This is a genomic window from Cupriavidus sp. 2TAF22 (assembly GCF_052115045.1).
GTDB lineage: Bacteria > Pseudomonadota > Gammaproteobacteria > Burkholderiales > Burkholderiaceae > Cupriavidus.
This window is the reverse complement of the sequence record NZ_JBFRFX010000001.1, coordinates 171,618-226,588: the sequence shown is the minus strand read 5'-3', so window position 1 is coordinate 226,588 and position 54,971 is coordinate 171,618. Positions and strand designations below refer to the sequence as shown.

Annotated in this window: 55 protein-coding genes (2 of these 55 cut by a window edge); 22 read left to right on the top strand and 33 right to left on the bottom strand. The window is 67.8% G+C overall.

Annotated elements, in window-relative coordinates; all coding sequences use genetic code 11:
• The 3 genes from AB4Z48_RS00980 to AB4Z48_RS00970 all read right to left on the bottom strand — a co-directional run.
• Nucleotides 1–856 carry the 5' portion of a tripartite tricarboxylate transporter substrate binding protein gene (locus AB4Z48_RS00980; RefSeq protein WP_441611955.1) on the bottom strand. 131 nt of this gene lie to the left of the window's left edge, so 856 of the gene's 987 nt are visible here — the first part of the coding sequence; its start codon is at nt 854–856; its stop codon lies beyond the left edge, outside the window.
• A 100-nt stretch (nt 857–956) separates the two neighbouring features.
• Complete coding sequence (catC, locus tag AB4Z48_RS00975; RefSeq protein ID WP_441611954.1) at nt 957–1,235, bottom strand: muconolactone Delta-isomerase; 279 nt, start codon at nt 1,233–1,235, stop codon at nt 957–959.
• 48 nt (nt 1,236–1,283) lie between these two features.
• On the bottom strand, nt 1,284–2,402 hold the full coding sequence (locus AB4Z48_RS00970) for a muconate/chloromuconate family cycloisomerase (protein WP_441611953.1): 1,119 nt from the start codon (nt 2,400–2,402) through the stop codon (nt 1,284–1,286).
• Between the two features lie 150 nt (nt 2,403–2,552).
• Here AB4Z48_RS00970 and AB4Z48_RS00965 point away from each other — a divergent pair, with 150 nt between their 5' ends.
• Together AB4Z48_RS00965 and AB4Z48_RS00960 are read left to right on the top strand one after the other, a co-directional pair.
• Nucleotides 2,553–3,449 carry a LysR family transcriptional regulator gene (locus AB4Z48_RS00965; protein ID WP_441611952.1) on the top strand — a complete coding sequence of 299 codons (897 nt, stop codon included), beginning with the start codon at nt 2,553–2,555 and terminating at the stop codon, nt 3,447–3,449.
• A gap of 108 nt (nt 3,450–3,557) precedes the next feature.
• On the top strand, nt 3,558–4,109 hold the full coding sequence (locus AB4Z48_RS00960; protein WP_441611951.1) for a hypothetical protein: 552 nt from the start codon (nt 3,558–3,560) through the stop codon (nt 4,107–4,109).
• A 108-nt stretch (nt 4,110–4,217) separates the two neighbouring features.
• Here AB4Z48_RS00960 and AB4Z48_RS00955 read toward each other — a convergent pair whose 3' ends face one another.
• Genes AB4Z48_RS00955 through AB4Z48_RS00945 form a run of 3 tightly spaced genes read right to left on the bottom strand, consistent with a single transcriptional unit; the run spans nt 4,218 to nt 9,985 of the window.
• On the bottom strand, nt 4,218–7,340 hold the full coding sequence (locus AB4Z48_RS00955) for an efflux RND transporter permease subunit (protein WP_441611950.1): 3,123 nt from the start codon (nt 7,338–7,340) through the stop codon (nt 4,218–4,220).
• Between the two features lie 13 nt (nt 7,341–7,353).
• The gene (locus tag AB4Z48_RS00950) at nt 7,354–8,571 is read right to left on the bottom strand and encodes an efflux RND transporter periplasmic adaptor subunit (protein ID WP_441611948.1); all 1,218 of its coding nucleotides are present in this window, start codon (nt 8,569–8,571) and stop codon (nt 7,354–7,356) included.
• 49 nt (nt 8,572–8,620) lie between these two features.
• Entirely contained in the window at nt 8,621–9,985 is a 1,365-nt protein-coding gene (locus AB4Z48_RS00945; RefSeq protein ID WP_441611947.1) for a TolC family protein, read from the bottom strand.
• A gap of 559 nt (nt 9,986–10,544) precedes the next feature.
• Between AB4Z48_RS00945 and AB4Z48_RS00940 the strand changes: the two genes are divergently transcribed.
• The gene (locus AB4Z48_RS00940) at nt 10,545–11,309 is read left to right on the top strand and encodes a sulfite exporter TauE/SafE family protein (protein ID WP_441611946.1); all 765 of its coding nucleotides are present in this window, start codon (nt 10,545–10,547) and stop codon (nt 11,307–11,309) included.
• A gap of 40 nt (nt 11,310–11,349) precedes the next feature.
• Here the strand turns inward: AB4Z48_RS00940 and AB4Z48_RS00935 are convergent, their stop codons facing one another.
• Nucleotides 11,350–11,835: a GFA family protein gene (locus tag AB4Z48_RS00935; RefSeq protein ID WP_441611945.1), complete on the bottom strand. Its 486-nt coding sequence runs from the start codon at nt 11,833–11,835 to the stop codon at nt 11,350–11,352.
• A 179-nt stretch (nt 11,836–12,014) separates the two neighbouring features.
• On the opposite strand from AB4Z48_RS00935, the gene AB4Z48_RS00930 reads away from it, so the two are divergent.
• Both AB4Z48_RS00930 and AB4Z48_RS00925 read left to right on the top strand, forming a co-directional pair.
• The gene (locus AB4Z48_RS00930) at nt 12,015–12,170 is read left to right on the top strand and encodes a hypothetical protein (protein WP_441611944.1); all 156 of its coding nucleotides are present in this window, start codon (nt 12,015–12,017) and stop codon (nt 12,168–12,170) included.
• A gap of 413 nt (nt 12,171–12,583) precedes the next feature.
• Nucleotides 12,584–13,234 (top strand): HAD domain-containing protein, encoded by a 651-nt coding sequence (locus tag AB4Z48_RS00925; protein WP_441611943.1) that lies wholly within the window; start codon nt 12,584–12,586, stop codon nt 13,232–13,234.
• A gap of 40 nt (nt 13,235–13,274) precedes the next feature.
• Here the strand turns inward: AB4Z48_RS00925 and AB4Z48_RS00920 are convergent, their stop codons facing one another.
• A complete protein-coding gene (locus tag AB4Z48_RS00920; RefSeq protein WP_441611942.1) occupies nt 13,275–14,138 on the bottom strand; it encodes a DMT family transporter in 864 nt (287 codons plus the stop codon).
• A gap of 469 nt (nt 14,139–14,607) precedes the next feature.
• Here AB4Z48_RS00920 and AB4Z48_RS00915 point away from each other — a divergent pair, with 469 nt between their 5' ends.
• The 3 genes from AB4Z48_RS00915 (at nt 14,608) to AB4Z48_RS00905 (ending at nt 16,225) form a co-directional block, all read left to right on the top strand.
• A complete protein-coding gene (locus AB4Z48_RS00915; protein ID WP_441611941.1) occupies nt 14,608–14,811 on the top strand; it encodes a SlyX family protein in 204 nt (67 codons plus the stop codon).
• A gap of 133 nt (nt 14,812–14,944) precedes the next feature.
• Nucleotides 14,945–15,523, top strand: a complete 579-nt coding sequence (locus AB4Z48_RS00910) for a DUF1439 domain-containing protein (protein ID WP_441612264.1) — start codon at nt 14,945–14,947, stop codon at nt 15,521–15,523.
• A 192-nt stretch (nt 15,524–15,715) separates the two neighbouring features.
• Nucleotides 15,716–16,225 carry a fumarate hydratase gene (locus tag AB4Z48_RS00905; RefSeq protein WP_441611940.1) on the top strand — a complete coding sequence of 170 codons (510 nt, stop codon included), beginning with the start codon at nt 15,716–15,718 and terminating at the stop codon, nt 16,223–16,225.
• 331 nt (nt 16,226–16,556) lie between these two features.
• Here AB4Z48_RS00905 and AB4Z48_RS00900 read toward each other — a convergent pair whose 3' ends face one another.
• Both AB4Z48_RS00900 and AB4Z48_RS00895 read right to left on the bottom strand, forming a co-directional pair.
• A complete protein-coding gene (locus AB4Z48_RS00900; protein ID WP_441611939.1) occupies nt 16,557–17,174 on the bottom strand; it encodes a DUF938 domain-containing protein in 618 nt (205 codons plus the stop codon).
• A 182-nt stretch (nt 17,175–17,356) separates the two neighbouring features.
• On the bottom strand, nt 17,357–19,360 hold the full coding sequence (locus AB4Z48_RS00895; protein WP_441611938.1) for a PhoX family protein: 2,004 nt from the start codon (nt 19,358–19,360) through the stop codon (nt 17,357–17,359).
• 300 nt (nt 19,361–19,660) lie between these two features.
• On the opposite strand from AB4Z48_RS00895, the gene AB4Z48_RS00890 reads away from it, so the two are divergent.
• Nucleotides 19,661–20,272 (top strand): IMPACT family protein, encoded by a 612-nt coding sequence (locus AB4Z48_RS00890; protein WP_441611937.1) that lies wholly within the window; start codon nt 19,661–19,663, stop codon nt 20,270–20,272.
• Nucleotides 20,269–20,619, top strand: a complete 351-nt coding sequence (locus AB4Z48_RS00885) for a 2Fe-2S iron-sulfur cluster-binding protein (RefSeq protein WP_441611936.1) — start codon at nt 20,269–20,271, stop codon at nt 20,617–20,619. The genes AB4Z48_RS00890 and AB4Z48_RS00885 overlap by 4 nt, the downstream gene beginning before the upstream one ends.
• On the opposite strand, the gene AB4Z48_RS00880 is transcribed toward AB4Z48_RS00885, so the two are convergent.
• A complete protein-coding gene (locus tag AB4Z48_RS00880) occupies nt 20,552–21,667 on the bottom strand; it encodes an extracellular catalytic domain type 1 short-chain-length polyhydroxyalkanoate depolymerase (RefSeq protein WP_441611935.1) in 1,116 nt (371 codons plus the stop codon). The genes AB4Z48_RS00885 and AB4Z48_RS00880 overlap by 68 nt on opposite strands.
• A gap of 314 nt (nt 21,668–21,981) precedes the next feature.
• Between AB4Z48_RS00880 and AB4Z48_RS00875 the strand changes: the two genes are divergently transcribed.
• From AB4Z48_RS00875 to AB4Z48_RS00860, 4 genes are all read left to right on the top strand, one after another.
• Nucleotides 21,982–22,806 (top strand): prolipoprotein diacylglyceryl transferase family protein, encoded by an 825-nt coding sequence (locus tag AB4Z48_RS00875; RefSeq protein WP_441611934.1) that lies wholly within the window; start codon nt 21,982–21,984, stop codon nt 22,804–22,806.
• On the top strand, nt 22,803–23,000 hold the full coding sequence (locus tag AB4Z48_RS00870) for a hypothetical protein (protein WP_441611933.1): 198 nt from the start codon (nt 22,803–22,805) through the stop codon (nt 22,998–23,000). Before AB4Z48_RS00875 ends, AB4Z48_RS00870 begins: the two co-directional genes overlap by 4 nt.
• A gap of 343 nt (nt 23,001–23,343) precedes the next feature.
• A complete protein-coding gene (locus AB4Z48_RS00865; protein WP_441611932.1) occupies nt 23,344–23,970 on the top strand; it encodes a LysE family translocator in 627 nt (208 codons plus the stop codon).
• Between the two features lie 108 nt (nt 23,971–24,078).
• Complete coding sequence (locus tag AB4Z48_RS00860) at nt 24,079–24,993, top strand: serine/threonine dehydratase family protein (RefSeq protein ID WP_441611931.1); 915 nt, start codon at nt 24,079–24,081, stop codon at nt 24,991–24,993.
• A 27-nt stretch (nt 24,994–25,020) separates the two neighbouring features.
• Here the strand turns inward: AB4Z48_RS00860 and AB4Z48_RS00855 are convergent, their stop codons facing one another.
• From AB4Z48_RS00855 to AB4Z48_RS00840, 4 genes are all read right to left on the bottom strand, one after another.
• Nucleotides 25,021–25,377 carry an antibiotic biosynthesis monooxygenase family protein gene (locus AB4Z48_RS00855; protein WP_441611930.1) on the bottom strand — a complete coding sequence of 119 codons (357 nt, stop codon included), beginning with the start codon at nt 25,375–25,377 and terminating at the stop codon, nt 25,021–25,023.
• 45 nt (nt 25,378–25,422) lie between these two features.
• Nucleotides 25,423–26,541 carry a cytochrome P450 gene (locus AB4Z48_RS00850; protein ID WP_441611929.1) on the bottom strand — a complete coding sequence of 373 codons (1,119 nt, stop codon included), beginning with the start codon at nt 26,539–26,541 and terminating at the stop codon, nt 25,423–25,425.
• A gap of 274 nt (nt 26,542–26,815) precedes the next feature.
• Nucleotides 26,816–28,279 (bottom strand): PQQ-dependent sugar dehydrogenase, encoded by a 1,464-nt coding sequence (locus AB4Z48_RS00845; RefSeq protein WP_441611928.1) that lies wholly within the window; start codon nt 28,277–28,279, stop codon nt 26,816–26,818.
• A gap of 348 nt (nt 28,280–28,627) precedes the next feature.
• The gene (locus AB4Z48_RS00840; RefSeq protein ID WP_441611927.1) at nt 28,628–29,473 is read right to left on the bottom strand and encodes an aldo/keto reductase; all 846 of its coding nucleotides are present in this window, start codon (nt 29,471–29,473) and stop codon (nt 28,628–28,630) included.
• A gap of 83 nt (nt 29,474–29,556) precedes the next feature.
• On the opposite strand from AB4Z48_RS00840, the gene AB4Z48_RS00835 reads away from it, so the two are divergent.
• Nucleotides 29,557–30,021 (top strand): YaiI/YqxD family protein, encoded by a 465-nt coding sequence (locus tag AB4Z48_RS00835; protein WP_441612263.1) that lies wholly within the window; start codon nt 29,557–29,559, stop codon nt 30,019–30,021.
• A gap of 61 nt (nt 30,022–30,082) precedes the next feature.
• On the opposite strand, the gene AB4Z48_RS00830 is transcribed toward AB4Z48_RS00835, so the two are convergent.
• A complete protein-coding gene (locus AB4Z48_RS00830; protein ID WP_441611926.1) occupies nt 30,083–31,030 on the bottom strand; it encodes a LysR family transcriptional regulator in 948 nt (315 codons plus the stop codon).
• Between the two features lie 81 nt (nt 31,031–31,111).
• On the opposite strand from AB4Z48_RS00830, the gene AB4Z48_RS00825 reads away from it, so the two are divergent.
• From AB4Z48_RS00825 to AB4Z48_RS00800, 6 genes are all read left to right on the top strand, one after another.
• A complete protein-coding gene (locus AB4Z48_RS00825; protein ID WP_441611925.1) occupies nt 31,112–31,543 on the top strand; it encodes a nuclear transport factor 2 family protein in 432 nt (143 codons plus the stop codon).
• A 4-nt stretch (nt 31,544–31,547) separates the two neighbouring features.
• A complete protein-coding gene (locus AB4Z48_RS00820; RefSeq protein WP_441611924.1) occupies nt 31,548–32,693 on the top strand; it encodes an iron-containing alcohol dehydrogenase family protein in 1,146 nt (381 codons plus the stop codon).
• 64 nt (nt 32,694–32,757) lie between these two features.
• Nucleotides 32,758–33,636: a TauD/TfdA dioxygenase family protein gene (locus AB4Z48_RS00815; RefSeq protein ID WP_441611923.1), complete on the top strand. Its 879-nt coding sequence runs from the start codon at nt 32,758–32,760 to the stop codon at nt 33,634–33,636.
• Nucleotides 33,633–34,559, top strand: a complete 927-nt coding sequence (locus AB4Z48_RS00810; protein WP_441611922.1) for a fumarylacetoacetate hydrolase family protein — start codon at nt 33,633–33,635, stop codon at nt 34,557–34,559. The genes AB4Z48_RS00815 and AB4Z48_RS00810 overlap by 4 nt, the downstream gene beginning before the upstream one ends.
• Nucleotides 34,560–34,641: 82 nt before the next feature.
• Nucleotides 34,642–35,649 (top strand): tripartite tricarboxylate transporter substrate binding protein, encoded by a 1,008-nt coding sequence (locus AB4Z48_RS00805; RefSeq protein ID WP_441611921.1) that lies wholly within the window; start codon nt 34,642–34,644, stop codon nt 35,647–35,649.
• Nucleotides 35,650–35,657: 8 nt separating this feature from the next.
• A complete protein-coding gene (locus AB4Z48_RS00800) occupies nt 35,658–36,863 on the top strand; it encodes an alpha-hydroxy acid oxidase (RefSeq protein WP_441611920.1) in 1,206 nt (401 codons plus the stop codon).
• Nucleotides 36,864–36,958: 95 nt separating this feature from the next.
• Here the strand turns inward: AB4Z48_RS00800 and AB4Z48_RS00795 are convergent, their stop codons facing one another.
• From AB4Z48_RS00795 to AB4Z48_RS00730, 14 genes are all read right to left on the bottom strand, one after another.
• On the bottom strand, nt 36,959–37,261 hold the full coding sequence (locus tag AB4Z48_RS00795) for a putative quinol monooxygenase (RefSeq protein ID WP_441611919.1): 303 nt from the start codon (nt 37,259–37,261) through the stop codon (nt 36,959–36,961).
• Nucleotides 37,262–37,291: 30 nt separating this feature from the next.
• Complete coding sequence (locus AB4Z48_RS00790; protein ID WP_441611918.1) at nt 37,292–38,272, bottom strand: NAD(P)H-dependent flavin oxidoreductase; 981 nt, start codon at nt 38,270–38,272, stop codon at nt 37,292–37,294.
• Nucleotides 38,273–38,314: 42 nt separating this feature from the next.
• Nucleotides 38,315–40,126: an acyl-CoA dehydrogenase C-terminal domain-containing protein gene (locus AB4Z48_RS00785; protein ID WP_441611917.1), complete on the bottom strand. Its 1,812-nt coding sequence runs from the start codon at nt 40,124–40,126 to the stop codon at nt 38,315–38,317.
• Nucleotides 40,127–40,191: 65 nt separating this feature from the next.
• The gene (locus AB4Z48_RS00780; RefSeq protein ID WP_441611916.1) at nt 40,192–41,202 is read right to left on the bottom strand and encodes a Bug family tripartite tricarboxylate transporter substrate binding protein; all 1,011 of its coding nucleotides are present in this window, start codon (nt 41,200–41,202) and stop codon (nt 40,192–40,194) included.
• A gap of 2 nt (nt 41,203–41,204) precedes the next feature.
• The gene (locus AB4Z48_RS00775; protein ID WP_441611915.1) at nt 41,205–43,100 is read right to left on the bottom strand and encodes an acyl-CoA synthetase; all 1,896 of its coding nucleotides are present in this window, start codon (nt 43,098–43,100) and stop codon (nt 41,205–41,207) included.
• 20 nt (nt 43,101–43,120) lie between these two features.
• Nucleotides 43,121–44,119, bottom strand: a complete 999-nt coding sequence (locus tag AB4Z48_RS00770; protein ID WP_441611914.1) for a tripartite tricarboxylate transporter substrate binding protein — start codon at nt 44,117–44,119, stop codon at nt 43,121–43,123.
• A 124-nt stretch (nt 44,120–44,243) separates the two neighbouring features.
• The gene (locus AB4Z48_RS00765) at nt 44,244–44,702 is read right to left on the bottom strand and encodes a MaoC family dehydratase (protein WP_441611913.1); all 459 of its coding nucleotides are present in this window, start codon (nt 44,700–44,702) and stop codon (nt 44,244–44,246) included.
• A gap of 41 nt (nt 44,703–44,743) precedes the next feature.
• A complete protein-coding gene (locus tag AB4Z48_RS00760; protein WP_441611912.1) occupies nt 44,744–45,532 on the bottom strand; it encodes a crotonase/enoyl-CoA hydratase family protein in 789 nt (262 codons plus the stop codon).
• 46 nt (nt 45,533–45,578) lie between these two features.
• The gene (locus AB4Z48_RS00755; protein WP_441611911.1) at nt 45,579–46,361 is read right to left on the bottom strand and encodes an SDR family oxidoreductase; all 783 of its coding nucleotides are present in this window, start codon (nt 46,359–46,361) and stop codon (nt 45,579–45,581) included.
• 30 nt (nt 46,362–46,391) lie between these two features.
• Nucleotides 46,392–47,567: an acetyl-CoA C-acyltransferase gene (locus tag AB4Z48_RS00750; RefSeq protein WP_441611910.1), complete on the bottom strand. Its 1,176-nt coding sequence runs from the start codon at nt 47,565–47,567 to the stop codon at nt 46,392–46,394.
• Nucleotides 47,568–47,593: 26 nt separating this feature from the next.
• Nucleotides 47,594–49,672, bottom strand: coding sequence for a 3-hydroxyacyl-CoA dehydrogenase NAD-binding domain-containing protein (locus AB4Z48_RS00745; RefSeq protein ID WP_441611909.1), 2,079 nt, complete (start codon nt 49,670–49,672; stop codon nt 47,594–47,596).
• A gap of 73 nt (nt 49,673–49,745) precedes the next feature.
• Complete coding sequence (locus AB4Z48_RS00740) at nt 49,746–50,507, bottom strand: enoyl-CoA hydratase-related protein (RefSeq protein WP_441611908.1); 762 nt, start codon at nt 50,505–50,507, stop codon at nt 49,746–49,748.
• A gap of 146 nt (nt 50,508–50,653) precedes the next feature.
• Nucleotides 50,654–51,286 (bottom strand): response regulator, encoded by a 633-nt coding sequence (locus AB4Z48_RS00735; RefSeq protein WP_441611907.1) that lies wholly within the window; start codon nt 51,284–51,286, stop codon nt 50,654–50,656.
• Nucleotides 51,210–52,496 carry a PAS domain-containing sensor histidine kinase gene (locus tag AB4Z48_RS00730; protein WP_441611906.1) on the bottom strand — a complete coding sequence of 429 codons (1,287 nt, stop codon included), beginning with the start codon at nt 52,494–52,496 and terminating at the stop codon, nt 51,210–51,212. The genes AB4Z48_RS00735 and AB4Z48_RS00730 overlap by 77 nt, the downstream gene beginning before the upstream one ends.
• A 92-nt stretch (nt 52,497–52,588) precedes the next feature.
• On the opposite strand from AB4Z48_RS00730, the gene AB4Z48_RS00725 reads away from it, so the two are divergent.
• Nucleotides 52,589–53,155: a TetR/AcrR family transcriptional regulator gene (locus AB4Z48_RS00725; protein WP_441611905.1), complete on the top strand. Its 567-nt coding sequence runs from the start codon at nt 52,589–52,591 to the stop codon at nt 53,153–53,155.
• A 33-nt stretch (nt 53,156–53,188) separates the two neighbouring features.
• Here the strand turns inward: AB4Z48_RS00725 and AB4Z48_RS00720 are convergent, their stop codons facing one another.
• The 3 genes from AB4Z48_RS00720 to AB4Z48_RS00710 all read right to left on the bottom strand — a co-directional run.
• The gene (locus tag AB4Z48_RS00720) at nt 53,189–53,830 is read right to left on the bottom strand and encodes a TetR/AcrR family transcriptional regulator (protein WP_441611904.1); all 642 of its coding nucleotides are present in this window, start codon (nt 53,828–53,830) and stop codon (nt 53,189–53,191) included.
• On the bottom strand, nt 53,823–54,308 hold the full coding sequence (locus AB4Z48_RS00715; RefSeq protein WP_441611903.1) for a hypothetical protein: 486 nt from the start codon (nt 54,306–54,308) through the stop codon (nt 53,823–53,825). The genes AB4Z48_RS00720 and AB4Z48_RS00715 overlap by 8 nt, the downstream gene beginning before the upstream one ends.
• A 461-nt stretch (nt 54,309–54,769) precedes the next feature.
• Nucleotides 54,770–54,971 carry the final stretch of a DUF1214 domain-containing protein gene (locus AB4Z48_RS00710; RefSeq protein ID WP_441611902.1) on the bottom strand. The gene runs 1,163 nt beyond the window's last position, so only the last 202 of its 1,365 coding nucleotides appear in the window; the start codon falls outside the window, past its right edge — the gene reads right to left on this strand; it ends in the stop codon at nt 54,770–54,772.

The window sequence follows — 54,971 nt, the reverse complement described above, 5'->3', positions numbered from 1 at the left end:
CCGAAGGCTTGGCCAGCGCGGCCACCATGGCCTGGTTCAGGCGCGTGACCACGGCGGGCGGCGTCCTGGCCGGCACGAAGGCGGCGAACCACGGCGACAGGTCATATCCCTTGACGCCGGCTTCGGCCATGGTGGGCACGTTCGGCAGCGCGCTGGAGCGCTTGCTGGTGGTGACCGCGATCGCCGTGAGCTTGCCGGCATCGATATGCGGCTTGGCCGAGGTGATGCTGTCGAACATGTAGTCGACCTGGCCGCCGAGCAGGTCGGTCATGGCGGGGCCGCTGCCCTTGTACGGCACGTGCAGCATCTTGACCTCGGCCAGCGAGGTGAAGAGCTCGCCGGCCAGGTGGATCGAGGTGCCGTTGCCGGCCGACGCGTAGGTGTACTTGTCCGGGTTGGCGCGCGCCGCGGCGATCAGGTCGGGCACCGTGGCCGGCAACTTCTTGACCTTGCTCGTGACCAGCACATTGGGCACCACCGCCAGCAGCGAGACCGGGGCGAAGTCCTTCACCGGGTCATAGTTCAGGCGGCCGTACAGAGCCGGATTCACCGCCATGCCGTTGGCCACGATGATCAGCGTGTAGCCATCCGCGGGCGAGCGCGCCACCATCTCGGCGCCGATATTGCCGCCCGCGCCGGGGCGGTTTTCCACCACGATGGCCTGGCCGAGCGAGGCCGACATTTCCTCGCCCAGCGTGCGGGCGATATTGTCCATGGCGCCGCCGGCGGGGAATGGCACGACCCAGCGGATCGGCTTCTCGGGCCAGGTGCCGGCGTGGGCCGCGGGCGTCGCGGCCAGGGTGGCCAGTGCGCAGGCGGCGCCCATGGCAAAGGCGCGCAGGAATGGCAGGCGCATCAAAGTCTCCTCTTGGATTTATGGAATCGGGATCGGGGGCCAGAATGGAAAGCGGCGCGCAGGCAATGCAGGCATCCAGGCGTTGCGCGGCGCCGCCGTGCTACTTGATCGACGAGGGATGCTTGGCCAGCGGCGTGACGTGGATCTCCATGTACGAGAACAGCGGCAGGCCGGACAGCATGGCGTGCAGTTCGTCGTTGGTCTCGGCATCGAAGACGCTGTAGTTGGCGTACTCGCCCACCACGCGCCAGATATGCGGCCACTTGCCCTGGCGCTGCAGGTCCTGCGAATACGCCTTCTCGCGCGCCTTGATCTCGTCTGCCTGCGCCGCCGGCATGTCGGCCGGCAGCTTTACGTCCATTCTCACCAGGAACAGCATGTTCTCGTCCTTGTTGCGTTCTTTGCGTTAATCGATCGCCGCGGCCAATCAGGCGCGGCGGTAGTGCGTCAGCTTGTCTTCATCCAGCGTCAGGCCCAGCCCCGGGCCCTCCGGCAGGTGCAGCGCGAAGTCGCGGTATTCGGGGCGTGCCGTCACCACGTCGTCCTTGAGCAGCAGCGGGCCGAACAACTCGGTGCCCCAGGCCAGGCGCGGCAAGGTGCAGAAGCCATGCGCGGCGGCGATGGTGCCCACGCTGCCTTCGAGCATGGTGCCGCCGTACAGCGCGATGCCGGCGGCATCGCCCACCGCCGCGGTGCGCAGCATCTCGAAGATGCCGCCCGACTTGGAGATCTTCAGCGCGAACACGTCGGCGGCGGCCAGGCGCGCCAGCTCCATGGCATCCTCGGGTCCGCACACCGCTTCGTCGGCCATCACCGGCACCACGAAACGGGCCGCCAGGCGGGCCAGCGCGCCGCGCTGCTCGCGCGGCACCGGCTGCTCCACCAGATCGATGCCGGCGGCTTCCAGCATGGCGATGCCGGTGGCGGCGTCGGCCTCGTTCCAGGCCTGGTTGACGTCCACCGTGACGCGGGCGCGGTCGCCCAGCGCGCGCTTGATGGCCGAGACGTGCGCCACGTCGTCACGCACGGAACGGCGGCCGATCTTGAGCTTGAAGGTGTTGTGCCGGCGCGCCGCCAGCAGGGACTCGGCCTCTTCGATGTCGCGGCCGGTATCGCCGCTGGCGAGGGTCCACAGGCAGGCCAGGTTGGGACGCACGGCGCCGCCCAGCAGTTCGGACAGCGGCAGGCCCAGGCGTTTGCCCTGGGCGTCGAGCAGCGCGCTTTCCAGCGCCGACTTGGCAAAGCGGTTGCCGCGCGCCACCGAGCCCAGGCGCTGCATGGCGGCGTGGATATTGCACGCGTCGATGCCGGCAAGCGCGGGCGCCAGGTAGGTATCGATGGTCAGCTTGATGCCTTCGGGACTTTCGTCGCCGTAGCTCAGGCCGCCGATGGTGGTGGCTTCGCCGATCCCCTCGATGCCGTCGCTGCAGCGCAGCCGCACGATGACCAGGGTCTGGCGCTGCATGGTGGTCATGGCCAGCTGGTGCGCGCGAATGGTGGGCAGGTCCACCAGGATGGCTTCGACGGAGGCGACGGTTGCTTTCATGCTGAGTGACTACCTTTATGTCTACCGGGGTATGAAATCGCTGGCGGTGCGCCGGCAATACGCTCCCATGCAGTATGTGGCTTGACATTGCGGGTGTCCAAGACCGAGTATGTCCCGATCAATACCTTGAAAGTATGAAAGGACATGGCCATGGAGCTTCGCCACCTGCGCTATTTCCAGGCCGTCGCGGCCGAGCTCAACTTCACCCGCGCCGCCGAGCGCCTGCATATCGCCCAGCCGCCGCTGTCGCGCCAGATCCGCCAGCTGGAGGATGAGCTCGGCACGGTGCTGCTGGACCGCTCCTCGCGCACGGTGCGCCTGACCGAAGCGGGCCGCTTCCTGCTGGAGCAGTCGCTCCAGCTCAACCAGCGCATCGACGAGATCATGGAAGGCACGCGGCGCATCGGCCGCAACGAAAAACACTGGTTCGGCATCGGCTTCGTGCCGTCGGTGCTATACGGCTTCCTGCCCGAGCTGATCCGCCAGGTGCGCGGCTCCGACACGTCGCTGGAAGTGAGCCTGTCCGAACTCACCACGGTGCAGCAGGTAGAAGCGCTCAAGGCCGGGCGCATCGATATCGGCTTTGGCCGCATCGTGCTGGATGATCCCGCCATCACCCGCAGCGTGGTGATGGCCGAGCCGCTGATGGTGGCGGTGCCGGGCGGCCACCCCGCGCTGGGCCGCGCGCCGATGACGCCGGACCAGCTCGCCACCTATCCGTTCGTGCTCTACCCCGCGCGGCCACGGCCGAGTTACGCCGACCATGTGCTGGCGCTGTTCCGCACGCGCGGCCTGCAATTGCGCGTGGTGCAGGAAGCCAACGAGCTGCAGACCGCCATCGGCCTGGTCGCTGCCGGGCTGGGCATCTGCCTGGTGCCGGCCTCGGTGCAGCGGCTGCATCGCGACGACGTGGCCTATGTGCCGATCAATGCCCCCGGCTTCACCTCGCCGGTGATGATGAGTTACCGTGCCGACGACCGCTCGGCACTGCTGGCCGAGGTGATCGCGCGCGTGGGCGAGCTGGCGCAGGCGCCGCGCCAGGGCTGACCGGCACGCTCCGGGGACGCAAAAAAGCGGGGTCTATCCCATGAATGGGTGATGCGCCCCGGCGGGCCGCTTTGTAGAGTGGTCGCGCAAAAAAGATACGGGGAAATCATGCCGCTGCACTCGGGGCCGCTCATGGGCCATGTCGCTGGCCGACGACGTGGCCGTCATCCGCTCATCACGCTGTTCCATGCCTGCGCGCACACCTTGCGCGAGAGCTGGCGCGACATGCAAGGTGAGGTAGCGCTCACCGTCGAGACCCGGCCGGCACGAGCGGCCGGGCAGGTCCGGCACGGCGCCTGGCGCCTGCAGCTCAGCTACGACGACACCCCGCTCACGCCTGGCGCGCCGCGCCTCACCGCCACCGCCGCGCTGCTGCGCGCGGACGGCACCGATGTCACCGCAAGCCAGCCGCCCGCGGCCTGGACCTGGCGCCAGGCTTCCGGCCTGTCGATGCGGGCCGGCTATGGCGCCGTCACCGTCGATACCGATGGGGCGGCGAGCGCTGTTTCCGTGTGCCCGCGCGGCGTCAGCCTGTCGCTCTCCGGCACCAGCCGCCCGGCCTGCCAAGACCTTGCGGCGGGTGTGGAAGTCACGGTCCTGCTGGCCAGCGGCGAGCGCCTGAGCCAGCGCGTCCAGGCAGGGCTGCCTGGCACGGAATAGAATTTCCGCGGGCGTTCACGGACGTTCGCGGGAATTTTCACGGATTTCCGGAGCGATCCGGACATCGAGATGTGAGGAGAGCCCGCCACCAGAAGTGGCGGGCATCTTTCAGGCCGGCGTCGAATCCGGCAAGCGGTTATTGTCCGCGTTGCCGTTTTCTTCGTCGGGCCAGCTGCGCCCGACCATCCATTCGTACAGCGTGGGCAGCACGATCAGCGTCAGCATGGTGGCCGTGATCAGGCCGCCGATGATGACGATCGCCAGCGGCCGCTGGGTCTCCGAGCCGATGGCGCGCGAGATGGCCATCGGGAACAGGCCCAGCATGGCCAGCAGCGCGGTCATCAGCACCGTGCGCAGGCGGTCCATCGAACCGGTCAGCACGGCCTGTCGCACCGGCATGCCCTCGTCGCGCAGCTGGTTGAAGTAGGTCACCATCACCACGCCGTTGAGCACGGCCTGGCCGAACAGCGCGATAAAGCCGATGGCCGCCGACACCGACAGCGGAATGCCGGTGAGGAACAGCGCGAACACGCCGCCGATCAGCGCGAACGGAATGTTCGAGATGATCAGCGTGGCGCTCTTGAACGACTTGAAGGCGTTGAACAGCAGCAGGAAGATCACCAGCACCGACAGCGGCACCACGATCGACAGGCGTGCCATGGCGCGTTCCTGATTCTCGAACTCGCCGGACCAGCTGATCTTGACGTCGTCGGCCTTGACGTTCTTGGCCACCAGCGCCTGCATGTCCTTCACCACGCTGCCCATGTCGCGGTCGTGGATGAAGATGCCGATCGACGTGGTGCGCTGGCCGTTCTCGCGGCTGATGTTCATCGCGCCCGAAGCGGCGCGGAAGTGCACCAGTTGCGACAGCGGCACCTGCGCGCCGTCGGCGGTCTGCATGAAGATGTTCGGCAGGTTGGGCAGCTCGCGCTCGCCCGGCTTCAGGCGCACGGCCACGCTGAAGTGCTTCTCGCCTTCCCACAGTTCGGTGGCGGCCTTGCCGGCCAGCGCGGTCTCCATCAGGTCCTGCACGTCGGCCACGTTGATGCCGTAGCGGGCGGCCTGGGCACGGTCGAAGTCCAGCACGTACTGCGGCAGTTCGCCGTCGCGGTCGATGAAGGCGCGCATCACGCCCTTGACCGACTGCACGTTGGCGAGGATCTGGTCGGCCACGCGCTTGTTGTGCTCGAGGCTGTCGCTCTGCACCTTGATCACGATCTGGCCCTTGATCTGGGAGATGCTCTCGAGGATGTTGTCGCGCACCGGCTGCGAGAAGTTGGGCTCGATGCCGGGCAGCTGGCGCAGGTTGGCGTTGATCTCGTTGATGATCTTGCGCTTGTCGTAGCCGGCGCGCCACTGCTTGTCGTTCTTCAGGTCGACCAGGATCTCGACGGTGTTGATCAGCTTGGGATCGGTGCCGTCGTCGGGGCGGCCCACCTTGGAGATGGTGGTGTTGACCTCGGGCGTCTTGCGGATCACGGTGCGCAGGCGGCGGGCCTGGTCGCGTGCCTCGTCGAGCGAGACCGAGGCCGGCAGGTCGAAGCTGACCCACATCGAGCCTTCGTCCAGCTCGGGAAGGAACTCGCTGCCGAGGAATTTGCCCACGCCGACGGTGGCCACCAGCAGGCCCAGCGCGATGCCCACCACGGTGCGCTTGTGGTCCAGCGCCCAGGCCAGCATCGGTTCATAGATGCGCTTGCTGTGGCGGACCACGAAGTTGTCGTCGTGCGCGATGTTCTTGGTCAGCAGCAGGTGGCACAGCAGCGGCACCAGCGTCAGCGAGATGATCAGCGAACCGATCAGCGCGCCCGTCACGGTGTAGGCCATCGGCGCGAAGATCTTGCCCTCGTGGCGCTGCAGCGTGAAGATGGGGATGTGCGCGGCGATGATGATGATCATCGAGAACACGGTCGGGCGGCCCACCTCGGTAGTGGCCTGCAGGATGGCGTGCATGCGCGCGCGGCTGTCCTTGATCTGCGCTTCCTTGAGCTCGCCGAGGCGCTTGAAGATGTTCTCCACCACGATCACCGCGCCGTCGACGATGATACCGAAGTCCATTGCGCCGAGCGACAGCAGGTTGGCGGGGATGCCCACCCAGGTCAGGCCGATGAAGGTGGACAGCAGCGCCAGCGGGATCACCAGCGCCACGATGGCCGCGGCGCGCACATTGGCCAGGAACAGGTAGAGCACGGCCATCACCAGCAGCGCGCCCTCGACCAGGTTGCCGAACACGGTGTGCAGCGTCTTGTCGATCAGCGTGGAGCGGTCGTAGTAGGGCACGATCTTCACGCCCTTGGGCAGGATCGTGCTGTCCAGCAGGTCGATCCTTTTCTTGAGCCCTTCCAGCACCAGCGAGGGATTCTCGCCCTTGCGCATCACCACGATGCCCGAGACGATGTCGTCCTCGTCGTCCTGGCCCATCAGGCCCTGGGGCGGCGCGGCGCCGATCCTCACCTCGGCGATGTCCTTGACCAGGATCGGCGTGCCGTTGTTCTCGGCCACCACCACGTTGGCGATGTCGGCCGAGGTATAGAAGCTGCCGAGCGAGCGCAGCAGGTACTGCTGGCGGCCGTGCGCCACGGCGCCGCCGCCGGCGTTGGCGTTGGCGCGCTGCAGGGCGGCGAAGAGTTGCGACAGCGAGATCTTGGAATCGCGCATCTTCGCCAGGTTGGGGTTCACCTCGTACTGCTTGATGGTGCCGCCGATGGTGACCAGGTCCGCCACGCCAGGCACCTGGCGCAGGTTCTTCTCCACCACCCAGTCCTGCAGCGTGCGCAGCTCCTGCGCGCTATAGCCCTTGCCGGTCAGGCGAAAGCGGAAGATTTCGCCGATCGCGGTGGACAGTGGCGCCAGTTCCGGGTGCACGCCGTCGGGCAGGTCCACGCCGCGCAGGCGCTCGATCACCTGCTGGCGGGCCACCACGTCGGTGGCCTTGTCATTGAAGGTGACCATCAGGAAGGACAGGCCGAACTGGGTGTGCGAAAACACCCGCACGGAATTCGGCGTGCCGGCCAGCGCGGTCTCGATCGGGATGGTGACCTGGCGCTCGATTTCCTCGGCGGCGCGGCCCGGGTACAGCGTGATGACGTTGACCTGGATGTCGGAGACATCCGGGAAGGCTTCGATCGGCAGGTTCTTGAAGGCCGCCAGGCCACCCCCGATGAAGATGGCAAGGCCGAGCCAGACGAACAGCTTCTGGTGCAGCGCGAAATGGACGATACGCGAAATCATGTGGCGGTCTTCCTTACTGCTTCGCGCCGGCGTTGCTGGCCGCGCCGCCCAGGGCCGCGTTGACCGCGGTGGCGTCGCGCAGGATGTCCTGCAGGTAAAGATTGCCCTCGGTCACCACCACATCGCCTTCCTTGAGTCCGTCCACCACCTCGGCGGTACCGGGCAGCGTCACGCCCAGCTTGATCTGGCGGCGCTCGAAGCGGTTCTGCGCCGTGCGCACGAACACGTAGTTGCGGTTGTCGGCCAGGAACACTGCCTTGGACGGCACGCCGATGCCCTCGAACGAAGCGGCTTGCAGCTTGGCGGTCACGAACATTTCCGCCTTCAGGCGACGGTCCTGGTTGGGCACGGTCAGGCGCACCTTGACGCTGCGCGCGGCGGGGTCGACGTAGTCGGCGACCTTGATCACCTTGCCGGTGAAGGTCTCGCCGGGATAAGCGCTGGACACCAGGCGCACGCTCACGCCGGGCTTGAACAGCGCGAGATCGGCCTCGGTCGCGTCCACCTGCGCCCACAGCTCGCTCGGGTCGGTGACCAGGAACAGCGGCGCGCTGGGCGGCTGGTCGGGACGCAGCTCCATGCCGACATTGATATTGCGCTCCACCAGCAGGCCGTCGATCGGCGTGCGCAGGGCAAAGCGCGCCATGCCGCCGCCTGCCGCGGGCGAGCCGTACTGGCGCAGCGTGGCCTGGGTGCGGGCAAGGTCGGCGCTGGCGCGCGCGGCGTCGGCCTGGGTCTGCTCGAGGTCCTTCTGCGCTACCACGCCGGCGTCGTACAGCTCGCGCTGGCGCGCCAGCGCCTTGCCGGCGTAGGCGGCGTCGACGGCGGCCTTGCGCGCGTCGGACTGGGCCACGCCGAAATCGGTGGAGGTCAGCATGGCCAGCGCCTGGCCCGCCTTCACGCTGGTGCCCGCCTGAGCCATCACTTCGGTCACGCGGCCGGCGAACGGCGTCGACACGCGCACGGTGCGGTCCTCGTTCCACACCAGGCGGCCGGGCAGGCTCAGCATGCGTTCGCCGCCGCGCTTGACGCTTTCGCCGGCGATGCCCGGCAGGGCCTTCACGGAGGCCGGGAATTCGACGGTGTTGCCGGCGACCTTGGGCTCGTCGCTGGGCGCAGGGGCTTCCTGCTTGCCGCAGGCGGCCAGCGCCAGCGTCACCAGCGAAAGCGCCGCGAGGCGCGCGCGCAGGCCGTGGCGCGCGGGGGTAGTCGAAGCAGGCGTAGCAGTCATCGGAGACATCGAAGCGGACATCAAAGCAGACATCGGAGCGGACACTTGATTAGGGGCGCGGCACATCGGTACGAGCCTGGGCATTGGATGAGGACTGCAGGGCGGCACGATAGGCCGACAGGGATTTGGCGTAATCGCCTTGCGCGTTGACTGCGTCCAGGCGCGTCTGGCGCAGCGCGCGGCGCGAGTCGAGCAGGTCCAGCACGCTGGTGGCACCCTTGGCATAGGCGAACTCGGCGCTGCCGGCCACGCTTTCGGCGGCGGGCACCACGCTCTGGACCATCTGCTTGAGCGACAGGCGCGCGGCCTCAAGCTGGTTGCGCGAGCGCTCCAGTTCGTTCTGCGCCTCGAGCAGCACGCGGTTGCGGTCGTCCAGCGCGGCGTAATAGTCCACCTCGGCGCGGCGCGCCTCGCCGCCGAAGCTGTGGCGCACGAACAGCGGGATCGACAGGAACACACCGAAGCTGTTGCCGCTGCCGGTCTGGTTGGCTTCCGAAACCGGATAATGCTCGGCCTGCGCGCCCACCGTGACGTCCGGCACGCGCCCGGCGCGCGCCAGGTCACGCGCGCTGGCCGCGGCCGCCAGGCGGGCTTCGGCCGCGGTCACGTCGGGACGGCGCTGGACGGTATCGGCATCGGGCTCGGGCACCGGCACGTCGAGCGCGGGCCAGTCCGCCACCAGGCGGTTGTCGACCAGCGTGCCGGGCACACCGATGGCCTGGGCCAGCGCGGCCTTGTCGCTGGCGTGGTCGGCCATGGCGGCGCGCAGGTCGGCCTGGGAGCGCAGCACGTCGAGTTGCAGCTTGGTCACATCGGCGCGGGACACGTCGCCGGCCTTCAGGCGCGTCTCGTTGGCCTGCTGGGTGCGGCCGTAGAGCGACAGGGTCTCGTTGAGCACCGCCACGCGCTCCTGGCTGACCAGTGCCTCGTAGAACGCCTGCTCGGCGGCGCTCGACTGCTGGGTGACGACGGCCTGCAGCACCTCGCCGGCGGCGCGGCTCGAAGCACGCGCGCCTTCCACGCGCAGGTTGCCCTTGTTGGCGGTCTCGATCACCTGGTCCACGCGCAGCGTGGAATCCACGGTCTTGTTGCGCGGGCCGCCGGAATTGAAGCCCTGGTGCGGGTTGATATTGGCCACGCCCAGGCTCAGCACCGGGTTGGGCCGTTGCGAGGCGATCTGGATATCGGCCTGGCTGGCCTCCTCGCCACGGCGCGCGGCGATGATGTCGCGGTTGCAGCGCACGGTATCGAGGCGCACTTGCGCGATGGTGAGCGGCGCCTTCGCGAGTGGCGCCACGCAGGGGCCGTCGGCCGGCAGCGGTGCACTCGGGGGCACATTCGTGCCGGCCACGGCGGCACCGGCGACGGCACTCAGCAGGCTGGCCAGCAAGAAACGAGGAAAAGAAAAAGACACGATAAATCAGGCTCGGTTCGACTCAGTGTGCGGTAAACGACCATGGCGACTATTCGGTGCACCGGGACGGCGAACTTTCATGTATCTCCACGGAACGCGTAGTGTACGTGCCGCATCCGGAGCGGCCGCAACGTCCCGTGCGCATTCAAACCGAAACGCATTACAAACGGCTTTCATAAATGCAACAAAAAACCGTGTAAACGTACGAACGGTCCAGTTTCAAGGGAAAACCCTGACGAAGAAGGCGCTTTCCCGACAAACTGCGCGGGCGCGGCGGCCCTGGTCAAACGCCCGTATCATTACGCACTTCCGTGACGGCAGGCAGCTTTTGCGACGAGGGACGCCACGCGACCTGTTGCCACACCGCATCCGGGCGCTTCGCCTGCTGCGCTGCACACGCTATCCCGGGCACGTTAGGCCGGGACAGCCGGCTTCCCCGGCCAGGCGCGCCGCGCGCCCTTGTTGCCGCGGTTGTTCCCGGCCTTGTTCCCGGCCTTGTTCCCGCCCTTGTTCCCGCATTGCCAGCCTTGCGCCCCATCTCTTTTCTCCGCCTTCTTCCATGCCTGACCATTTGTTGCTGTCCTCCCTGATCATTTTCGGCCTGGGCGGAGTGCTGGGCGCGGTGGGCGGGCTGTTCGGCATCGGCGGCGGGCTGATCGCCATTCCGGCGCTGGGCCTGCTGTACGGCATGGACCAGCAACTCGCCCAAGGCACCGCGCTGGTGATGATCGCCCCCAACGTGATGATCGGCTTCTGGCAATACCGCCGCCGCGCCGATATCGCACTGCGCACGGCGGCGGTGCTCGGGCTGTCGGCGGTACTTGCCACCTATGCCTCGGCCCGGCTCGCCACCGCCATGGACGCGGTGCTGCTGCGGCGCGTCTTTGCCTGCTTCATGATCGCGCTGGCGCTGTATTTCCTCTGGCGCCTGCAGCCCGGGCGCGCGGCCACCGCGCAGCGGGCGCGCCTGTCGCCACGCTGGATTCCGGCGCTGGGCGCGGTGGGCGGCGCGTTCTCGGGCTTTTTCAGCGTGGGCGGCGGCGTGGTGGCCGCACCCGCGCTGGTCGGCCTGTTCGGCTTCCGGCAAGCGGCGGCGCAAGGACTGGCGCTGGCCCTGGTCACGCCGGGTGCCGTGGTGGCGCTGGCCGCCTATGCCAATGCCGGCCATGTGGACTGGGCCAGCGGTATCCCGCTTTCGCTGGGCGGCATGCTGACCATCTCCTGGGGCGTGGCGCTCGCCCACCGCATGCCCGAGCGGCGCCTGCGCGCGCTGTTCTCGCTGTGCCTGATCGCCACCGCCGCCATCATGCTGGTCCGCGGCTGAGGGTGGCGCGCGCCGCCGGGGCACCGGGACACCGGGACCCCTAGCGCTGCAAGCCTTTGCGCCGGTGCCACTCGGCCAGCGACTCCGACGGCCAGGTGCCGCAGTGCACGTGGGCGCGCCCCCTGGGTACGTCCACCCAGGGCGCCGCGAAATCCAGCGCGGCTTCCACCACCTCCGGCGGCCTTGGCAGGGGCGTATCGATGGCCGACGCATGCGGGTGCACCAGTTCCGGCCACCCCGGATCCCACAGCCACAGCGCGCTGCCGCACTTGAGGCAGAAATGCCGCTGCGCGCGGGAGCGGCGGGCGCGCTTGCCGGGCTCGCGCATCACGGCGTGATAGATCCCGACATGCTTCCTGCCCCGGACCTTCAGCGTGGCGGCGTCGCCGCCGAGGTTGATGGCATAGCCTCCGCCGCCCGCCGTCTTGCGGCAGATCGAGCAGTGGCAATGCATGAAGGGATAGGGCGAGTCGGACTCCAGGCTGAAACCGACCGCGCCGCAATGACAGGAACCTTCGAGATGCATGGGATCTCCCGTTAGGTGGCAGGGCGCTGTTCATTCTAGGCAAGCCAGCCGGCAACCCAGGCGCGCGAGACGCCCTGCAGGCACCGGCCCGGCTGGACTTTGCGCACCCGCCATGGCATAAGGACCGGTCCGGCGCCAGCCATCGTGGCTGCCCGGCCGCCGCCCCGATCCCAAGCCCCATGCCCGTCGCCACCACCGTCCCGCGCCATCGCGCTGCCTGCCGGCCTGCCGCGCAAGCCGCGCCGGCGTTCGCGTGCGCGGACAACAGCAAGGGTCATGCCGCCGTGCTTTTCCTCGCCGTGCGGGGAATGCAGGATTCGCCCACGCTGTCCTGACCTCCCCGCACGGCACTTTGCCAGCGGGCGCGCGCGCGCCTTGTCCAACGTGCAGTCACGACGTGCAACCAGGAAAAAACAGCCCATGTCATCGATCTATCGCAAGACCCTTTGCGCCATCGGCGCTGTCGCAGTGGCCTACCTGCTGATCAATCTCTGAGCGCGCGGGACGCCGCCCGCGTCGTCCGGGCCGGCGTCCCGCTCCATCTTGCGGCGCCTTTTTCCCCGTCGCCCCGGCCAAATCTGTTTCGCCGCGAAACAACTCGCCTGGGCGAACGGATGAAATTTACGAAGTCGCATCTCAAGTTACAGATATGTTGCAACTTAGGCCGCATACGGCACTGCAGATTTTTTTGGTTGCGTCGTAATCTTCAAACGTGCCAACGACGGCGCTGCAACCAAAACAGGAAATCATGTCTGAACGCCTCATCATGCTTGACGTCCCCGGTGTCCTTTATTCGGGCCGCTCCGAGGCCCGGCTGGGCGGGATTCCCGATACTGGCACCCTGCGCGACGTCCGCTTCTTCGACCCGGTCGCACTTGGCTTCGTGCGCCGCCTGTTCGGCCTGGCCGGCGCCCGCGTGGTGGTATCGGAGGCATGGCGCCGCGGCGTGCCCGCGGCGATCCTGCAGCAGCTCGACCTGCAGGTCGAAGGCATGACCCCCGACGTGCCTGGCGGCCACGCCGCGCGCATCGCGGCCTACTTCGCCAGCCGGCCGGCGCCGCAGGCCTTCGCCATCCTGACCTGCGACACGGCTTCGCTGCAGGACGAACGGTTCGCGCACCTGCGCGCGCACGCAGTGGCGGTGAATCCCGCCGATGGCCTGACGCCGGCCAATTTCAAGCAGGCGCTGAACCTGCTCGGCGTGGCCTGCCCGTCCACGCTGTGCCTGGACACCCAGCCCGATGCCGGTCTCGAAGCCCGCCTGCAACGCCTGCGTCGCCTGGCCCGCGAAGCGCCCTCGCGCTTCGAGGCCGGCGCGACCACCGCGCCGCTGCTGCAGGGCGTGCCCGAGCTGGTGCTGCCGGCGCAGCACGCAGCCGCGGCACTGGCCCACGCTTGACCGGTGCCGGCGCGCCGGCCCGGCGCGCCGCACCGCGGAGCTAGCGCGTGCCCGCCCGCCCGAAGACCAGCACCAGTCCGATCACGATGGCAGCCATGCCGGCGATGCTCGACGCCGCGAGCCGGTTGCCCAGGAACAGGTAGTCCATCCATGCCGTCACGCCGGGCACCAGGTAGAAGAGGCTGGTCACGCTGACCAGGTTGCCAGCCTGGATCAGCCGGTACAGCAGCAGCGTGGCGCCCACCGAGATCACCAGCGCAAGCCACGCCAGCGAAACGATGAAGCCCGCCGCCGGCGTCACCGCCAGCGGCTGGAACGGTACGAACAGCAGGCATAGCGCGAGACCGGCGCCGTATTGCAGCGGCAGCACATCCAGCGGCGCCTGGCGGATGGACTTCTGCAGGATCGCGCCGATCGTCATGCACGCCAGCGCCGCCAGCGCGAAGCCCATGCCCAGCGGTGAGAGGCGCGCCTGCCCGATGCTTTCCGACACCACCGTCACCAGCCCGCACAGCGCCGCCGCCAGGCCGGCCAGCCGGCGCAGGGAAAAACGTCGCTCCACCAGCAACAGGGTCAGGATCGGCTGCGCGCCCAGCACGGTGGCCAGCACGCCTGGCGTCACGCCGCGCGCCAGCGCGAGCAGATAGCAGATCGAATAGGCGCCGGTCAGCAGCAGGCCGGCGGCCATCACGCGCATGCGCGTGCCCGGCTCGGGCAGCCAGCGCCGCCGCCATGCGGCCAGCGCCAGCAGCACCAGCAGCGCGAGCGCGAAGCGCGCGGCCAGCAGGGCAAAGGCGGTTGCGTACTCGAGCCCGAGCCGCGCGAAGATTGCACCGCTGCTCCAGAGCAGCACGAAGAGCGCGGTCGAGCCATGCGCGGCCAGCGCGGTTTTGTTCAAAGCCATGAAATTCACCTGTCACGAAAACGCCGGAAAGCATCCGGAGTTCATCCTGAAACTTCGGCCAGCCGGCGCCAGGCTCACGTGCGCGGGCGCAGGAAGACATGCGCGCGCCGTGGCACGCCGCCGGAAAAAAGCCGAAGATGGAAAAAGACGGGCTGCGGATCAGCCCGGCGTGAACGGGGGCGGCGGTGCAACGCCGGCCCGCGCGCGCGGCGGGGAGGTGACGGGCGGAGGAGAAGCGGCGAGAGCCGCGCACGGCAGCTCAGCGCCCGCCAGGGTGGCGTCGACGGCAAGCGTGTGGTGCGTGGCTGAAATCATGATGGATCAGTGCATGCGACCCGTGCGGGCCGGCGGAAGGCCTAACGTTACACCGGGCCGCGCGGCCCGGCAAGCGGCGCGAAACGCCGCCTGGGCTGTCTTACAATGCGCGGCCGCAAGCCCGCGACGAAATCTGAACAATGGAGAACACGCCATGGAATCCCGCCTGACCGAACTCGAGATCAAGGTCGCCTTCCAGGACGACCTGCTCGAAACGCTGAACCTCGCCGTGGCACGCCAGCAGCGCCAGATCGACCTGCTCCAGGAGCAGCTCCAGGCGCTCTACCAGCAGATGCGCGCGAGCGGCCCCGGCGGGCCGGACAACGGATCGCAGCACGAGATCCCGCCGCACTATTGAGCGCCGCGCGGTGGAACGATGCCGCCGCCACCGCGTCTGAAAGCTGAGCCTGATGGCCGATGCGAGCGCCAGCGCCGCAGGCCAAACCCGGAGAAACCGCAGCATGCCGACCAAGCCGACCGCCATCCGAACCATGCGCGCCACCGGCGCCGCCCGCGCCGCCGGCCGCATCGCCCTCTGCGGCGCACTCGCCCTGCTCGGCGGCGCCAGCGCCTGGGCCGGCTACAACGTCTGGACGGGCGACTACACATTCTCGCGGCAGGAACTGCAGGACGCCGTGGACAAGCGCTTTCCCGCGCGGCTGCGCTACGGCCAGGTGGTCGACGTGCAACTGACCAATCCGCGCCTGGTGCTCGACGATGCCAACAACCGCGTGAGCACGCAGATGGACGCCCAGGTCAGCAACACGCTGCTGCCCGCGCCGCCGATCAATGGCACTTTGTCGGTCAGCAGCGGCCTGCGCTACGATCCGGCCAGGCGCGCGGTGCTGCTCGACAATCCCGCCGTCGAGCGCGTCCAGGTCAGCGGCATGCCGGCGCAATACGGCGAACAATTGAACGCGATCGGCGCCGTGGTGGCGCAGCAAGTGCTGCGCGACTACCCGCTTTACACCTTCACGCCGGAACAATTGCACATTGCCGGCAAGGACATCGAGCCCGGCGCGATCACGGTGCTGCCCGACGGCATTCAGGTAAAAATCAATACCCGCTGAAACACGCGGAACATCGAAAAAGCCAATACGTCGGCCATATTCGCAGCGCGCGCCATGCGCCAATGCCGGATAGAGATGTTGTATTCGCGCACACTTTTCCGACAGAAAACACACGCACTTAATGGATCGTGTGCTAGTCGTGTCGCGCGAAAGGTTATACTCCGCGCTCTACAAACTAACGGGTAAATAATCATGGCCGTGACCACCAAGAAAATCGTAAAGACCAACGCAGCAGCCAAGGCAAAGCCGGCCGCCGCAAAGAAGGCAGCTGTGCCCGCGAAGAAAGCCAGCGTCCTGGCCCGCGAACTGGCAGCCGCCAAGAAGGCCCTGCTGAAGCTGCGCGCAGATTCGAAGAAGGCCATCGAAACCGCCAAGCGTGAAATCGTGCAAGCCGCCGCAGCAGCCAAGAGCGCTGTGCTGGCCGAGAAGCAAGCCGCCAAGGAAAAGCTGGCTGCGCAAAAGGCAAAGGCCAAGGCCAAGCCGGCAGCGAAGAAGCCGGTGGTGAAGGCCGCCGCCAAGCCGGCAGCCGCCAAGAAGCCGGCAGCGCCGAAGGCAGCCGCAGCACCGAAGGCAGCAGCAGCACCGAAGGCCGCAGCAGCGCCGAAGGCAGCAAAGAAGCCCGTCGCAAAGAAGCCGGCAGCGCCCAAGAAGGCCGCTCCCGTGAAGACCGAAGCAGAAGCAGCACCCGTCGCAGCGAAGTAAATCGCGCAAGGGCCGGCGCGGCAGGCGGCCCGGTGATGCGCACGGCGTATCCGTGCCGCGTCCCGCGCCATGCGCCGCGTTTCGTTCCGCCGCACCACGTTTGTGCAAACCGGCTGGTGCCTTGCACGGCCAGCCGGAAATCCTCAGTTGAATTCCCCGCGGTTTACTCCCTGCCGCTTACTCCCTGCTTTCCCCGCCGACTTCCGCTTTCCGCCACCTGATTGGCGCACGGCGTCTTCGCTGGCATTGCCGGCTTTCTTATCGCGCCTTTTCCGCTTGCGAAGTCCTTTCGCCGTAGCCGCGGTCACGGCAGCGCATTCCCGGCAATCCCTTATTTGCGAAATACCAGGCTGAAATTGTTCGCCGGCATCGGGATTGGATCGTCCATGCGCAGGCCCGCCGCCTCCCCGAGCACGACTATATCTTCCATATCGCGCACGCCCCATTGCGCGTCCGCGCTGCGCAATTGCGCGTCGAAGGCGGCATTGCTCGGGGCCGTGTGTTCGCCATTGCGGCGATAGGGGCCATAGAGGTAAAGCACGCCGCCCGCCGGCAGCAGGCGCGCGGCGCCGGCGAACAGCGCTTCGGCCGCCGCCCACGGCGCGATATGGACCATGTTGATGCAGACCAGCGCCTGCGCGGCTTCGATGCCCCAGGGCTGCCGGCGCACGTCCAGTGCCAGCGGCGGCAACACGTTGGCCAGTCCGGCATGCGCGGTCCAGCCCTCGATCGAGGCGCGCGCGGCCGGCTCCGGGTCGCTCGGCTGCCAGGTCAGCGCCGGCAGCGCAGCCGCGAAGTAAGCGGCGTGCTGGCCGGTGCCGCTGGCGATCTCCAGCACCAGGCCGCCGGACGGCAGGACGCGGCGCAGCACATCCAGGATGGCGTCGCGGTTGCGGTCGGTGGCCGGCGCCATGCGGCGTGCGTGCAGTGGCTCGTCTTGCTTGGGCATGCTGTTTCTCCTGTTTTGCGGGGTCCGCACAGGAAGGCCGGGCGCGGGCTTCCCATGGCGGTTTGCCGCAAGCGTAGCAGGCAGGCGCCGCGGCACAAGACAAAACGCCCCCGGCGATCTCTCGCCAGGGGCGTTTCGGGCAACCCGCAAGCCGCGGCCCGGCGGCCGCGGCGTCAGTGCGCTCAGGCCTTGGCGGTCTTGACGCTGGTAGCGTCTGCCGTCAGGTAACCGACGGCCGCGCCGAAGCGGTCCTTGTAGTTGGCGCGCACCAGCGGATCCAGCGTGGCCTGCACCTTGGCGTGCAGGCCGCCCCAGTCGCCGGCGTGCTGGAAGTTGTTCATGACATAGGTCCAGCCGTTGATCTCGTCGACCGCATGCAGGCCGGTCGACTCGGCACCCGACGGGGTGGACAGCACGCGGTTCAGCTTCTTGGTGTCTACGTTGTAGGCCCAAAGGAAGTTGTTGACGTGCTGGCCGCTGTCCTCGCCGATGAACAGCGTGCGCAGCTTTTCCGAGAACTTCAGGTTATCCGGGTTGGCGATCGTCTCCGGATCTGCCGTATTGCCCAGCGCGTCCGCGGCGATATCCTTGCCCACGATCAGCGCCTGGGTATGCACCGGCACCCATTCGCTGTTGATCGCGGCGCCGTCCAGGTCCTTCTGGCCGCCGGCCAGCTTGTGCTGCATCACGCCGCCGGCCTTGAGCGCCACATCGACCGAGATATTGCTCTGCGCATTCCATCCCTTGGCCGTGTTGTTCTTGACCATCGAGTCCTGGATGTTCTGCAGCGCGGAGTAGGCGACCTTGTCCTTGATGTTGACGGTGGTGCCTTCCATCTTGGTAAAGCCCATGCTGCCGCCGGCCAGGTAGGCATAGCGGTGGGTTTCCAGGAACGCGGCGACCTTTTCCTTGCCCGGCTTGATCTTGATCCAGTTGGCGGTGCCGCCCGTGAAGATCTTGGTGTAGCCGGTGTTCAGCGGATCGGCCAGGAGCGGATCGGTCAGGCTGACGTCCATGATGTCCGTCGGGCGGTGCGACTTGGCCAGGGCCTCGATTTCGGCGCTGGTGGCATGGCCGAGCTTGACCCAGGTCAGGTCGGCGCCCGGCTGGGCGGGATCGATGGAGAAGCCGGTGCCTACCTTGGCCACGTACAACGTGCCGGCGGAGAGGTCCTTCTCCTTGTCCGCCACGAACATGAACAGGCCGCTGTTGGTGGCGTCGTCGCCCATCAGCACGGTGCGGTTGTCCGGCATCACCTGCACCAGCTCGTGCGAGATGCGGCCCAGGCAATAGTGCTTCTTGATGCTGGCGGTGCCGTCCGGGTTGACCGTGACTTCGGGCAGGTGGCCATAGAAGTACGGATTGGCCAGCGCGCCGGCGTAGCCGAGCAGGTTTTCGCTGTACTTCTGGAACTGCGCGCTGGCGGCCGCGGTGAACGCATCCGGCTCGTACTCTTCGCTCGAAAGGTGGGTGTTCCACGGCGACAGGCTGGCGCCGCAGGTGATCCACAGCCCGTTGGCCGGCGACGTGTCCACGTTGTGGTACTTCACCAGCGTGAGCTTGCCGGTGGCCGGGTCCTGGTCCAGCGTCAGCACGCCGATCGGCGAAGGCAGTTGGCCGTAGGTATCGGTGCCGAGCTGGTTGCGCGTGGTGTATTCGAACTGGACCACGGCAAATACCGTGTTGCCCTTTACGCCCGCCACCTTGGCGCCGTCGATCTTCAGCAGCGAGGTGCCGTCGGGCGCGTCGGAGAAGAACTGGCGCTCCTTGCCGGCCACCGACTTGTCGATGATCGGCTGGTTGTTGATGTCGAAGTAGCCGCCCGCCAGGATCTTGCCGCCGTTGCCGTCGGGCACCTGGTCTCCGGTGATGAAGAACGGCTGGTAGGCCAGCTTGTAGACCTGGCTGCTGCCGTCGCTGAACGACACCTTCAGGCTTGAGCCGACCGTGGTGGTCGCCATCGCGGCCGGATTGGCCAGGTTCGGCGCGGCCATGCCGGTGAACTCGGCGGTGGTGAAGCTCGCGGGCGTGGCCGGCGTGGGTGCCGGTGCCGGAGCGGCGACTGCGTCGCTCTCGCCGCCGCAACCTACCAGCAGGGCAGTCGCGCCGATGCCCAGCGGCAACATCGGTGCGCCAGCCAGGAGTTTGAGCGCCTTGCGGCGGGAAGCATCCGGTTTGTCGAGCATTCTTCTTTCCCGTTTGTTATGTGAGTGAATGGGCGGCGCCGGTGGCGCCACCATGCCGCGCATTGGTGAGGACCGTCACGCAGCGATCAGGCCGAGTCGCATGCTATGAACCATTTGTGACAGCATGTTGAAAGTGCCTTACTTTGCAGACATCCAGGCGCCGCCCCGCGTTGCCGCGGCGCGACCGGGCAGCGCACAGGGCCGGCCCGCGCGCTGCGGTACACTGACGCACGCTCGCAGTCCGCAGCCCAGTCCCTTAGCTTTCCGCCCGCCGTCGCGCCGCATGGCGCGGCCTTATCCGTGCCGACCTACACCCTCGCCTCGCCCCTCCAGGCCGAACTGGAAATCCGCAAGAGCCGCTTCATCGGCTACGCCATCCCCGTGGCCGACCGCGAAGCGGCCATGGCCGAACTGCAGCGCCTGCGCACCGAGCATGCCACCGCCACCCATGTCTGCTGGGCCCTGCTGGCCGGCGGACATTCTGGAATGTCCGATGACGGCGAGCCGTCCGGCACCGCGGGCAGGCCCATCCTGGAGGTCCTGCGCCACCATGAACTCGAAGGCGTGCTGGCGGCCGTGGTGCGCTACTACGGCGGCATCAAGCTCGGGGCGGGCGGCCTGGTGCGGGCCTATACGGATGCCATCGCGGTGGCGCTCAGGGACGCGCAGCGCATCGAGCGCATTGCCTATGCCGCGCTGGTGGTGGAAGTGGACTACGCCGACGAGGCGCGCGTGCGCCGCTGGATCGAACAGGCCGGCCACGTGCTCGCGCACGGCGAGCATGGTGCCGCCGCCCGGCTCACCATTCGCCTGCCGGCCAGCGAGGTGGACGCAGCGCGCGTCGCGCTGCGCGACGCCACCCACGGACGCGCGCGCTTTCCCGACGCCGGCCACGGCGAGGACCAGCCGTGAGCGAAGGCCCGCCGATGACGCAGGCACCGGTGTTCCGGGCGCGCGTGGAGCCGCTCGGCCACGAGTTCGCCGCGCCGGGCACGCAAACCCTGCTGCAGTCCGCGTTGCAGGCCGGCTTGCGGCTGCCCAGTTCCTGCCGCAACGGAACCTGCCGCGCCTGCCTGTGCCAGCTTTCCGCGGGACACGTGGCCTACCGCATCGAATGGCCCGGCGTCAGCTTCGACGAGCGCGACGAGGGCTATATCCTGCCTTGCGTGGCTTACCCGGAAAGCGATGTCGTCATGCAAGCGCCGCTCGCCCGGCAGCAGCCGGACGAACCCGCCCCCGCGCCGCCAGGCACTGCATGAAGAACTGCCAGGCGATACGCAAGGCGTCGGGCCCGGACGGATCGCTGAAGGCCTGGCCGGACGCGCCGCCGCTCCACGCGTGCCCGAGTCCCTCGATACGTACCAGCCGGAGATAGGGCCGCCCCTCGTCCGACCACGCGAACACGGTGAAGGGCCGGCGCTGGCCGCGCTGGATGCGCCGCGGCGCGGCCAGCGCCGGCGCCTTCGGCAGCAGTTGCTGCCATAGCGCGGCCGCCGCGAGCGCATTGTCGAAATGCACCACGTGATCGGCATCGCCGTGCAGCAGCAGCAGGGGTGGCGGGCGGCGGCCGGCCAGCGACGACCGTGCGGCGTGCATGTCGGGATGGCCCTTGCCATGCATGACCCGCGCCGCCTGCGCGGCATTGCCCGCGCTGAGCGCGACCGCGCCGGAATGCGAGCCCACCGCGGCGAAGCGGTCCGGATAGCGCAACCCCAGCGTCTGCGCCATGGCGCCGCCCGCCGACAAACCCAGCGCGAAGACCTGGTCGGCGCGCACCAGGCGCCGCTGGCAGACCTGGTCGACGATGGCCATCAGCAGGCTGGCTTCCGCCGCCACGCGCGCAGCCGAACGGAACCAGTTCCAGCAGCGCTGCGCATTGGCGTGGGAGGATTGCTCCGGCATCAGCACCACGCAGCGGGCGCTGCGCGCCAGCACGGCGGCGCGCGTGCAGGCGGCAAAGCTGGACGAGTCCTGGCCGCAGCCGTGCAGCAACACCAGCAAGGGTGCCGGCCGCGACGCGCTCACGCCGGACGGGATGAACAAGCGGTAGCGGCGCTGCACCAGCGGCCCCAGCCCCCCGCTGCCCTCCTCCCAGCGCCCGCCACCGCGGCTGACCGGCGCCGGCGCCGGCGAGGCGACGCCGCTCAGCACGCGCTGCGCGGCCTGGCTCATGGCTTCGCCCTGCCTGACCGCCGACTTGATGGCGCTGCGCGTGACGGTGCGCTGCGCGCGCCGCACATTGCGCGTGGCGATCTTGCTCAGCGTATTCCAGAGCGTGGCGCCGCTGCTTGCCCGGCGGCGTGTCATCGGCGATCTGCCATGAGACCTCTCTTCCACGGGTTGCGGAGATGCGCCGTAGTATGCGGCCCGCCAGCGGTTCCTGTCAGGTCCTTTGCGCGCACGCCGACCATGTCGGCGCCACCCGCACGGCGGGTCGTCCACATTTGCCAGGCACCGGCGACCGGCACCTGAGACGATCGGGCAAACTCGTGAGCCTTGCGGGCGTTCACCCGCGACTGCCGCCGCCCTACACTGCGTGCGTGTCGCTGCGCGCCTTGCCGCACCGGTGTGCCGCGAGGCGGCGGGCGACCCGACATTCCACTCATGACTTTGAAGGCAATATGAAGATCGGCCCCCTGGTGCTCCCTGTCGCACCGTTGATCCTGGCGCTTGGCGTCGCCACCGCAGTGATGGTCGGGCGCCGCCTCGCCAAGGACCGGGACAGCATCGAAGGCGCGATATTGCGCATCGTGCTGGTCGGGCTGGCGGCAGCGCGGCTGGTCTTCGTCATGCGCTACCTGCCCGCCTATGGCGGCAAGCTTCCCGACATGCTCGACATCCGCGACCTGGGCTTCGACCTGCCCGCGGGTGCACTCGCCGGCGCGGGCATGCTCGCCTGGTATCTCCTGCGGCGCAGGCCGCAGCGCCTGGCGCTGCTGGCCGCGGCGGCCGCGGGCACGGTCGCCTGGAGCGCCGCCACCGCGGCGGCAAGCCTGTCGGCCCCGCCGCAGATGGTCCCCGCCGTTTCGCTCGCCAACAGTGCGGGCCAGTTCCAGCCGCTGGCAAGATCGGACGGCAAGCCGATGGTGGTGAACCTGTGGGCGACCTGGTGCCCGCCATGCCGTGCCGAGATGCCAGTGCTGGCCAGGGCGCAGGCGGACAATGCCTGGGTGCACATCGTGTTCGTGAACCAGGGCGAGCCGCGCCCGCTCGTGCAGGGCTACCTGGAGGACAGCCAGGTCCGGATCGGGAACCTGCTGTTCGACGCCAACCTCGAGGTCGCCAAGGCCGTGGGCGTGACCGGGTACCCGACCACGCTCTTCTATGACGCGCGCGGGCATCTGCTGGGCACGCACCTGGGCGGCTTCAGCCGCGCGACGTTCGAGAACGCGCTTCACCATTACTATCCGGCCGCTTCCGCGGCGAACAAGGAGCAACAGAAATGAAGACACCGCGCCCGGACCGCCGCGCCCTCGAGCAGGGCGCATTCACGGCGGTCGCATGCTGGACGCTGCAGGCCATGGAAACACAGGCGCAGGCCTCGCCCGCCACGCCGGCGCGCCATGCCGCCGAGGCGACCACCGTGGGTAGCCGGCTCCTGTCGCGGGTAGGCAGGCTGCTGCGCGGCGCCGGGAAGTAGGCGCACGGGTGCATCACGGGCCGCATGCGCACCCGTCCGGGCGCCCCGGCCACGGCGTGCTCCTCCGATCGAGACGATGGAGCAAGCTAATGAAACCGGCGGTCATTTGCGGTGCGGGTGCGGACTCCTACAGTACCCGTATCGATGACGGCACCCAAGGCCCGCCAGCCCGCAAGTGCCGCCGCCAGTTTCGAGGAGCTTCATGATGCGCGAAAGCCGTGGTCCGATTCCCGTGTCGTTCTTCGGCACCGGCGCGACGCCCCGGCCGCATGCTTGCTGATGCCGGCCACATATGCGTTGCTCACGCGCAATCCTCACACACGAAACGAAAGGAGTCCCAGACATGCCCCCGATCGAAACGCTGCTGCCGTTCTTCGGCATCTCGGTGATACTTGGACTCACGCCCGGCCCGGATAACGTCTTCGTGCTGCTGCAATCGGCGATGCGCGGTCCGCGCGCGGGCATGGTCGTGGTGCTTGGCCTGTGCACCGGGCTCCTGGTGCACACCGCCGCGGTGGCGTTTGGCCTGGCCGCGCTGTTCGCGGCTTCCGAGGTCGCGTTCGCGGCGCTGAAGATCGTCGGCGCCCTGTACCTGGCTTACCTCGCGTGGCAAGCGTTCCGCGCGCCGGTCGGCGCCATGGCCGACGGCGGCGCGGACAGCACGGGAGCCGGGCATATGTACCGGCGCGGGGTGGTGATGAACCTCACCAACCCCAAGGTGGTCATCTTCTTCCTTGCGTTCCTGCCGCAGTTCGTCGCGCCGGCCCATGGACACATCGCGCTGCAGATCCTGCTGCTGGGGCTGGTCTTCATCGTCGCCACGCTGCTGGTGTTTTCGGTGATCGCCTACTTCTCGGCGATGTTCGGTGCCCTGCTGCTGCGTTCGCCACGCGCGCAACGCGCGCTGAACTGGTTCGCCGGCATCGTATTCCTCGGACTCGCCGCGCGCCTGGCCACGGCCCATCTGTGACCCGCATCTGACCTGCATCTCGTGTGTGGCCGGCCGCGTTTCGATACCATATCGAGCCGGGCCGGGCGCTACCCGACCCGATTCCCCGATTTCACAGGACCGTTCCTGATGCCCCTGCATATCGAAACCCCGTTACTCGAATCCTTTCCCTTGAGCCAGGCCGCGGGCCGTTCCGTCTGGCTCAAGCTCGAGTCCTTGCAACCTGCCGGCTCGTTCAAGCTGCGCGGCATCGGTGCCGCCTGCGAGGAACACGCGCGCCGCGGCAAGCGCCGCTTCATTTCCTCGTCCGGCGGCAATGCCGGGATCGCCGTTGCCTACGCCGGGCGCTGCCTCTCGATCCCGGTCACGGTGGTGGTTCCGGAATCCACCACGGCGCGCGCGAAGGACCTGATCCGCCAGCAGAATGCCGAGGTGATCGTCCATGGTGCCAGCTGGAACGAGGCCAATACGCTGGCGCTGTCGATGATCGGCGAAACGGAGGCATTCCTGCACCCCTTCGACGATCCCCTGCTCTGGGCCGGCCACGCGACCCTGGTCGACGAGATCGCGCGCACGGCGTTCAAGCCGGACGCGGTGGTGTTGTCCGTGGGCGGCGGCGGGCTCATGTCCGGCGTGATCGAAGGCCTGCAGCGCAACCAGTGGGGCGACGTGCCGGTCATTGCGGTGGAAACCCGGGGCGCCGACTCCCTGGCGCAATCGATGCAGGCCGGCAAGCGCGTCACGCTGGAAGCGATCACCAGCATCGCCACCTCGCTTGGCGCCAAGCAGGTCTGCGAGCGGGCGTTCTCGCTGACGCAAGCCTATCCTGTGCGCAGTGCCGTCGTGTCTGACCGCTCGGCGCTCGCGGCGTGCGAGCGTTTTCTCGATGACCACCGCATCCTGGTCGAACCTGCGTGCGGCGCCAGCCTGGCCCTGGCCTATGAGCGCGCGCCGGAACTGGAGCCGTTCAGGAACGTGCTGGTGGTGGTCTGCGGCGGCGTCACGGCCACCGTCGACAACCTGCGGAGCTGGGCGCAGTCCTGAGCCGGGTCGCGATGCAAGCCGGGCGCCTCATCGCGGCAGGGGCGCATGCACGGCGCGGCTGTCCGCCGGCGCCTGGTCGCGCTCGTCGAGCCCGTAGTCGCGCAGCACCTGCGCCACGCGCAGGCGGTAACCCGCGAACACCCCGCCACGCCCGGCCGACTGCGCGTGGCGGTGCTCCTCGGTATTGCGCCAGGCCTTGACCGCGGCTTCGTCGCGGAAGAACGACAAGGACAGCAACTTGCCGGGGTCGCTCAGGCTCTGGAAGCGCTCCACCGAAATGAAGCCGTCGATGGCCTCCAGCGTGGGGCGCAATTGCGCGGCGATGCTCAGGTAGGTGTCCATCCGGCCTTCGGCCGGTATGACTTCGAAGATGACTGCGATCATGGCGTGGCGTGTGCTTGGGGGTTGTTCGGGCCCGGCGCGGCCGGGTCAGAGGAATTGCGGAATGCGCGCGTTGAGCGAAGGCCGGTAGCGCGATGCGCGCGCCAGCGCCGCCGGGCGCGCGCCGCGTGCCAGCAGCACTTCCACCACGGCCTGCGCCACCGCCGTGGCGAGCGCGTCGCCGGGGCAGGCGTGGCGGCCGCGGCCGAAGGTCCAGGGCGGCGAGCCCGCATCCACGCTGTCGTCCAGCGATGCGGCGGCCAGCACCACCAGCACGGCGTCGCCGGCCTTGAGGTCCGCGCCGCACAGGCGTGCATCGGCGGCGAGAAAGCGGCGCGTGTTCTGCACCGGCGGATCTTCGCGCAAGACGCGCGCGGCGAGCTCGCGCAGGTCCGCGGCTTGCGCCGCCTCGCCGGCATGCCGGCGTCCCAGCCACAGCAGCATATTGCCGACCAGCCCGGCAGTGGCCTCGCACGACTGGATCAGCAGGCCGATGGCGTTGGCCGCGATGACATCCCGGGCAATGCCGGCGGCCTGCGCGTCTCGCACCAGCGCATCGAGCGGGCGACCGGCGCCCGGCAACTGCGTGCGCATCCAGGCCTGCAGCGATTGCGCGGCATCGCTGCCGCCGGCAATCTCCTGCGGCGTCGCCAGCGGCGACAGCGCGCGCGCGAAGGCCGCCACCTGTCCGGCGACCGCTGCGCCCTCGCCGGGCGCGCCGGCCACCGCCATGCCCAGCGCATCGGCCACCGCCAGCACCGGCAGCGCGAACATCCAGTGGTTGACCGCGGCTCCTGCCTGCGCGGCATCGAACGGCAGCGCCTGCGCGAGCGCCGCCACGCGGGCGCGCATGCCGCCCGGATCCAGGCCAGCCAGATGCTTGCGCAGCACATCCTTGAGCGGCGCCTGCCATGCGGCATCGTTCATGCGCACGAGGCCACCGAACAGCACGCCGGCAGCGCTGCCCACCAGCGCCGGCGGCACCGGCTGCGCTGGCGGACGTACACGGCAGGCGGGATGCGCCAGCACCGCCGCGACCTCCGCCGCGCCAGCCGCGACCCACAGCCCGAGCGCTTCGTCGCGATAGAACGGTCGCTGCGCGGCGAGGGCGCGATAGTAGGCCGCGGGATCAGGAGCGGTCACGGCGGCGAGGGGATCGGACGGCATGGATGGATGCATGGGGGCAAGGGAGCGAAGTTGGCGTCGGGCGCATGCCGCGGACGTGCTTGCACGCGTCGCGCGGCAAGCGCCGGTGTCACGGCAGCTTTGGCCTAGTGTGCTACCCGCGCGCATCACGATGGTTCATCGTGGCCTGAACTATGCAATGCAGGAAATGCCGGATGCGCCCCGGGGAGCCGGCCGGGCGCCGGGCCGCCTTGCGCGCGCGGGGCGGCGCGTGGTCCGCTTCGCTTTGGTCGCGACGACACCGGCGGCGCGGCGGTCACGGCGTCGCCGCGGCCCGCTCGACCCGATACACCTTGCCACTGGTGGCCGAGGTGGCCGGATCGGCCAGCACATACAACTCCTGCGCGGCATCCTGGCCGAACGAGAGCACGCTGCCGCCGGCCGTGACCTGCCAGTCGACTTGCTCGGTCACAGCGCCGTCGCGGTACATGAGGCTGAGCAATTTGCCGGCGCAGAGGTCGGAATAGAAATAGCGTCCCTGCAACTCCGGAATCGCGCTGCCGCGATACACATAGCCGCCGACGATCGCACAGTCGCCGGCGCTGTGCGCGTAGTCGGACACCGGCAGCGTCAGGCCCGCCGTGTTGCAGGGCTTCGCTCCCTCGCACAGGACGCCCTCGGTACGATTCCAGCCGTAGTTCAGCCCGGCGCTGGAGGCAGGGGCCACGTCGATCTCTTCGCGCTGGTCCTGTCCCACATCGGCGATATAGATCAGCCCCGTCGTATCGAACGAGAACCGCCAGGGGTTGCGCAGCCCCAGCGCCCAGATCTCGCCGCGACCGCCGGCCCCACCGGCGAACGGATTGGTCGACGGCATGGTGTACGGCTGCCCGCCCGCGCCACTGACATCGATGCGCAGCATCTTGCCGAGCAGCACATTCGGGTTCTGGGCATTGCCCGATGGATCGCCCGTCCCACCACCGTCCCCGGTGCCGATATAGAGCATGCCGTCCGGCCCGAACGCGAGCTGGCCGCCATTGTGATTGTTGAAAGCGCTGTGCGGGATCGCCAGCACCACAGTACCGGCCGCATCGGCGAGGTCCGGGTTGCCGGCGGAGACGCCGTAGCGGGCGATGGTGATGGCACCGTTCAGATCAGTGTAGTAGACATAGAAACGCCCATTGGTGGCATAGCCCGGATCGAATGCCATGGAAAGCAGGCCGCGCTCGCCATCGTTGGTGGTCAGCGCGCCGATATCCAGGAATGGCGTGGCGGACAGCGCGCCGTTGCGCACGATACGGATGCGTCCGGGACGTTCGACCACGAAGACCCGCGCGTCGCCGCCCGGCGCCGTCAGGAATACCGGCGACTGGAGGCCGCCTGCCACTTCGTTCAGGGCCAGCCGGAGATCCACGGGCGGACCGTAGATCACGCCGGCCACCGGCGCGGTGCCTGGCGCCACCGCAATCGTCTGGACGGGCAATTGTGGCCGGTACGACGCGGAACTCGTCAGGACGTTGGCTGCGGTCACGGTATAGGTGCCCGCCACCAGGTTCGCCAGGGTCGTCGATACGCCCAGCGTCTGCCGGTAGCCGCCGGGGCCGGTGACCGTCACATTGGCGGGAATCCCGGCCGGCAGCCCCGATATGACGACCGAGAGCGTGCCGGTTCCGCCGCCGCTGACACTCACCGCACCGTCGCCGCCACCGCCGCATGCGGCAAGGAAAAGGCTGCAGGCGCCGAGCAGGCGGCACAGGGTATGTCGGAGTGTGGCTATCATGGCTGGCTCCCGTCATGGTCTGCGGCAATGGGATCGCGGGCGGGCGGCAAGCCCTTGCCCCCTGCCGGGGGCCCGGCAGCGCCGGCAGGCTTTACAAGCCGCGGTAGAAAACTCGCCGCGGCGCCAGCTGCCGGACATTGTCGCCGGGCCTGGCGCCCGGGCGAAGGTGTGGCGTGCCGCCGGCAATCCGCGCATCGCCAGCGTGCGCCTCCACGTAGCGGCACGCAAGGATTCGGCCACTACAGCCCCCCTTAGGCCGCACATATGGGCCTCACATACGGGCGCAGGTTAGCCCGGGCCCCTTCGGCATGACGCCACGCGCGACCACTCGCAACCTTCAGCGCCACTTCATCTCAAATCGTCGCAGTCTTCTGGCGCCAGCCTGAGGCCTGCTGCGTTCACATTTTCCTCAAGGTGACTGATGGATTGCGTGCCGGGGATGGGCAGCATGACGGGTGACTTGGCGAGCAGCCACGCAATAGACAATGCGGCGTGCGTGAGCCCGCGACGCGTGGCGACCTGCTTCACCTTGAGCGCCCGTAGCCCTCGCTTGCCACCCAGCGGATACCAGGGCAGAAAGGCAATCCCGAGGCGCTCGCATGCGGTGAGGACGTCCTCGCTGGTCTGGTCTCTCAGGTTGTACGCGTTCTGGACCGACACGATGGGCGTGATGCTGCGTGCCAGACTGAGCTGCGCGACGGTAACGTTCGAAATACCGATATGGCGGATTTTTCCTGTGCGCTGCAGATCGGCCAGGGCGCCTACCGACTCGGCAAATGGCACGTTCGGATCGGGGGCGTGGAGCTGATACAAATCGATGCGCTCCAGCCGCAAGCGCTGCAAGCTGCCGTCAACCGCAGTCCGCAAATGGTCGGGGCGTCCGTCCCGGACCCAGGTTCGACGAGCCGGTCGCACCAAGCCACCTTTCGTACCGATGACCAGGTCCGGAGGATAGGGATACAAGGCCTGCGCGATCAATGACTCATTGGCCTCCGGACCGTAGCTATCCGCAGTGTCAATGAAGTTCACGCCAAGCTCGATCGCTCGACGCAGGACTCGATGGGCCTGATCCCGATCCCTTGGTCTTCCCCAGGCCGAATCGCCACACAGACGCATTGCGCCGAAGCCCAGCCGATTGACTGTCAGGTCACCGAGGTCTATCGTGCCCGCGAGCGCTGCGCCGTTCTGTTCCATTGGAACTCCATCTTGTCGGCGTCCTCGATATGACGCGCGCAGGCAGTAATATGAGCGTTCCCTCCCTCAATTGGAATCCCGCGATGCAAGTACTGGTTGACGCCGACGCCTGCCCGCTTGTCGTCAAGGAAATGCTGTATCGGGCCGCGCAGCGTGTCGAAGTGTGCGTCACGCTGGTGGCGAACCGGTATTTGCGCACGCCGCCTTCGCGCTTTATCAAGGCACTGCAAGTGCCGGCGGGCATCGACGCCGCCGATGAGCGCATCGTCGAGCTGGCCGGCCATGGTGACCTCGTGATTACGGCGGATATACCGCTTGCCGCCGCCGCCCTCGACAAGGGTGCCTATGTGCTCGACCCGCGCGGAAGCTGGTTTACCCGTGAGAATATCCAGGAACGCCTGACCATGCGCGAGGTGATGGACCAGCTCCGCGGCTCGGGTGTCGATACCGGCGGTCCGGCACCGTACGCCCAACAGGATAGCAAGGCGTTCGCTGGCCAACTGGACCGATTCCTGGCAGGCCATGCCCCGCCAGGCGCGGCCGCCTGAAGCGTGCTGGCCTCGCGAACCGTGGTTGCTTCAAGACGGCGGCACGCCCAGGCGCGCAGGTTCAGCGCCACCCCGACACATCGCTGAAGCGCGCCTTCAGGAAATCGATGAACACCCTCACGCGGGTCGGCATGTGCTGGCGGCTTGGAAACACCGCGAAGATGTCCAGCACGGTGGGCTGGTAGGCCGGCATGACATGTCGCAGCCGCCCTTCGCGCAGGTCGTCGTTGACCATATAGGTCGGGTGCATGGCGATGCCGTGCCCGAGGATGGCCGCATGCCGCAGCGCTTCGCCAAAGTTCGCGCGGATCGTGCCGGTTACGCGCACTGACGTATTGCCCTCCGGCCCATTGAACGCCCAGGTATTGGTCGGCGATTTCAGCGCATGCACCAGGCAATCGTGCGCGAGGAGGTCCTGCGGCGTGGCGGGATAGCCGCGCGCGGCGAGATAGCGGTCCGACGCCACCAGGATCTGCGGCACCACGGCGAGCTTTTGCGCGACATAGCTCGTGTCGCGTAGCGATGGCGCGATGCGAACGGAGAGGTCGAGTCCATCCTTGACCAGGTCGGCCCGTCCATCGTCCAGGTGCAGGATCACCTGCACGTCGGGGTGCAGCACCGAGAACTCCGTCAGCAGTGGCACCAGGTGGAACGCGCCGAACGAAGGCGGCGTCCCCACCCGCAAGGCACCGCGCGGCGATGTGATCGATCCCTCGATCGCGGCCTGTGCCTGGTCGTATCGCTCGAGCAGGTCCGCCCCTGCTTCGAGCAGGGACAGTCCGGCATCGGTCAGCGCCACGCTCTTGGTGGTGCGCGTCAGCAGCCTTGCGCCCAGCGACGTTTCCAGCCAGGCCACATGCTTGGTCACATTCCCCTTGGACATGCCCAGCCGCTCGGCGGCCGCCGAGAAACTTCGGCCCCTGGCCACTTCCAGAAAGACCTCGATACAGCGCAACCGGTCCATATTGCCTCGTTGTTTCCAGTCCGGAAACAACAAATTCTCGTCCATGTGCTTCCCGGGCGCAAGCAGGGTCGGTAGTCTTGGCACAGATGCAGGCACTTTCGCTTGCTTCCAACGCGAAAACAATCAATGGCGCCCTCCCACGCCCTGCTGCCCCTTTGCCAGCAACTGCTGCACCGTTTCTTCCACTGTCTCGACCAGTCGGACTATGACGGCCTGCTCGCCCTGTTCGATCCGGACGGCGTCTGGCACCGGCAAGGGGTGGCGCTGCGCGGCCACATGGCGATGGCCGAAGCGATGCAAACCCGCTCGACGACGCAACGCATCCGCCATGTACTGAGCAACGTTTTCGTGCACAAGCATGACGACCACGTCGCCGAGGTGGGCGGGTACATGGCGGTCTATCGCTTCGACAACGGCCATCCGCAGGACGGCCTGGTGACGATCGACGGCCCGTCACAGCTGTACGCGGTGCAGGCCACGATCCGGCTCGGCGCGGACGATGCCACGCTGGTGGCGCTGACCATCACCCCCGAATTCCGCTTCGTTGCGGCGGCCTGACGCCATGAACGCGCACGAATTCGCCCATCAGTCCCTGCGCACGCGCCTGGTGCTGCGCGCCGGCGCCGTCCATGCGCTACGTGAAGAGCTTGACCGCCTCGGCGTAAAGCGGCCCCTGTTGCTGACCAGCCCGCGCACCGCCACATCGGCGCTGTATGCCACCGTGCAGGATCTGTTGCAGGATGGGGCCGCGCTTTCGGTCAGCGACATCCCGGCGCATTCGTCGGTTCAGACGGCGACCCGTATTGCCGTTGCCGCCCGCAGCGCACAGATCGATGGTGTCGTGGCCGTCGGGGGCGGCAGCGTCAGCGACACGGCCAAGGCAGTGACGCTGCTGCTGGCCGAGGGCGGCGAGCTGGCCCGGCACGCCAGCCGTTTCATACCGCCGCGCCAGGTGATCATGCCCGCGCTGCTGGCGCCGAAGCTGCCGATCGTCTCGATACCGGTCACCGCCTCGGGCGCCGAAGTGACACCGTCCTTCGGCATCCGCACCGATGCCGGCACCAAGCTGCTGTTCTGGGACGCGCAGATCGCCAGCCGCGTCGTGCTGGCCGACCCGGCGGCTACGCGTGATATCCCGGCAGCGCTGCTGCTGAGCACGGCGATGAACGGGCTGGCCCATTGCATCGAAGGTCTCTACTCGACGGCACGTTCACCGATCGCTTCCGTGCTGGCGCTCGACGCCACACGCCGCTTCGGCAGCGCGATGCGAGAACTGGCACGCGACGCGCAGAGCGAAGCGGCGCGCGCGGAACTGCTGCTGGCCGCACATATGTCCGGCATGGTGCTCGCCAGTGCGCGAAGCTGTCTCCATCACGCAATCTGCCATGTGCTCGGCGCCACGTTCGGCGTGCCGCATGGCGCGGCGAATGCGGTGATCCTGCCCCACGCGGTGCGCTTCAATGCGCCGGCAGCGCAGGCCGAAACCGATGCCGCCGCGCAAGCGCTCGGCGGCATCGACCTGCCGGCTTGCCTGACGGCCCTGCAGGCAGACACCGGCGTGCCCTCGCGCCTGCGTGACCTCGGCATCGCCCGCGACGCCCTGCCCGCCGTCGCGCATCACGTGATGGGCGAGCGCGGGCTGGCCTTCAACCCGCGTCCGGTGGCACGCCCCGACGACGTTCTTTCGATCCTGATGGCCGCCTGGTAAGGCGTCTTGCCACACAGGCCCCCGCACAAGCCCCCGCATCAGCCCCAACACGGAGACACACCTCATGAATATCGTGCCCAACGCCGACGGCTTCGGCGCCCGCATCGAAGGCCTGGACCTGTCCCTGCCGCTGACCGACGCCGGCCAGACGCAGGTCGAACAGGTGCTCGGACGCTACGGCGTGGTCAGCTTCCCGAACCAGTCGCTCGATGCCGCCAGCCTGAAGGCCTTCAGCGACCGCTTCGGCAAGCTCGAGATCAACGTGGCCGGCAAGTACCAGGAACCCGGCATCCCCGAGGTCATGATCCTGTCGAACATTGTCGAGGACGACACGCCGATCGGGCTCGCCGATGCGGGACAGGACTGGCATACCGACATGTCGTACAGCCGCATGATCGCGTTCTGCAACATCCTCTATGGCATCGAGATTCCGCACCGCGATGGCGAGCCACTCGGCTGCACCGAGTTCTGCAACATGCACGCCGCATACGACGATCTGCCGGCCGACATCAAGACGCGGCTCGATGGCATGACCGTGCTGCATGATTTCAACAAGTTCTGGGAAATGATGCGGCGCGAGAAAGGCAGCCAGCGCCCGCCGCTGACCGAGGCGCAACGCGCCGCGAAGCCACCGGTGTCGCATCCGGTGTTCTTGACCCACCCGATCACGGGGCGCAAGGTGCTCTATGCCAACCCGGGCTATTCGGTACGTATCAATGAGCTGCCGCCGCAGCAAAGCGACGAGATGCTGGCTTACCTGTTCGCGCACCAGTTGCAGGACAAGTACCGCTACCGCCACCGCTGGACCGTCGGCGATGTGCTGATGTGGGACAACATGGGCACGATCCACAATGCCGTGGCCGACTACCGCTCCGACGAGCGCCGGCTGATCAAGCGTTGCCAGGTCATGGCGAACCGCTTTTTCCCGGAGGCCACGGCATGAAGCTCGCGACATACCTGCAAGACGGCAGGCCTGGCATCGGCGTCGTGACCGGGGACGACCGCCTGCTCCCGGTGGCCGACTGGGTCAGGCAGACGCCTGTCACGCAAGCCGTCACGCTACGCTGCGCCGCCGCTGGCATCGAACCGGCGGCCGGCGGCATGCTGCGGCTCCTGCAGGCCGGTCCCCCGGCGCTGGCCGCGCTGGCCCTGCATGTGCAAGCCATGCGCGAAGCCGGCCACGCCGCGATGATTCCCCTGGATGCCGTGACGCTGCTGGCGCCGGTTCCGCGTCCCGGCAAGATCGTCGCCATCGGTCGCAACTATGCCGACCACGCGAAGGAAACGGGCGTGGCGCCGTTCGAGAAGCCGCGCATCATCGCCAAGCTGCCCTCGAGCGTTGCGGCACCGGGCACGGCAATTCCGTGCCCGCCAGACGTGACCAAGCTCGATTTCGAAGCCGAGCTGGCCGTCGTCATCGGCGTGCATGCAAGGCATATCGAGGCGCATGAGGCGCCGTCGGTCATCGCCGGCTACACCGTGCTCAACGACATGAGCGCGCGCGAGTTCCAGTTCGATGTGTCGCCGCCGCAGACCACGTTTGCCAAGAGCCACGACGGCTTCGCGCCGATGGGCCCGTGGCTGGTCACACGCGACGAGGTACCCGATCCCCAGGCGCTCACGGTAGAAGCCTGGATCAACGGCGAGCGCATGCAACATGGCCATACCGCCGACATGCTGTTTCCCGTCAACACGCTGATTGCCTACCTGTCGCGCTTCATGACGCTGGAGCCAGGCGACGTGGTGGCCACCGGCACGCCGGCCGGCAGCGGTGCCTTCCGAGATCCTCCGCGCTACCTGCGCGCCGGCGACAGGCTGCGCCTGTCGGTATCGGGCGTGGGCGTGCTGGAGCACGGCATCGCCTGACGCAGCAACAGCAATAGCAACAGCAGAACAGCAGCAAGCCGGCGCACCAGACGCCGCCCGCACGACACTCAAGGAGACAACCATGAAATGCCCCCCGCACATCACTGCCTGGCAACGAATGGCCGCCACGCTCGTGGCAGCCGGCGCACTGCTCGGCACCGCGCCCGCAGTCGCCGCAGCCACCGCCACCTATCCGTCAAAGCCGATCCGCATGGTCGTGGGCTTCGCGGCCGGCGGCCCGACCGACGTCATTGCGCGCGTGCTGGCGCAGGACATGAGCACCACGCTTGGGACATCGGTATTGGTCGATAACAAGACCGGCGCCAACTCGCTGATCGCCACCAAGGAAGTCAAGGCCGCCGACGCCGACGGCTACACGGTGCTGTTCGCCTCGCTATCGCACAACGTCAACGCGCTGCTGATGAAGGAGCGCGCCGGCTACGACCCGCTCAAGGACTTCGTGCCCGTATCGAACGCGGCGATGCTGCCGCTGGTGGCCGTCACGGCGGCGAATTCCCCGTATCACACGCTGCCCGAGCTGATCAAGGCAGCCAAGTCCGGCGACGGCGCCGTGAGTTTCGGTTCGGCCGGAAACGGCGGCTCGGGACACCTGGCCGCGGAACTGCTGGGGACGACGGCGAAAGTGCATATGACCCATGTACCGTTCCGTGGCAATGGTCCCGCGCTGACCGAAGTCATGGCCGGTCGCGTATCGTTCACCTTCTACCCGATCATCGGCATTGCCGAATACGTGAACCAGAAGCGCCTGCGCGTACTGGCTGTCGGCACCGCCAGGCGGCTGCCCGAGTTCCCCGATGCGCCGACGATGGCCGAATCCGGCTTTCCGGGCTTCGAGGAGACGGCACCGTGGGTGGGACTGCTCGCGCCGGCCGGCACGCCCAAGGAGGCCGTCGACAAGCTTCATGATGCGATGGTCAAGGCGCTGGCCAAGCCCGCGGTGAAGGAGCGCCTGCGCAGCCTTGGCGCGATCCCCGTTGGCGACACGCCGGCCCAGTTCGCCGCATTCCTGAAACAGGACCAGCAGAGGTGGCAGCGCGTGATCCAGTCGGCCGGCATCAAGGCAGAGTGAGCACCACGATGAACGCCCATTCGATTGCGGACCTGCGGGCGGCGGCGCGCAGGTATCTGCCGCGCGCCATCTTCGATTTCTTCGATGGCGGCGCCGAAGACGAAATCACCCTCGATGACAACGTGGCCGCGTTCCGGCGCATTCGCCTGGCCCCGCACACGCTGGTCGACGTGTCTTCGGTCGACACCGGCGCCACGGTGCTGGGCGCCCCGGCGGCGATGCCACTGGCCATCGCACCTACGGGTGCGGTCGGCTTTGGCCGGCACGGCGGCGACGTGGCCATCGCCCGTGCGGCCGCGGCGGCCGGTGTGCCATATACCTTGTCGAGCACTGCCACGGCCTCGATCGAACGGATTGCCGACGCGGCGCCGGGACGGCTCTGGTTCCAGGCCTACATCCTGCGCAACAAGCCGTTCCTGCATGCCTGGATGGACCGCGCCCATGCGGCCGGCTACGAGGCGCTGGTCATTACGGTGGACCTGCCCGTGGGCGGCAAGCGCGAGCGGGACTTCCGCAACGACTTCCGCGTGCCGTTCCGTTTCACGCCGCGAAACCTCCTGGACTTCGCGACGCGCCCACGCTGGGCAATGCGTCTGCTGACCCACGGCATGCCCGTGATGGAAAACCTGCAGGGCCTGGAGGCGGAAGCCCGGAGCGCCAGCGCCGTGGCATCGTCGGTCGGCCGAAACTACGATCCCGCATTCGACTGGGATGCGCTGGCCGCGCTGCGGGACCGCTGGCCGCGCAAGCTGATCGTCAAAGGCATTCTTCGTCCCGACGATGCATTGCGCGCGGCGGCGCTGGGCGCCGATGCGATCGTCGTGTCCAATCATGGCGGGCGCCAGCTAGACGGCGTGCAGGCATCGATCGATGCATTGCCTCCGGTGGTCCAGGCACTGAAGGGCCGCGTGCCGGTGCTGCTGGACGGTGGCGTCAGGCGCGGCAGCGACGTCCTCAAGGCGCGCGCGCTTGGTGCGCAAGCCGTGCTCGTGGGCCGCGCCACGCTCTACGGCGTGGCCGCGGCGGGCGAGGAGGGTGCGCACCGCGCATTGGCGATCCTGCAGGACGAGTACATGCGAACGATGCAACTGTGCGGTGTGACGCGCACCGAGGCGATCTCGCGCGACCTGATCCTCGGCGCGGGACGGATGGCCGATGGCGGACCGCGCTCACAAGAGCCCATCGCGCATTCCCCCGCTGCCGTCAGCGCCTGACCCCGGACCCGTCACATCACATGAGGTCGCCTGGAGACCTCGACCCTGCCATGCGCGCAACGAGGCCATCTCGTCAGAGGCGTGGTGCGCCGCCGTCAGGATGTGCCGGCACCGGATTCCACCGCCGCGAGCCTGAACACAGTCGGCGCACCATCCATGAACGCGCCCATCTGCCGACCGATGCGGCGATAGTGATCGGCCTTGACGTGGGCCTGGGCCGCAGCCTCGTCGGCATAGCGCTCGATAAAGACATAGACGCGGTCTTCATCCGAGCGCCACAGCTCATATGACAGGCAGCCTGCTTCACCGCGCGATGCGGCGACCAGGTCGGCCGCCAGCGCTTCGAACTCGGCCTCCCGGCCTTCCTGGACTTTGATCTTCGCAACAATTCCACGCATTGCCTTTCCCCCTGCTGGTATGTTCAGTATTCATGCAAGCGACAGCATCCCCTGCAGTCGCTTTGCAACGATGTCTTCCGCCTGGCGCATGATTCGGTCGATCAGTTCTCCGACCGTGGGTATGTCATGAATCAAGCCGGCGACCATGCCGCACGACCAGGCGCCCGCGTCGAGGTCGCCGTCTTTCATGACACGCGGATAGACGCCACCCACCTCCTCGGCGATGTCCGAGAAGGCGATGTCGGCCCCGAGCCGCCTTTCCTTCTCCAGCAGGCGCTCGACCCCGGCGTTGTTCAGCACGCGCTCGGTATTGCGCAGCGGCCGCATCACGAGCCGCGTATCGAGTTCGGTCGCCGCGACGATGGCCTGCTTCACTTTCTGGTGTACCGGCGCCTCGTGGGTTGCGACGAAGCGCGTGCCCATATTGATGCCGCCGGCACCCATTGCCAGCGCCGCCACCAGCGAGCGGCCATCGGCCATGCCGCCCGAGGCAACGAACGGCACCTTGAGCTCGTCCGCGGCGCGGGGCAGCAGGATGAAGTTGGGAACGTCGTCCTCGCCGGGATGGCCGCCACATTCAAAGCCGTCCACGCTGACCGCGTCGCAGCCGATGCTCTCGGCCTTCAATGCATGCCGCACCGACGTGCATTTGTGGATCACCTTGATCCCGGCTTCGTGCAGCATCGGCAGCCATTTCTGCGGGTTGTTGCCGGCGGTCTCGACGACCTTGACGCCGCCATCGATGATCGCGCGCACGTAGCCGGGGTAATCGGGCGGATTGCGCGCGGGCAGGAAGGTCAGGTTGACGCCGAACGGCTTGTCGGTCAGTTCCCGGCAACGCCGGATCTCTTGCGCCAGGGCCTGCGGACTCGGCTGCGTCAGCGCGGTGATGATGCCCAGCCCGCCCGCATTGGACACCGCGGCAGCCAGCTCCGCGAACCCGACGTAGTGCATGCCGCCCTGGATGATCGGATGCGCGATGCCGAACAATTCGGTGATCTGCGTTTTCATTGGCGAATCTCCTTTGAATGAATGGGTGAGAGCGAATGCTGGTCAGAACTGGTCGGCCGGCAACGCCATCAGGCAGGCCGCGCCGGTTTCCACGCGCTGCCGCAAGGCCGGAACCAGCGGCAGTTCGCGCGCGAACCAGTAGCGGGCGAGTTCCAGCTTGCGCGTGAGGAATGGCTTGTTTGCCGCCGCGGGCATGAGGCCGAGCGCCACATCCGCTATCCGCAGCCACGTCCAGGCGCAGGCGACGATGCCCATCATCGTGAGGAAATCGCTGGAGGACGCGCCGGCGTCGTACGGGTCGCGCGCCGGGTCAGCGAACCAAGTGGCGCAGGCGCGGATGTCCTGCACGGCTTGCCGCAGCGCATCGGCATGCGGGCGAAGCGGCTCGCGCTGCCCCGCTTCCGACGCCGTGCCCTCGACCAGTTCGAGGAAGTCAGCGAGCGCGCGGCCACCGCCGGCGGGCAGCTTGCGCAGCACCAGGTCCAGGGCCTGCACGCCGTTGGCGCCTTCGTAGAGCTGGAAGATGCGGCAGTCGCGCACCAGTTGTTCGACCCCGTTGTCGCGGATATAGCCGTGCCCGCCCATCAGTTGCATGGCGTCGTTGGCCGACTCGAAGGAACGGTCACTGAAGAACGCCTTGACCACCGGCGTCAGCAGGCTGCCGATCGCGTTGCGGCTGCCGCGCAGCGCTTCGTCCGGCTCGTCGAGCAGCGTCCTGACGAGCAATCCCAGGGCGCGGGCGGATTCGAGGAAAGCTGCCTGCTTCAGCAGCAGCCGGCGCACGTCCGGATGGACCACGATCGGGTCGGCGGCGCCGCCGCTGCGGTCTTCGGCCTTGGCCGCCCGGCCGGCCAGCCGCTCGCGGGCGTAGTCGGCGGCATGGCCATAGGCGCGGGTCGCCGACGACAATGCCTGCAGCCCGGTGCCGAGGCGCGCCGAGTTCATCATGTCGAACATGCCGCTCATGCCGGCGGACGACTTGCGCTGCGTCCCCGCAGGCTGGCTCGACTCCTGCAGCGGATACGCCAGCGCGTGCTCGAACGACATCGTGCAGGTGGCGCTGCCCTTCAGGCCCATCTTGTGTTCGATGCCGGCCACGACGACGCCGTTGGGGCCGCCCAGCGTGCCGGTGTCGGGGTCCACCACGCGCTTGGGAACAAGGAACAGCCGGACCGTCGAAAGGTCGTCACGGATATGGCCGCTCTCGTCCGGCACCTTCGCCAGCACCAGGTGGATGACATTCTCGGTCAGGTCCTGGTCGCCGCCCGAGATAAAGATCTTGGTGCCACTCAGCCGCCAGCTGCCGTCCGGCTGCGGCACCGCGCGCGTCTTCATCAGGCGCAGGTCAGTGCCGCAATGCGGCTCGGTCAGGCACATCGTGCCCGCCCAGCGTCCCTCGACCATCGCAGGCACGACGTGCTGCAGCATCCAGGGCTCGCCGGTGCGGCGGATCGTGGCATGCGCGCCGGCCGTCAGGCCCGCATAGAGGCCCAGCGAATTACAGGCCGACGCGGAGAACTCGCGCACCGCCTGTCCGATGGTCTCCGGCAGTCCGGCACCGCCGAGTGCCTCGGGCGCCGACACCCGGTTCCAGCCCGCCTCGCACAGCGCGGCGTATCCGGCCGGATAGCCGTCCGGCGTCCGTACCGCGCCGTTTTCGAAACGGCAGCCCTGCTCGTCGGCCGGGCCGTCCAGCGGCGCCCAGACTTCCTCGAAGAAGCGGGCGGCCTGCCCGAGCACCTCGCGTGTATCGTCGCGCGCGAGGTCGCCCAGTGCATGCGGCGCGACCGGCGCGATCACGTCATGCAGCAGGAAGACATAGTCGTCGACGGGAGCTTTGTATGTTGTGGACACAGCAATTCCTTGTTCGTGAATGCAATGGATGGCGATGGATGGCGATGGATGGCGATTGCCGGCGCTCAGGCGTCGCCCCGGCGATAGCCGATATCCCGGACAAACTTCGCCCACTCCGCGTTGGTCTGCTGGACCGACCGGTCCATCTGCGCCGGGGTCAGGGCTTGCGGCGGCAGCACGCCCAGCTTCGCCAGACTCTGGCGATAGGCCTCGGAAGCCGTGATGCCGGAGACGAGCCGGCTCAGCGCCGTGACCGTCTCCGGCTTCGTCCCCGCCGGCGCGAACATGCCGAAGAACCCGCTGATGGCCTCGACCTGGGGCAGGCCCAGCTCGCGGAAGGTCGGAACCTCCGGCGCATACGGGCTGCGTTCGGGGCTGGACACCGCGAGGGCCAGCACCTTGCCCGCCTTTACCTGCTCCATTGCCGGCTGGTAGGCGTCGATCATGAGTTGGACATGGCCGCCGATCAGGGCCTGCATCGCCGGCGCGCCGCCCTGGAACGGCACGTGCAGCATGTCGACCCCCGCGGACTTGCCGAGGATCACGCCGCCGAAATGCCCTTGCGTGCCTTGCCCGTACGAGCCGTAGGTGATCTTCCCGGGATTGGCCTTCATCCACGCGACCAGCCCCTTCAGGTCCTTCGCCGGGATGCCGGGATTGGCGTAGAGGAACAGCGGCGTGCGGCCCAGTTCCGCAACCGGGATCAGCGCCTTCAGCGGGTCGAACGGCAGTCCCTGCGTGTGCGGCAGCAACGTCACGGTGCTGCCCGTCGTCACCAGCAGCGTGTGGCCGTCCGCCTGCGCGCGCGCCACGAAGCCGGTGCCGATCGAGCTGGAGCCGCCGGGGCGGTTCTCGACGATCACCGGGGGCGTCTTCTGGCCCGACATGCCATGCGCCAGCGTGCGCGCCACCACATCGGTGGTGCCGCCGGCCGGATACGGCACCACCAACTGCAGCGTCTTCGATGGAAAGGCCGACTGGGCCAGCAGCGCGCGCGGCAGGCTCGTCGCGGCGGCCGTGGCGGCGCCGGCAAGCAGCCACTTGCCCGCCGTCCTTCGGTCAATGGATCGGCTCATGGTCAGGCTCCTTCGGCGGCTCGGACCGCATAGGGGATGGTGAAACTACGCAATGCGTCGGCCAGCACGGCATCGTCCGCCTCGCGCGCCGGCACGCGGATCTCGACAAAGAAGCCGCGGCTGCCGCGGTCGGTAGCTTGCACCGAGGCGTCCGCACCGCGGCCGATGCCGTCGAGCGCGGCCCGGAACATCCGCTCGATGGCGTCGACCCGCAGCAGGTTCTTCTGGATCTTCCCGACCGATGTCTTCGGCATTTCCGGCAGCACGAAGCAGTGCCGGGGCACCGCCGCACGCTCGGGCATGTGCTCGGTGGCGTACTGCAGCACGGTCTGGGCCGAAGCGCTTGCCTGCGGCTTCAGCACTACGTAGGCGACCGGCACCTCGCCGGCATGCGCGTCCGGCGCACCGACCACGGCGGCGTCCTGGATCGCCGGATGGCCGAACAGGACTTCTTCGACCATCTTCGGATCGATATTGTGGCCGCCGCGAATGATCAGGTCCTTGGCGCGGCCGGTGATCCACAGCCAGCCGTCGGCGTCGAGGTAGCCCAGGTCGCCGGTGTCGAGCCAGTCGCCGTCGAACCAGCGTGCCGCCTGCTCTTGCCCGAGGTAGCCGGGAAAGACCGAGGGCCCGCGCGCGATGACCAGCCCGCACTCGCCCGGCGCGCAGTCGCGCGCCACGTCGCCGTCCGGCTGCACGATGCGCACCTGCTGGTACGGCAGCCGCACCCCCGAGCTGCCGACCTTGACCTGCTCGCCCGGCGGCGTGACGCAGGTGACCGCGGTGGTCTCGGTCATGCCCCAGCTCTCACGGATGCGCAGGCCGGTCATCCGGTAGAAGGCTTGCGCGACAGTCGTCGACAGCGGCGCCGTCGAGGAGGCGACGTAGGTGAGCGTCGAGATGTCCGCGCCGTTGAGCGGGATCGACAGCACCTGGTTGACCAGCGTCGGCACCAGCGTCAGCATGTTGGCCCGCATGACCTCGACGATGTGCCAGATATTGGGCAGCACCGACGGATGACGGAAGCCCGCCGCGGTCATCAGGATCACGGTCGCGCCCTTGGCCAGCGGGCCGAAGCAGCCGACCACGGCGCCGGCGACGTGAAAGATCGGCACGCCGACCAGCCGCACCTCGGCCGAATCGAACCCCGTCAGGTATTTCGACGCCCACACCCAGAACACCTGGTTGCGGTGCAGGTGGCGCGCCAGCTTGGGCGCGCCCGTGGTGCCGCCGGTGTGAAAGAGGGAGGCGGTGTCGTCGGGCGAGAAGACGCGCCCCGACAGCAGCCGGTCGGCGGGATAGCGCTCCACGGCCAGGGCGAAGTCGATCACGGGTATGCCTGCGACCGCCGCCGGGGCAGTCCCGGTCCCGCCCACGCGGATCACCGCCGCCAGCGACGGCAAGCCATGGGCAACCGCCTCGGCCTTGGCCCAGATCTCGGCGTTGTCCTCGCCGCCGTAGGCGACCAGTACCTTGGTCCCGGCCGAGCGGAACATCTGCACCAGGATGTCGGGCTCCAGCATCCAGTTGGCCGGGTTGACGATGCCGGCGGCCTGCGCGCCCCACAGCACGAACTGCGATTCGGGGATGGCCGGCAACAGCACCGATACGACATCGTCCTTGCCCACGCCGAGGTCGCCCAGCAGGTTGGCCGTCTGGTGCACCTTGTCGCGCAGCTCGGCATAGGTGACCTGCCGCGCGCTCTCAAGAGGACGCGCGCCGTCGGTGAAATAGTGGATGGCGACCTTCGACGGCTCGACGGCGCAGCCGTCCATCAGCATCTCGTAGGTAGAGGCCGGCAGCTTGCGCTCGGCGAGCGGGACGCGCTCGAAGCAGGCCACGTCGGCTTCGCTAAACAGGACCTCGTCGGTCCAGTACTCAGGCATGGGGGCGGTCATGGATGACTCCGTTGCAGTGCTCATTCGCGTTCAAGGTTGATGTCGCGTGCCAGGCGCGCGAAGCGGCCGGACTCCTGGCGGTAGTACGAGGCGGCCTGGTCGAGATCCATCGCGGTCCCTGGCAAATTGCCTCGCTCCGCCACCCAATCGCGGAATGCCGCCTGGCCCACGATGTCGTTGGCCGCCTTTCCGATGGCATCGGCGGTGGTCCGTGGCAGCCTGGCGGACACGAAGAGCCCGGTCCACATCGAATAGTGGAAGCCGCGCAATGCCGCGATGTCGTCGACGGACGGAACCTCCGGCAGCGCGGCGTGCCGGTCCGCGGACAGGACGCCCAGCACCTTGATCTTTCCCGCTTTGGCGGCCTGGATGTAGGCAGGAATCAACGGCATGAAGGTGATGTCCACCTGCCCGCTCATCACGTCCTGCACCGCTGGCGCACCGCCCTTGTAAGGCACGTGGTTGACCGGGATACCGAGGCGCCTGCCGAAATCGACGCCAACCATGTGAAAGATCGAACCCACGCCCGTGCTGGCAAACGACAGCGGCTGCGCCCCGGGCAGGCGGGCCTTCCCGGCCAGTTCTCCCAGGCTGTTCGCCGGGTAGTTGGGCCTCGCCATCACGGCCAGCACGCCCGACGTCAGCAGCGCGACCATGCGGAAGTCTTCCGGCTTGTAGCGCACGCTCGTCATCGCCAGCGGCGGCAGCGTCAGTTCGTTCGGCGACGCCACGACCATGGTCAGTGTTTCGCTGTCGGCCTTAAGTAAGCGCTGTGCGCCAAGCGACCCTGACGCACCGCCGAAATTCTCGACAACCACCGTACGGCCCAGGCGCGTGCCGAGGTCCGGCTGAATCCGCCGCGCGACAATGTCGAACGAACTGCCCGCCGGGTAGGGAACGATCAGCGAGGCGGGCGTGCGGCCTTGCGCAAGCGCGCCGCCTGCGGGCGCCGCGCCGAGCATCAGCAGCGCCACGGCCGCAATCCGCGCGCGGCCGCCGCCGCATGCAGTAGTGATCATCTTGTTGTCTCCAGTCTTTTTCTTTCTTGGGGGGGCCGCCATCGCCAGGGCGAAGGAAGCCACGCCGCGCGACGGCATGCGTCGCGCGGCGCCGGGTGGCATGGCGCGTCGGTGCGGGAGTTGCCTAGAAGTAAAGCTTGGCCAGCGATTCCGCGATGCAGACCGGCCTGGCCGATCCTTCCATCTCGAACGTGACGTTCCACGTCACCTTCACGCCACCGTCGCCTTCGTCATCCACCGCTTGCAGGACCGCGCGGACGCGCACCTTCGCGCCGACCGGCACGGGCGCGGTAAAGCGGACGCGGTTCAGGCCGTAGTTGACCCGCGCCCGCACGCCCTCGAAGCCCGTCACCTGCGCCATCAGCATCGGCAGCAACGACAGCGTCAGCAATCCGTGGGCAACGGGGCCACCAAACGGCGACTCACGCCTGGCCCGCTCTGGATCGACATGGATCCACTGGTGGTCGCCGGTGGCCTCGGCGAACAGGTTCACCTCGTGCTGCGTGACCTGGTGCCAGTTTCCTGGCCCGGCCTCCTTGCCCTGGAACGCTTTCAGGGCTTCGATCGACGTGAAGGTTTGCATGGTGGTTTCCGTGTCCGTGGTGAAGGAGATTCGGCCGCCTCTCAGCGCCCCGTGAAGCGGGCCTCGCGACGCTCGACGAAGGACTGGATCCCTTCCCTGAAGTCTTCCGATGCGAAGACCTCCTCGCGCACCTGCGGGATGACCGCGATGGCTGCCTGCTCGCCGTGTTCGATATAGGTCAGCGCGGCCGCCTTGGTCGCGCGCAGGCCGATCGGCGCGACCTTGCTGATTGCCCGCGCGATTTCCATGGCGCGCTCGCGGTGCCGTCCGTACGGATGGACTTCCTGGACAAAACCGCAGCGGTAAGCCTCTTCGGCAGAGAATTCATCGCAGAGGAACAGGTGGTACATCGCATTGCCCCAGCCCGTGCGCGTGAGGTAACGGTAGTGCGCGCCACCGAGCGGGGCGATGCCGCGCTTCGATTCCATCTGGCAGAAACGTGCCGTATCGGCGGCGATCACGATGTCCGAAGCCAGCATCTGCTCGATGCCGATGGTGTAGGTGATGCCGTGGACCACCGAGATCACCGGCTTGCGGCAGCGCTTCCTGAGGCCGAAGGGATCGACCTGGTCGTCGGGAATCGGCTTGGCCGTGGCGGTCGGGCCGAAGAACTTCGGCATGTCGAGGCCGGCCGTGGTGTGCTCGCCCGCCGGGTCGAGCACCGCCACCCACAGGTTGTCGTCATTGTCGAACTCGGTCAGCCGCTGCGAGAGCTGCTGCATCAGTTCCGGGGTGATGGCGTTCTTCTTGCCGGCGTTGTCGAGCGAGATGATGGCGATATGGTCCTCGATCGTCATGCGGACTTCGGGCGTCGCTGCTGCGTTGCTCATGATGGTTTCCTTCGCTTGCGTTGGATTGGATTGCGGCTGGACAGCTTCAGACGGCGGTCAGGCCGCCGTCGACGGCGAGAATCTGGCCGGTAATGTGCTTGCCGGCGTCGCTGGCAAACAGCAGGGCTGCGCCCTTGAGGTCGTCGTCATCACCGATGCGCTGCAGGGGCGCGCGCTCCGACAGCTTCTCGACGCCGAGCTTCTCGATCGTTCCCTTTGTCATCTTCGACGGGAAGAATCCCGGTGCGAGCGCATTGACGGTGATGCCGTGCGGGCCCCATTCGCCGGCGAGCGCGCGCGTGAAATTGACGACGGCGCCCTTGCTGGTGTTGTAGGCGATGGTCGGCTGGCCCTTGGGGCCGTTACCCTTGAGTCCGGCAATCGAGGCCAGGTTGATCACGCGGCCGTAGCGGTTCGGGATCATCGACAGCTTGCCGATCTTCTGCGTCAGCAGGAAGATCGCCCGCACATTCAGGTTCATGACCTTGTCCCAGGCGGCCAGCGGATGGTCGGCGGTGGTCGCGCCCCACGTGGCGCCGGCGTTGTTGACCAGGATGTCGACCTTGCCCAGGCGTGCCATCGCCTCAACGGCGAGGCGCTCGATATCGTCCTCGGCGGCGTTGTCCGCGGCGATCCAGCTTGCGTCCACGCCCAGGCTGGCCAGGTGTGCCTGGGCAGACTCCAGCGCATCCGCCTTGCGCGCCGAGATCACCACGCGCGCGCCCTGCGTGCCGAGCGCCTCGGCGATCTGCAGGCCCAGGCCGCTGGACCCGCCGGTGACGAGGGCGGTGCGGCCCTTCAGGTCGAAAAGATTTGCCACAGCAGTCATTGCCGTCTCCTTGTTGATGGATGGATTTCGTCAGAGCACTTCGAACAAACCGGCGGCACCCTGCCCGCCGCCAATACACATGGTCACCACGACATACTTCGCGCCGCGGCGCTTGCCCTCGATCAGCGCATGGCCCGTCAGCCGTGAACCGCTGACGCCATAGGGATGGCCGACCGCGATCGCGCCGCCGTTGACATTGAGACGCTCATCAGGAATGCCGAGCTTGTCGCGGCAATAGAGCACCTGGCAGGCGAACGCCTCGTTCAGCTCCCACAGGTCGATGTCTTCCAGTTTCACGCCGGCGCGCTCCAGCAGGCGCGGTACGGCAAAGACAGGACCGATGCCCATCTCGTCCGGCTCGCAGCCGGCGACCGCGAAGCCGCGGAACAGGCCCAGCGGCTCGATGCCCCGCTGCTGCGCCAGCCTTGCGTTCATCACCACGCAGGCCGACGCGCCGTCGGAGAACTGGCTCGCATTGCCCGCCGTGACGACGCCACCCGGCAGCGCGGGACGGATGCGCGACACCGCCTCCAGCGTGGTATCGGCGCGGATGCCTTCATCGTGCGAGATCGTGACTTCGCGGGTGGTGACACGGCCGCCTGCGTCGACCACGCCCATGGTGGTCGTCATCGGCACGATCTCGTGGTCGAACCTGCCGGCGGCCTGCGCCGCCGCGGCGCGCTGCTGGCTGCGCGCGCCGTAGGCGTCCTGCGCCTCCTTGCTGATGCCGTAGCGCTTGGCGACCTGCTCGGCGGTCTGCAGCATGTTCCAGTACAACTCCGGCTTGTGCTCGACCAGCCACGGATCGCGCCGCATGTGCGTGTTGGCCTGGTTCTGCACGCACGAGATCGATTCGACGCCGCCCGCCACGATGGCCGGCGCGCCTTCCAGGATCACGCGCTGCGCGGCCATCGCAATGGTCTGCAGGCCGGACGAACAGAAACGGTTGACGCTGACCCCGCCCGTCGTCACCGGCAGGCCCGCTCGCAGGGCAATGGCGCGGGCGATATTGCCGCCGGTGGTGCCTTCGCCGAAGGTCCCGCCGATCACGCAGTCCTCGAACTCGGCCGGGTCCAGGCCCGAGCGAGCCACCGCATGGCGCACCGCATGCGCGCCGAGCGTGGCGCCATGGGTCATGTTGAAGGCGCCCTTCCAGCTCTTTGCCAGGCCGGTGCGGGCGGTCGAAACGATGACAGCCTCATTCATGATGGTTTTCCGTTGGGTTGGGGAATTCAGGCGTTGAAGGCGCCGCCTTCGTCAGCGATCTGATCGACCAGCGCGGCCGGCGTCCAGCTCGTGTCTTGCGCAGACAGCGCGCGCAGCGTGCGGCGGACATTGGTCACGCCGACCGTATCGGCGTAGAACATCGGGCCGCCGCGCCAGGCCGGGAAGCCATAGCCGTGCAGGTAGACGGCGTCGATATCGGATGCGCGCGCGGCGATGCCTTCCTCAAGGATCGCGGCACCTTCATTCACCAGCGCGTAGATCAGCCGGTCGACGATCTCCTCGTTGCTAAAGCGCTTCGGCGTCACGCCGTGCTGCTGCCAGTACGCCTCCAGCATGGCGCGCGTGCGCGCCGACGGCAGTGCCTTGCGCTGGCCGGCCTCGTAGTCGTACCAGCCTGCCCCGGTCTTCTGGCCAAAATGGCCCGCCTCGCACAGCTGGTCGCCCAGCGCGAAGCGCGGCAGCGACGGGGCTTCGGCATAGCGGCGCTTGCGGATAGCCCAGCCGATGTCGTTGCCGGCAAGGTCGGCCATCCGGAACGGCCCCATGGCGAGCCCGAATTCCTCGATGGCGCGGTCGACCTGTTCGGGCAGCGCACCCTGCTCCAGCAGCTCGCCGGCGCGCCGCGTGTATTTCGCCAGCATGCGGTTGCCGATAAAGCCGTCGCACACGCCGGACACCACCGCCACCTTGCCGATCCGGCGGGCCAGGCGCATCGCGGTCTGCAGCACATCAGGCGCGGTCTGCGCGCCGCGCACCACTTCCAGCAGGCGCATCACGTTGGCGGGGCTGAAGAAGTGCAGGCCCACCACGTCCTGCGGGCGAGCGGTTTCGGCGGCGATGCGGTCGACGTCGAGCGTCGAGGTATTGGTGGCCAGGATCGCGCCGGGGCGGGCCACTTCATCGAGCGCGCGGAAGGTGCGCAGCTTGACGTCCATGTCTTCGTAGACCGCCTCGATCACGAGGTCGCAATCGCCGACCCGGCCCAGGTCGACGGTCGGCTGCAGCAGCGCCATGCGCGCTTCGACGGCCTCCGCGGCCAGCTTGCCCTTCTTTACGCTCGCCTCGTAGTTGCGGCGGATGGTGGCGGCGCCCTTCTGCACCGCCTCTTCCGACACATCCAGCAGCACGACCCGCAGGCCGGCGCCGAGGAAGTTCATCGCGATGCCGCTACCCATCAGCCCGGCGCCGACGACGGCCACCTTGCCGATCGTCCGCTCGGCCACCGAGTCCGGCACGTCCGCCAGCTTGGCCGCCGCGCGTTCCGAGAAGAAGGCGTGGCGCAGCGACTTCGACACGGCGCCATTCATCAGTTCGAGAAAGAAGCGGCGTTCGAGCGCCAGGCCTTCGTCGAAGGGCAGCGTGAAGCTTGCCTCGATGGCGTCGAGGCAGCGCAACGGCGCCGGCAGGTTCTTGTAGCGGGCGGCAATGGCAGCACGCGCCACCGCCAGGTAGCCCTCGGGATTGGGATGGCGGACCGCGAGGTCGCGCACGCGCGGATGCGGCCCCGGACGCGCGGAGACCTCCCGCGCGAAAGCGAGCGCGGCAGCAACCACGTCGCCTTGCGCAAACCGGTCGAACAGCCCGGAGTCGGCCAGCGCCTCGGACGGGATCGACGTGCCGTGCACGATCATGTTGGTGGCCGCCTCCAGGCCGATCAGCCGCGGCAGCCGCTGCGTGCCGCCGGCGCCAGGCAACAATCCCATGGTCACCTCCGACAGCGCGATGCGCGCCTTCGGCACGGCCACGCGGTAGTGGCACGCAAGCGCCAGTTCGAGGCCGCCGCCCATTGCCACCGAGTGCACGGCGGCAACTACCGGCTTGGCGCTGTTTTCGATCGCCGCCAGCACCGTGTTCAGGCCCGGCTCGCCGCCAGTCTTCGGCGCATTGAATTCGCGCATGTCGGCGCCGCCGGAGAAGGCCTTGCCGGCGCCGGTCAGCACGATGGCCCTGACGCTGGTATCGGCCGCGGCGCGGTCGATGCCTGCGATGATGCCCACGCGCACGGCGTAGCCCAGGCCATTGACCGGCGGATTGGCGATCGTGATGACCGCGATGTCGTCGAAGACTTCGTATTGGGTGCTCATGGAAGGTCCTTTGCTGACGGGCGGCTTTGCCCGGCACTGGCTTTTGGAAGTGGAAATGGTCCGGATGCCCCGCTCAGGCGCGGACAGGCGTCGGGGCCGGCGTGCGCTGCAGGAAGCGCCGGAAGATTTCCTGCGCCTCCGGGGACTGGCGCAGGGTGTCGAAGGTGACCGTCTCCCGCCGGAGGCTGTCCTGCACCAGGGCCTCGGTCGCCTCGCGCACCAGGCCGCGCGTCGCCATCAAGGCCTGGCGCGGCTTGGCGGCGAGGCATTTGGCGACGAGCAGCGCCTCTTCGCCGGCCGCTTGCTGCGGCATGACGCGATTGACCAGTCCCGCGCGATGCGCTTCGGCGGCGGGGATGGTGGCGCCGAGCAGCAGCCATTCGGCGGCCTTGTTGCGGCCCACCACCTGCTGGAGCAGCAGCGTGGAGGCGAATTCCGGGCACAGGCCGAGATCGACAAACGGGAAGCGGATGCGCGCATCGTCGGAGGCGACGACGTAGTCGCAATGCAGCAGGACGGTGGCGCCGATGCCGACCGCGTGACCGCACACGCAAGCCACCATCGGCTTGCGCAGCGCGATGACCGCCTGCAGGAAAGGGACAGCGGGCGACGCCTTGTGTTCGGACGCCTGTGCGTTCACGAACAGGCCGATGTCATTGCCGCTGCTGAAGTTGCCGCCCTCGCCCTGGAGCAGCACGGCACGCACGTCATCGCGGCGATCGGCCTCGATGATGGCGTCGGCCAGCGCGCGGTACATCTGCGCGGTGATCGCGTTCTTCTTCGCCGGCCGGCTGATCGTCACGACCAGCACGCCGTCGTCCAGGTGCAGCAGCACGTCCGTGGCCATCTTTCTCTCCTTCGGTTCCGACTCCGGTGGAGTCATGTCGTTAAGGAGAGTGTGGATGCCAGGCGCGAATCCCGCTGTCGGAACTGGCTCTGCGCGCTGTCAGCGTTTTCTGAAGGTGGTGGAGGTTTCGGGAATCAGTCGATCAGGCGATGCTCGACGGCATAGCGCGCCAGCTCGGCGTTGCTGGCAACGCCGAGCTTCTTCAGGACGCGCGAGCGATAGGTGCTGACGGTCTTCACGCTCAGGAACATCTGACGCCCGATCTCCGTCAGCCGGATGCCGCGCACGATCAGCAGCATGATCTCGTACTCGCGCGACGACAGTTGCTGGTGCGGCGCGCTGTCGGCGACACGCCCAAAACCGTCGAGCAGGCAGTTGGCCACGGCGGGCGTCATGTAGCGCTTGCCCTTGGCCACGTTGCGGATCGAATCGACCAGCTCCATCGCGTCCATGTCCTTGGTGACATAGCCCGACGCCCCGGCCTGGAAGGCACGCAGCGCGTACTGCTCGGCCGGGTACATGCTCAGCACCACCACCGGCATCGCGGGTCGCTCGGCGCGCAGCGAGGGCAGCATCTCCAGGCCGCTGCGCCCCGGCAGGTTGACGTCGAGCAGCGCCACGTCGAACGACTGCTCGCGCAGGCGGCCAAGTGCCTCGGACGCGTCGCCGGCTTCGGCGACAACGTCAAACTCATCGTGCTCGGCCAGCAGCCGCTTGAGCCCCTGGCGGAAAATGGTGTGATCGTCGATCAGCAGCAGGCGAATCATGTCTCTCTCCGTCGATATGCGCCGGGTTGGTGGCGTATTCGTTTGCTTGTTCGTTGGTTTGTTCGTCGGTTTGTTCGTTGGTTTGTTCGTCAGTGCAAGGCGGAACCGGCACGCTCAACCGCACGCGCGCGCCGGAGCGGGGGCCGGTGTCCAGCACCAGCGTGCCGTCCAGCTCGCGCGCGCGTTCCTGCATGCCCAGCAGGCCAAGATGCCCACAGGACGCGGTGCGGTCGGAGTCGAAGCCGAGGCCGTTGTCCGAAATCTCCAGTTCCAGCCGGTCCGCCGCCCAGTCGAGGCGGACCGTCACTTCGGTGGCCATGGAATGGCGCGCGACATTGGTCAGCGCTTCCTGGAAAATCCGGTAGATGCCCATCTCACGGGAGCGGTCCAGTGCGCGCGGCGCACCGGAAGTCAGCAAGCGGGTGGCAATGCCGTAGCGCCTGTCAAAGCGTCCGAGATCGAGGCACAGGGTGTCGCACAGTCCGAGATGGTCGAGGGCGCCAGGCCGCAGCCCTTCGGATATCGTGCGCACGGCTTCAATCGTTTCCTGCGTGAGCTGAAGGGTCTGCGCCGCTGTGAGCGCCAGCGAGGCTAGCGCTGGCGCCGCCGCCCCGCCCTGCCTTGCGCGCGGCGCGCGCGAGCGGTCCAGCGCCTCGATGCCGCGCGACAGCCGCGACAGGTCGAATTTGATCGCCGTCAGCATGCCGCCGATGACATCGTGCAGTTCTCGCGCGACGCGGTTGCGCTCGTTCTCGCGCACGCTGTTGGCGCTGGCCACCAGTTCCTGCAGGCGCTCGCTGGCCTCGATCAGCTCGGCGCGCTGCCGCTCTCGCTCGGTGATGTCGATGCCGACGCCGACGATGGCCGGGCGCCCGTGGAACATCACGCGCGTGCCGTGGATTTCGAAGCAGCCGGGGTTTCGCGACGATGTCCTTCGAATGACGAACATCTCGGGGGCAGCGTATCCCCTGATCCTCCGCTGGTACTGGTTCAGCAGTGCCACGCGCTGCGAGGGATGGGCGACGTCGCGCAACCTGGCGCCGACCAGTCGCTCGCGCCTCAGCCCGCACATACGCGCGAAGGTCTCGTTGACATAGCGGAAGCGGCCGTCCTGCAGGATGTAGATGCCGGCGACCGACTGCTCGACGATGCCCTTGAAGGGAACCTCGTAATCGTCCAGGTCCGCGTTGAGTGCGTCGAATTCTGCCATGGCGGCGGCTCGCAATCTGCATGATGGTTGTCATTCTGGAGGATGACCATCACAATGCAGAATGTCAAGACAACAAACCGGGGATATGAATCATGGGCCACTCCCAGGCGGATAAGGCGCGCAGCAGGGAGCGCATCCTGAGCCAGGCAGCAGAGCAGATCCGGAATGCCGGACTGGAGTCCGTCAGCGTCGGGAAACTGATGCGCAGCGCCGAGCTGACCCACGGAGGCTTTTATGGTCACTTCGCGTCGCGCTCGGCGTTGCTGACACAAGCGCTGGAGCGCGCGCTGGATGATGGCAAAGCCGCATTCGAAGCGAAGAGCACCAAGGCGGCGCCAGACTTCGGCTCGACGGTACGCAGCTACCTGAGCCGCACGCACCGGGACTCGCGCACGACCGGCTGCGCGATCGCCGCGCTCGCCGGCGATGTGGCTCGGGCTGACGAACCGGCGCGCGAGGCCATGTCGGCCCACATCGAACGGTTTATCGGCCGGATGGACGAAGCACTGGGCGGTGAAGATCCCGACAAGGCAATGTTCGCGGTCAGCGCGCTGATCGGCGCCCTGGTGGTGTCCCGCGTGATGGCCGACGAGAAGCGATCCGACGCGGTGCTGGCCGCGGCCAAGCGCGAACTGCTGGCGTTGCGCGAGCGGGAATGAGCAGAACCGCCGTCGCCAAGGCAGCCCGGCGGGTCAGCTGAGCACAATGGCACGCGGACCGGTCATGCGCAATGTCGCTTCGCCGGGCATCCGGATGCCATGACGGCCAAGCATGCTGCTGAGCACCGCATGCCGGAATGCCACCGGATCACCAAGGAACAGGTGGTCATGCTGGATACCCAGGGCAAAACTGAAGATCTCGAACACGACGCGCTGAGGGTCGACTTCCGGAGCGATCTCGCCAATCCGCCTGGCATCCTTCAGTTGCGACACAAGCAAACCACGCCACGTGGTCACCGCCCGCGCAGTGCTGCGGCTGACTTCGTCCTCGGCCCGATTGGTGCATTCGCTCCCCGCACGCAGGATAAGACAGCCACCCCGCAGCACGTATTCGCCAAGCCAGACGTCCAGCATGCTTAACAGTCGACGCACCCCTGCGGGCGCCCGGGCGGCAGCGCTGGTCGCGTGGCTTGCAAGCGCCCCCCCATAGGCCAACACAGCTTGCGCCACGATGTCGTTGCGGGACTCGAAATGCCGGTAGACGCAACTCTTGGACACCCCGAGCGCTTCACCGAGATCGCTGATGGAAAAGCCATGAAGCCCCCCGCGCCGGGCAAGACCAATGGCTGCGGCCAGGACCGCAGGTCGCGCCGACCGATTCTCGCGTCTAGGCATGCTCGTGGCCGTAGACGGCGGTTAGCGTAGCGACCCGCGTCCCGGCCTCGAACACTTCGAATTCGTACTGGGCAAGCGCGCCAAGCCGGCGCTCGCACATTGGCGATACAGTCAGAGATCCCCGCTCCCGTGCAGGCTGTCCCATGTCGCCGAAATAGCGGATGGTGGACCATAGTGGAATCAAGGCTTCTCCGTCGGCACGCAACTGTGAATCCCTGTCACCCAGTCGCGCTACCCGCAAGCACAGCGCAATGTCATCGCCACTCCTTATCGCGGCGGGCCCGATCCCGCTACGCCATGGCACATAGCTCGATGAAGGTAGCTCGCCCTCCAGCACAACGTGCGCGCGACCCACAAGCATCCCCGCCTGCCTGAGCTCGGCCAGCCAGCGCTGCTGCCGGGCATCCGCATGCACCAGGCGTGCATCGAGGTCGAACCGGCCATCAAGCAATGGCCCGCCGACATGCACGGTCAGCATGAGCGGGCTCGCTGCACCGCATGTTGATTCCATCACGACACCTAGCAACAGCTCCGCAATACCCCGGTGGCGGATGGCTTCGTGTCGTGCCCGTCCTTGCTGTGCTATCCGCGACGTTGCAGCTCGTGAACCAATCGGCGTGACATCCATCTCTTCCTCCTGCCTTGTCGTTGGCGCCGCCAAAGCGCTCACCAGGCCCGACTATAGCGATGCGGTGTCCAAAAGAGAGTTGCCGGGAGAAATAGAGAAAAATCTGACACGATTTGTCGCCAGGCCATTTTCGACAGCGAATCAGGCATGGGATATCGCGATGAAAGCAACGGGCTCACGCCAGCCCGCGAGCCTCCTGGTCAGCGCGCCATCGAGCTCGATTCCCTTTTCCATATGTCCCCCTTCACGCGCCTCGGTTGTCCTTACGCGTGTTCAGTCTGGATGTGTGGGATGCGCGCTTCGCACGTGCGCTATTTGACCTTGACGAGCGCCGGCGGATAGTAGGTGCCGTTGGCAACACCGTCGAGCGGGCCGTAGTAGCGGAAGGTCAGGCGGTATTGCGTGCCGCGCGGCGTCGGCAGCCAGTTGCCTGCCGGCGCATTGGCCGGCTTCTCCGCGGCGAAGAACAGCGTCAGCGAGCCATCGGCGCCATAGCTCAGCCCGGACTGCTCA

Coding starts and splice junctions, on each gene's coding strand:
- catC (WP_441611954.1), bottom strand. CDS start 1,235: ATGCTGTTCCTGGTGAGAATGGACGTAAAGCTGCCGGCCGACATGCCG.
- AB4Z48_RS00970 (WP_441611953.1), bottom strand. CDS start 2,402: ATGAAAGCAACCGTCGCCTCCGTCGAAGCCATCCTGGTGGACCTGCCC.
- AB4Z48_RS00965 (WP_441611952.1), top strand. CDS start 2,553: ATGGAGCTTCGCCACCTGCGCTATTTCCAGGCCGTCGCGGCCGAGCTC.
- AB4Z48_RS00960 (WP_441611951.1), top strand. CDS start 3,558: ATGCCGCTGCACTCGGGGCCGCTCATGGGCCATGTCGCTGGCCGACGA.
- AB4Z48_RS00955 (WP_441611950.1), bottom strand. CDS start 7,340: ATGATTTCGCGTATCGTCCATTTCGCGCTGCACCAGAAGCTGTTCGTC.
- AB4Z48_RS00950 (WP_441611948.1), bottom strand. CDS start 8,571: ATGACTGCTACGCCTGCTTCGACTACCCCCGCGCGCCACGGCCTGCGC.
- AB4Z48_RS00940 (WP_441611946.1), top strand. CDS start 10,545: ATGCCTGACCATTTGTTGCTGTCCTCCCTGATCATTTTCGGCCTGGGC.
- AB4Z48_RS00935 (WP_441611945.1), bottom strand. CDS start 11,835: ATGCATCTCGAAGGTTCCTGTCATTGCGGCGCGGTCGGTTTCAGCCTG.
- AB4Z48_RS00930 (WP_441611944.1), top strand. CDS start 12,015: ATGCCCGTCGCCACCACCGTCCCGCGCCATCGCGCTGCCTGCCGGCCT.
- AB4Z48_RS00925 (WP_441611943.1), top strand. CDS start 12,584: ATGTCTGAACGCCTCATCATGCTTGACGTCCCCGGTGTCCTTTATTCG.
- AB4Z48_RS00920 (WP_441611942.1), bottom strand. CDS start 14,138: ATGGCTTTGAACAAAACCGCGCTGGCCGCGCATGGCTCGACCGCGCTC.
- AB4Z48_RS00915 (WP_441611941.1), top strand. CDS start 14,608: ATGGAATCCCGCCTGACCGAACTCGAGATCAAGGTCGCCTTCCAGGAC.
- AB4Z48_RS00910 (WP_441612264.1), top strand. CDS start 14,945: ATGCGCGCCACCGGCGCCGCCCGCGCCGCCGGCCGCATCGCCCTCTGC.
- AB4Z48_RS00905 (WP_441611940.1), top strand. CDS start 15,716: ATGGCCGTGACCACCAAGAAAATCGTAAAGACCAACGCAGCAGCCAAG.
- AB4Z48_RS00900 (WP_441611939.1), bottom strand. CDS start 17,174: ATGCCCAAGCAAGACGAGCCACTGCACGCACGCCGCATGGCGCCGGCC.
- AB4Z48_RS00895 (WP_441611938.1), bottom strand. CDS start 19,360: ATGCTCGACAAACCGGATGCTTCCCGCCGCAAGGCGCTCAAACTCCTG.
- AB4Z48_RS00880 (WP_441611935.1), bottom strand. CDS start 21,667: ATGACACGCCGCCGGGCAAGCAGCGGCGCCACGCTCTGGAATACGCTG.
- AB4Z48_RS00875 (WP_441611934.1), top strand. CDS start 21,982: ATGAAGATCGGCCCCCTGGTGCTCCCTGTCGCACCGTTGATCCTGGCG.
- AB4Z48_RS00870 (WP_441611933.1), top strand. CDS start 22,803: ATGAAGACACCGCGCCCGGACCGCCGCGCCCTCGAGCAGGGCGCATTC.
- AB4Z48_RS00865 (WP_441611932.1), top strand. CDS start 23,344: ATGCCCCCGATCGAAACGCTGCTGCCGTTCTTCGGCATCTCGGTGATA.
- AB4Z48_RS00860 (WP_441611931.1), top strand. CDS start 24,079: ATGCCCCTGCATATCGAAACCCCGTTACTCGAATCCTTTCCCTTGAGC.
- AB4Z48_RS00855 (WP_441611930.1), bottom strand. CDS start 25,377: ATGATCGCAGTCATCTTCGAAGTCATACCGGCCGAAGGCCGGATGGAC.
- AB4Z48_RS00850 (WP_441611929.1), bottom strand. CDS start 26,541: ATGCCGTCCGATCCCCTCGCCGCCGTGACCGCTCCTGATCCCGCGGCC.
- AB4Z48_RS00845 (WP_441611928.1), bottom strand. CDS start 28,279: ATGATAGCCACACTCCGACATACCCTGTGCCGCCTGCTCGGCGCCTGC.
- AB4Z48_RS00840 (WP_441611927.1), bottom strand. CDS start 29,473: ATGGAACAGAACGGCGCAGCGCTCGCGGGCACGATAGACCTCGGTGAC.
- AB4Z48_RS00835 (WP_441612263.1), top strand. CDS start 29,557: ATGCAAGTACTGGTTGACGCCGACGCCTGCCCGCTTGTCGTCAAGGAA.
- AB4Z48_RS00830 (WP_441611926.1), bottom strand. CDS start 31,030: ATGGACGAGAATTTGTTGTTTCCGGACTGGAAACAACGAGGCAATATG.
- AB4Z48_RS00825 (WP_441611925.1), top strand. CDS start 31,112: ATGGCGCCCTCCCACGCCCTGCTGCCCCTTTGCCAGCAACTGCTGCAC.
- AB4Z48_RS00820 (WP_441611924.1), top strand. CDS start 31,548: ATGAACGCGCACGAATTCGCCCATCAGTCCCTGCGCACGCGCCTGGTG.
- AB4Z48_RS00815 (WP_441611923.1), top strand. CDS start 32,758: ATGAATATCGTGCCCAACGCCGACGGCTTCGGCGCCCGCATCGAAGGC.
- AB4Z48_RS00810 (WP_441611922.1), top strand. CDS start 33,633: ATGAAGCTCGCGACATACCTGCAAGACGGCAGGCCTGGCATCGGCGTC.
- AB4Z48_RS00805 (WP_441611921.1), top strand. CDS start 34,642: ATGAAATGCCCCCCGCACATCACTGCCTGGCAACGAATGGCCGCCACG.
- AB4Z48_RS00800 (WP_441611920.1), top strand. CDS start 35,658: ATGAACGCCCATTCGATTGCGGACCTGCGGGCGGCGGCGCGCAGGTAT.
- AB4Z48_RS00795 (WP_441611919.1), bottom strand. CDS start 37,261: ATGCGTGGAATTGTTGCGAAGATCAAAGTCCAGGAAGGCCGGGAGGCC.
- AB4Z48_RS00790 (WP_441611918.1), bottom strand. CDS start 38,272: ATGAAAACGCAGATCACCGAATTGTTCGGCATCGCGCATCCGATCATC.
- AB4Z48_RS00780 (WP_441611916.1), bottom strand. CDS start 41,202: ATGAGCCGATCCATTGACCGAAGGACGGCGGGCAAGTGGCTGCTTGCC.
- AB4Z48_RS00775 (WP_441611915.1), bottom strand. CDS start 43,100: ATGACCGCCCCCATGCCTGAGTACTGGACCGACGAGGTCCTGTTTAGC.
- AB4Z48_RS00770 (WP_441611914.1), bottom strand. CDS start 44,119: ATGATCACTACTGCATGCGGCGGCGGCCGCGCGCGGATTGCGGCCGTG.
- AB4Z48_RS00765 (WP_441611913.1), bottom strand. CDS start 44,702: ATGCAAACCTTCACGTCGATCGAAGCCCTGAAAGCGTTCCAGGGCAAG.
- AB4Z48_RS00760 (WP_441611912.1), bottom strand. CDS start 45,532: ATGAGCAACGCAGCAGCGACGCCCGAAGTCCGCATGACGATCGAGGAC.
- AB4Z48_RS00755 (WP_441611911.1), bottom strand. CDS start 46,361: ATGACTGCTGTGGCAAATCTTTTCGACCTGAAGGGCCGCACCGCCCTC.
- AB4Z48_RS00750 (WP_441611910.1), bottom strand. CDS start 47,567: ATGAATGAGGCTGTCATCGTTTCGACCGCCCGCACCGGCCTGGCAAAG.
- AB4Z48_RS00745 (WP_441611909.1), bottom strand. CDS start 49,672: ATGAGCACCCAATACGAAGTCTTCGACGACATCGCGGTCATCACGATC.
- AB4Z48_RS00735 (WP_441611907.1), bottom strand. CDS start 51,286: ATGATTCGCCTGCTGCTGATCGACGATCACACCATTTTCCGCCAGGGG.
- AB4Z48_RS00730 (WP_441611906.1), bottom strand. CDS start 52,496: ATGGCAGAATTCGACGCACTCAACGCGGACCTGGACGATTACGAGGTT.
- AB4Z48_RS00725 (WP_441611905.1), top strand. CDS start 52,589: ATGGGCCACTCCCAGGCGGATAAGGCGCGCAGCAGGGAGCGCATCCTG.
- AB4Z48_RS00720 (WP_441611904.1), bottom strand. CDS start 53,830: ATGCCTAGACGCGAGAATCGGTCGGCGCGACCTGCGGTCCTGGCCGCA.
- AB4Z48_RS00715 (WP_441611903.1), bottom strand. CDS start 54,308: ATGCTGACCGTGCATGTCGGCGGGCCATTGCTTGATGGCCGGTTCGAC.